This is a genomic window from Janibacter indicus, from assembly GCF_900176385.1.
Lineage (GTDB): Bacteria > Actinomycetota > Actinomycetes > Actinomycetales > Dermatophilaceae > Janibacter > Janibacter indicus.
In genome coordinates, this window is sequence record NZ_FWXN01000005.1 from 114,677 (window position 1) to 169,967 (window position 55,291).

Here is a 55,291-nt window from a genome sequence, read left to right on the forward strand (position 1 = left end):
GTCCCAGTCCCTGGGTGTCGTGGGAGTAGAAGGCGATGCGGCGCCGGGGTGTCGTGGTCACGCGGACAACAGTGGGTGCCCGTCGTGAGGTGAACGTGAAGTGGAGATGAGGAAGCCCTCATCCGTCGCGGTTCAGCGGGAGGCGCGCACGATCCGCGTGCCGGCGGCGCGGTCGTGCAGGCCACGGCCGTCGTCGGAGATGACGATCATCGCCGGGATCGCCAGGCACAGCAGGGCGGCCCGCACGGCGGCACGAAGGGGGGTGACCCACTCCCCGGCCATCGGCACCACGCGCAGCCCGAGGAGCCGGTGACCGAAGGTCGCACCTCCCAGGGTGACACCGGCGAGGTTGAGCAGGAAGAGCAGGGCGAGCGGGGCGAAGGAGAAGGCCTCCGGCGACAGCTCGACGACCCGGCCGATGAGGCCGTGGGTGATGAGCAGGCAGGCGACCCAGTCGACCACGATCGCGACGAGGCGGCGCCCCAGCGGGGCATGGTCACCCCCTTCGTCCGGGGTGGGGGCGGGACGGCCGGTGCTGCTGCTCACCGGGGCAGCCTATGCGGCGGTCGTGGACGTTCCTGAACCGTGGGGCCCGCGACCGCTAGGGTTGGTCTCAACCCGTGGGACGCCAGTCTCACGTAACACCGGTGAAACATTCGGGTCATGGTCGGGAAACCGGCCCTGCCTACAGTCGTCACCAACAGTTGACGCGGCAGGTCAGAGCGGCCCGCCGCCCCCACCCCAGGAGGATGGTTTGTTCAGCTCCCCTGACGAGGTTCTTGAGTTCATCAAGGCCGAGGACGTCAAGTTCGTCGACATCCGCTTCTGCGACCTGCCGGGCATCATGCAGCACTTCAACGTGCCGGCCGAGTCCATCGACGAGGACTTCTTCACCGAGGGCCAGATGTTCGACGGCTCCTCGATCCGCGGCTTCCAGGCCATCCACGAGTCCGACATGAAGCTCGTCCCGGACATCAAGACCGCCTACCTGGACCCCTTCCGCGAGGAGAAGACGCTCATCGTCAACTTCTCGATCGTCGACCCCTTCACCGGTGAGCAGTACAGCCGCGACCCGCGAAACGTCGCGGCCAAGGCCGAGGCCTACCTCAAGTCGACCGGCATCGCCGACACCGCCTACTTCGGCGCCGAGGCCGAGTTCTACGTCTTCGACGACGTGCGCTTCGACACCCAGCCGCAGGGCTCCTACTACTTCGTCGACTCGATCGAGGCCAAGTGGAACTCCGGTCGCAAGGAGGAGGGCGGCAACCAGGGCTACAAGACGGCCATGAAGGGCGGCTACTTCCCCGTGCCGCCGGTGGACCACTTCGCCGACCTGCGCGACAAGATCTGCCTGAACATGAAGACCGTCGGCCTCGAGGTCGAGCGCGCCCACCACGAGGTCGGCTCCGCGGGTCAGCAGGAGATCAACTACAAGTTCAACACCCTGCTCCAGTCCGGCGACGACATCATGAAGTTCAAGTACGTCGTCAAGAACACGGCCTGGCAGGAGGGCCGCACGGCCACCTTCATGCCGAAGCCGATCTTCGGCGACAACGGCTCGGGCATGCACACCCACCAGTCCCTGTGGAAGGACGGCGAGCCGCTCTTCTACGACGAGCAGGGCTACGGCGGCCTGTCCGACATCGCCCGCTGGTACATCGGTGGTCTGCTCAAGCACGCCCCCGCGCTGCTCGCCTTCACCAACCCGACGGCCAACAGCTACCACCGCCTGGTCCCGGGCTTCGAGGCCCCGATCAACCTCGTCTACTCGGCCCGCAACCGCTCGGCCTGCATCCGCATCCCGATCGCGGGCAACTCCCCCAAGGCCAAGCGCGTCGAGTTCCGCATCCCGGACCCGTCGAGCAACCCCTACCTGTGCTTCGCCGCCCAGCTGATGGCCGGCCTCGACGGCATCAAGAACCGCATCGAGCCCCCGGAGCCGGTCGACAAGGACCTCTACGAGCTGCCCCCGGAGGAGCACGAGGCCATCGAGCAGGTCCCGACCTCGCTCCCCGAGGTGCTCAAGGCCCTCGAGGCCGACCACGAGTTCCTCCTCGAGGGCGACGTCTTCACCCAGGACCTCATCGACACCTGGATCCAGTGGAAGTACGAGAACGAGGTGCTCCCCCTGCAGGTGCGCCCGCACCCGCACGAGTTCGAGATGTACTTCGGCATCTGAGCCGACTGGGCAAGCGACAGGCCCCAGATCCCCGGTATTCCGGGGATCTGGGGCCTTCGTCATGCTTGCCCTGTGTCCAAACGGTAGCCCTGGGAGCCGGCGGGCCCCCATCAGTGCTGCCGGCTCCCACGGCTACCGGTTCAGCACACAACCTTCAGGGTGGAGCCGTGCGAGACCGGCTCTGTCCGGGTCGTGAGGGGCAACTGACACGATGCACGCATGAGCCGCATCACCTGCCCGGTCCTCGCCACCCGCGTCACCACCGCCGAGGAGGCGGCGCAGCTGATCCACCCCGGCGACAACGTCGGGATGAGCGGCTTCACCGGCGCCGGCTACCCCAAGGCGCTGCCGACGGCGCTGCACGACCGGATGATCGCGGCCCACGCACGGGGCGAAGACTTCCGCATCGGGCTGTGGACCGGCGCGTCCACCGCACCAGACGCCGACGGCGTCCTCGCCGAGGCGAAGGGGGTCTCCTCCCGCCTGCCGTACAACTCCGACCCGACGATGCGCCGGCTCATCAACTCCGGCGAGGTCGACTACGTCGACGCGCACCTGAGCCACTCCGCCCAGCACATGTGGTTCGGCTTCTACGGCAACCTCGACGTCGCCGTTGTCGAGGTCACCGCGGTGCTGCCCAACGGCCTGCTCGTGCCGAGCAGCTCGGTCGGCAACAACAAGACCTGGCTCGACCAGGCCGACCGGGTGATCCTCGAGGTCAACCACTGGCAGCCGCGCGAGTTCGAGGGCTTCCACGACGTCTACTACGGCACCCAGCTGCCGCCGCACCGTCGCCCGATCCAGCTGACCGACCCGATGCAGCGGATCGGCGACCCCTACCTGCGGGTCGACCCGGCCAAGGTCGTCGCCGTCGTCGAGACCGACCGGCCCGACCGCAACTCCCCCTTCAGCCCGCCCGACGAGACCTCGCAAGCGATCGCGGGTCACGTCGTCGACTTCCTCCGGCACGAGGTGCGGGCCGGGCGGATCCCCCCTTCGCTCCTGCCGCTGCAGTCCGGCGTCGGCAATGTCGCCAATGCCGTGCTCGCGGGCCTGGACGACAGCGAGTTCACCAACCTCGTCGCCTTTACCGAGGTGCTCCAGGACGGACTGCTCGACCTCCTCGACAGCGGGACCGTGCGGGCCGCGTCGGCGACCTCCTTCGGGCTCTCCGACGTGGGCGTCGAGCGCTTCCTCTCCAACATCAGCAGCTACAAGGGACGGATCCTGCTGCGCAGCGAGGAGATCTCCAACCACCCCGAGCTCGTCCGGCGCCTCGGCGTCATCGCGATGAACGGCATGATCGAGGCCGACATCTACGGCAACGTCAACTCCACGCACATCGCCGGCAGCCAGATCATGAACGGCATCGGCGGCAGCGGCGACTTCACCCGCAATGCCTTCCTCAACTTCTTCCTCACCCCCTCCACGGCGAAGGGGGGCAAGGTCTCCGCCTTCGTCCCGATGGCCAGCCACGTCGACCACACCGAGCACGACGTGCAGATCATCGTCAGCGAGCACGGGCTGGCCGACCTGCGCGGCCTCTCCCCGCGCAAGCGGGCGCCGCGGATCATCGACCACTGCGCCGACCCCGCCTTCCGCCCCGCGCTGCACGACTACCTCGCCCGCGCGCAGGCCGCCCGGCCCGACGCCGTGCACACCCCGCACCTGCTCGGCGAGGCGCTGAGCTGGCACGAGCGCTTCCTCGAGACGGGGAGCATGCTCGAGAGCTGAGTGGATCCGGCCCCTTCGAGATGTCCGCGGGTGGCCTCCTGAGGGACCGAGAGGAGACGGCCGCGGTCTCGAGGCTCGTCGCAGAGCTCCTCGGACCTCGACCAACGTGAGGGTGAGAGACTGCTGCCAGTGAGCAGTGTGTGGACCGCGCGAGGGATGCCCTCCCTCCTCCTGGCGACCTTCCTGGGGTTCAGCGGGTTCGCCGTCCTCATGCCCGTGGCGCCCCTGTGGGCGGTGCACGGCGGTGCCGACGAAGGCGGCGCCGGTCTGGTCAACGGCGTGCTGCTGCTCGTCACCGTGCTCACCCAGTTCACCGTCCCCGGACTGCTGCGCCGCTTCGGCTGGGGGCCAGCGCTCGCCGCCGGCCTCGCCCTGCTCGGCGCCCCGTCGCTCGGTCTCATCGCGAGCGATGCCCTGCCCGCCGTCCTCGCCCTGTCCGCCGTGCGCGGCGTGGGCTTCGGCATCCTCACCGTCGCGGGCAGCGCGGCGGTCGCAGAGCTGTCCGACCCCAAGACCCGAGGCAAGGCCGTCGGTGCCTACGGCCTGGCGATCGCCGGGCCCCAGGTCGTGCTGCTGCCCCTCGGCTCGTGGGTGGCGGAGACGATCGACTTCGTGCCGGTCTTCACCATCGGCGCCGCTCCCCTGCTCGGGATCCCCGCAGCCTTCGCCCTCGGGCGCGTCCTCGACGACTTCCCCTCCTCCGGTGACCACGACGCTGACGCGGGCGGGCCGAGCACCGCCCGCGCCGCGATCACCCTGCTCCGACCGATGGTCCTGCTGCTCGGCGTGACCATCGCCGGCGGCGCGGTCCTCACCTTCGGCCCGCAGATGGTGCGCGACCCCGCGGTCGTCATCCCGGCGCTGGCCCTCATGGAGCTCATGGCGGCGATCTTCCGATGGTGGATCGGTGGCGTCGCCGACCGGCACGGTGCTGAGCGATTCGTCGCCCCCTTCGTCATCATCACGGTGCTCGGGGTCGGCGCGATCGCCTGGGCCGTCCACGACCAGTCCGTCCCGGTCCTGCTGCTCGGCGCGCTGCTCCTCGGCAGCGCCTACGGAGCGCTGCAGAACCTCACCCTCCTCATCTCCTTCGCCTCGGTCACCCGCCGGCACCTCGGGCTGGCCAGCTCGATCTGGAACGTCGGCTTCGACCTCGGCTCGGCCATCGGCTCGGTGGTCGTCGGTGCGATCGCGGTCGCCGCGGACTTCTCCACCGCGCTCGCCGCGACCGGGGTCTTCGCGCTGCTGACGCTGCCGCTGGCGGTGCGGCGACGGGGTCTCGAGGCTCGTCGCTAGCGCTCCTCACACCTCGACCACCGCTCGCGGACGGTGGCCCAGGTCCAGCGGTACCTCAACACGCAGCTGTAGCCCTTCGAGGCCACCCACCAGGTCTCGAGGCTCGTCGCAGAGCTCCTCGCACCTCGACCAACGTGGGCGAAGGTGGGGAGAGCTCCCCCTCCCCCGGGCTGGCCTCCGCGTGAAAGGATCGCGGCAGACCAGCACCACGAAGGGGATTGGGTTGAGCACAGGGGCGCAGCAGTTCATGAACGCTGCCCGGCAGGTCGCGGACGCGGCCGGCATGGGCGGGGCCGTCGACCAGGTCATGGAGCGGGCGCAGGGCGCCGGCTTCGACCTCAACGCGCGGGACTTCCCCGCGGCCCGGGGCGAAGGGGGGTCCGCCGGCACCCGGATCAACGCCGAGCACGTCTCCCTCGACAACGCGGCCGAGGCACTCAGCCGCAGCCGCTACGAGATGAGCCAGACCGGCCCGGTGCACGTCATCACCCCGATGGTCATGCCCAAGGGTGGTCGCCTCACGGCCATGCTGCCCGTGCTCGCGCTCGCGGCGCTCGGCGTCGTCGGGCTCATCGTGCTCATCCCCTTCGGGATGAGCTTCGCCGTCTTCGGGCCGCACTACTGGCTGCTCGTGCTGCTGGCCGCCGCCTTCCTGTGGTGGCGCCAGGGCATGGTCATGGTGCCCGAGGGCTGCACCGCGCTGATCTCGCGCTTCGGCAAGGTCGAGGCCGAGGTGGGCCCGGGGCGGGTGACGCTGTGGAACCCGTGGAAGCGCGTGTCCTACATCGTCAACACCACCCGGGAGTACCCCTTCAACGCGCCGATCCGCTCGGCCCCGACGAAGTCCGGCGTGCAGGCCTCGGTCGACCTCTTCCTCCAGTTCCGGATCGTCAGCGCCCGCGAGTTCGTCTTCGTCCTCGGTGCCGTGCAGGGCTTCCAGGACAAGCTCAACAACGCCATCTCCGAGACGACCCGCTCGCTGATCTACGAGCAGGAGGCCTCGGGCATCTACGACCTCGTCGGTGAGAGCACCGCGCGTCTGCTCGAGCAGCTCAACGCGCAGTTCGCCCCGGCGGTCGAGCTGACGACGGCCAACATCACCCACGCCGAGCCCTCGGCGCAGGAGTACCGGATGGACCTCGCGGCGCCGGAGATGATCCGGGTGGCCAAGGAGGCCTACACCTACGACTACGAGCTGGGGCTGAAGAAGGAGCAGAACGAGGGTGACCTCAACAAGGACCTCGCCTCGCTCAACGAAAACCTCTCGGCGATCCAGGCCGACATCGCGCGCTACCAGGCGCAGATGGACACCGCGCTCGAGCGCGAGACCAACCGCGCCAACGCCGTGGCCCGCCAGCGCTTCGTCGAGTCGGAGTCCGAGGCCAACGCCAATGCCGCGCTCCTCGAGGCCCAGGCCCTCGACATCCGCGCGCTGAGCGCGGCTCTCGCGCCGGAGATCCTCGACTACCGCTACCAGCAGGACATGCTCGACAAGATGGAGGGCGTCTCCGGCTCGCTGCCGCAGATCGTGCGCGTCGGCGAGGAGTCCGAGGGCGTCGACTACCTGCAGATCGCCCGCCAGCTCGTCGGCGGTCAGGCCGCGCAGCTCTTCACCCCCGAGGACATGGAGGCCATCCGCGCCCGCCAGGCCGACATCGCCAGCCGGGTTGCCGAGCGCGAGTCCGAGATCACGGACCTGCTGCAGGCCCCCGAGGAGACCGACGTCGAGATCCTGCCGATCTCGCAGTCCGAGCTCGACGCCGAGGGCGAGCAGCGCCTCGACGAGATTCGCCAGTCGGTGAGCGACGAGGCCGTGGCCGAGACCCTCGGTGCGGTCGAGGAGGGGGCGACCCCGCCCCCTTCGCTCCCGGAGGACACCAACCCCCGGACCGACCTGCAGGACGAAGGGGAGGACCCGCCGCCCCCGCCGCCGGGCACGGCTCCTCCCGGGCCCGCAGCCCCGCCGGCGCCGCCGGCCCCCCGCGTGGCCCCGGCCCCGCGCGTCCAGGTGACCGACATGTCGACGGAGGGTGAGCGCAGTGAGTGACCAGACGATGGAGCAGGCGGTCCGCGCGGTCCGCGGTCAGGGCATGAGCTCGATCAAGGAGGTCGTCTCCGGGTGGGGTGACGTCGCGCGCTACCTGCGCGGTGGCGACTCCGGCTCGCTCGTGCCGGTCGTCATCCCCAAGGACAAGCGGGGCATGCGCTGGACCTCGCTCATCTGGTTCGGCGTGTGGGCGCTCTTCAGCGGCGTCTTCCTCGCCGCGACCGACCACGGCGCGCTGGGCGGCCTCGCGATCTTCGTCGCGATCATCTCCTTCCTGCTGTCGGCCCTGTGGTGGTGGCGCAGCTCGATCGTCGAGATCGAGGAGGGCACCGTCGGCGTGCTGACGAAGTTCGGGGCCATCACCGGCCCCGGCCTCTCCCCGGGTCGCCACTACCTGTGGCACCCCTGGGCGCGGGTCGCCTACGTCGTCGACGTGACGACCGAGATCCCTTACACCGCACCGGTGCTCAGCTCGCCGACGCACGAAAACGTGCCGCTGAAGTCGATCGAGTTCTTCCTGCGCTTCCGCATCGTCGACGCGATCCGCTTCGTCCAGACGATCGGTGCGGGCAACTTCGACCTCGTGCTGAGCAACTCGGTCCAGGACGCGATCCGGCAGCGCAGCCGGCAGGTGCGCACCGAGCAGGCCTACGACCTGCGCGGCAGCGACGTCAAGGACATGCAGGAACTGCTCAACCGCCAGCTGACCCGCTACGGCGTGCAGATCATGGGCTGCAACATCCCCGACGTGCAGCTGCCCGACCAGTACCGCGAGCACCTCGCGACGCGTGAGCGGGTCGCCAAGGAGCTCGTGGCCTACGAGAAGGAGTGGGAGCTGACCCGCAAGCGCCGCATCGACACCCTGCTGCTCGAGATCGAGCGGTCGAAGAAGGTGCGCGACGCCAAGGTCGTCGAGGTCCAGGCCTCGCTCAACAAGGCCCGCAAGGACGTCGCCCAGATGCTCGAGGAGCGCGAGACCGAGGCGCAGAAGATCCGCTACGAGATCGAGACCCGCGCCCGCACCAACCTCGTTGCGGCACAGGGTGAGGCCAAGGCGCAGGAGCAGCTGGCCACGGCCTACCGCGACAACCGCGCGGTGCTCGGCTACGAGCTGGCCCGCCGTCGCCTCGACGTCGGCGCGACCCTCGCCGAGGACGCCCCGCGGCCGGTCATCGTCCACACCGACGCCGGCGCCGGCGACAGCTCGGCGTTGTCGACGCTGCTCATGGCCCAGCTGCTGCCGCAGCTGCAGTCCGGTGGCGACTCGGCCCCGCGGCGCGGTGCGCGGCAGGTGACGCAGAGCGCCAGCGCCGTCGGCCAGGCCGCGCAGCGGGCCGCCGAGGCCGTGCAGGAGCGCTCGCAGGGCTGAGGCCACCCCGGTGGTCGAGGTGCGTCTCGAGGCTCGGGGGGGTCTCGAGGCTCGGGCGGGTCTCGAGGCTCGGGCGGGTCTCGAGGCTCGGGCGGGTCTCGAGGCTCGGCCGCGGGCGGCCTCGCACCTCGACCAACGTGACCCTCGACCATCGGAGGGCGGCCCCCTTCGTCGCGCTACGCCGCAGCTCCACAGCACGGGCCAGAACTCTGCATTGCCCTACGGCAATGCAGGAACGAGAGCGCATTGCCGTAGGGCAATGCAGAGGGGGTGCGCATTGCCGTAGGGCAGTGCGAAGGGGGGCGGGATCAGGCGTCGGAGCGGGCGTCGAGGACGGCGATCACCCGACGGCCCCAGCGCAGGTTTTCTTCCTCGAAGCTGATCCCGCGCAGGAGTGTGAGGTACTGCCCCACCGGCTCGCCCGAGGCGAGGAACTCCTCCTCGCTGCGGCCGGCGAGGGTGCGCTCCTGGACGAGGTGGTAGATCGCGAGCTTGGCCTCGAAGGCCTCCATCCGCTCGACGACGTGCTCACGGATCGCCTCGGGGTCACCGGACTCGAGTGCGGCGACCTGGACGAGCATCTCGTCGCGCACCGCCAACGGCTTGGGCGAGCGCAGGGTGTGCGCCCGCAGCGCCTTGCGCCCGGCCGGGGTGAGCCGGAAGACCCGCTTGTCGGGGCGCTTGGACTGGGCCACGTGACGGGCGGCGACGAGTCCCGCCTCCTCCATCTTGTCCAGCTCGCGGTAGAGCTGCTGCGGGCTCGCGGTCCAGTAGTTGGCCACCGACACGTCGAAGGCCTTGGCCAGGTCGTAGCCCGACGACTCGTCATGGGCGAGAGCGGTGAGGATCGCGTCCTGGAGGGCCATGGGGCGATGGTAGGCGTCCCTTCGAGACGGTCGGCCGCCGGCGGCCTCCCTCTCAGGGACCAAGGGGTTCCCCTTATTCACTTTGTTGAGTAGGTTGGCGGCATGTTCCGAGACGCAGTGGAAGCCAAGGACCTCGACGCGGTGGACGAGCTGCTCGCGGAGGACGTCGTCTTCCGCAGCCCGGTCGCCCACACCCCCTACCCCGGCAAGGCGATCACGAGCGCGATCCTGCGCGAGGTCGTGGAGGTCTTCGAGGACTTCCGCTACGTGCGCCAGCTGCGTGACGGGTCGGAAGAGGCCTACGTCTTCGAGGCCACGGTCGACGGGCTCGAGATCACCGGCTGCGACTTCCTCACCCTCGACGACGAGGGCAAGGTCGTCGAGTTCATGGTCATGACCCGCCCGCTCAAGGCATCTCAGGCGCTCGCCGCCCGGATGGCCGAGCGCTTCGAGGCGATCAAGCAGGCGGCCGCCAGCCGGTGAGGTCTGGCCGCTTGGCCACGACCCCGTCACCCGACGAGCGTCCGGTGAGCCGGCGCCCGACCCAGGGGCCGAGATGGCGGCGAGCCCACGCCACCTCGGAGCGAAGGGAGGTCCGCGGCGGATCCCCTTGTGGCACAGCCGCCCACGCGCCGACGTCCGGCACCCCGAGAGCGTCCGCCGCGGCCATCGCCAGACGCTCGTGCCCGAGCGACGACAGGTGCAGCCGGTCGTCGGCCCAGGCCCGCCGGTCCTCGAAGATCGTCCCGGTCGTCATCGCCGGCGGCTCCATCCCGTGCTCGGTCGACAGCCACGCGTAGATCTCGTTGAGCCGGACCCGCCGCCGCGCGAGCAGCCACCCGGCCGGCGAGACCGACCGGATGTCGGGGATCGGCACGACGACGAGACGCGCCCCCTTCGCCGTGAAGGGGGCGACGATCTCGGCGAGCGTCGCCCGCAGCACGTCGGGGTCGAAGCGTGGGCGCAGCAGGTCGTTCATGCCCGCGGTGAGCGTGACGACGTCGGGCTCCATCGCCAGCGCCGCCTCGACCTGCGTCGCGAGCACCTCGTGGGCGCGCAGCCCACGCACGGCGAGGTTGGCGTAGTCGACCTCGCCGTGGTGGGCGGCGAGCAGCTCGGCGAGCCGGTCGGTCCAGCCGCGCGGGCTGCCGTCGGGCCACGGCTCGTCGCCGATGCCCTCGGACAGGCTGTCGCCGATGGCGACGTAGCGCCGCGGTGGCGTGGTCATGCGATCAGACCGCGGCGGCGACGCGGGTGCCCTGGTCGATCGCCCGCTTGGCGTCGAGCTCGGCAGCGACGTCGGCACCACCGATGAGGTGCACGGTGACCCCCTTCGCCTGGAGCTCGTCGTGGAGGGTGCGGTTGGGCTCCTGCCCGGTGCACAGGACGATCGTGTCGACGTCGAGCACCTGCGGCGCGCCGTCGACGGTCACGTGCAGACCGTCGTCGTCGATGCGCTCGTAGGTGACGCCCGGGACCATGGTCACCCCGCGGGCCTTGAGCTCGCTGCGGTGGATCCAGCCCGTCGTCATGCCCAGGCCGGCACCGACCTTGGAGGTCTTGCGCTGCAGGAGGGTCACCTCGCGTGCTGCCGACCGGTGCGAAGGGGAGGTCAGCCCACCCGGCGTGGTCTCGGCCTCGTCGATGCCCCAGGTCTGCTGGAAGGCCGCGATGTCGAGGCTCGCGTCGTCGCCGGGGTCGGTGACGAAGGCGGCGACATCGAAGCCGATGCCGCCGGCACCGAGGATCGCGACGCGCTCCCCCACCTCGGCGCCGCCGCGCAGCACGTCGAGGTAGCCGACGACCTTGTCGTGGTCGACGCCCGGCAGCTCGGGCACGCGCGGGGTGACGCCGGTGGCGATGGCGACCTCGTCATAGCCCTCGAGGTCGTCGGCCTCGACACGGGCGCCGAGCTTGACGTCCACGCCGGTGTCGGTGAGCTTGTGCCGGAAGTAGCGCAGGGTCTCGTCGAACTCCTCCTTGCCGGGGACGCGCCGCGCGACGTCGAGCTGACCGCCGATGTCGTCCGCGGCGTCGAAGAGCGTGACGTGGTGGCCGCGCTCGGCGGCGGTCGTCGCAAAGGCCAGGCCGGCCGGGCCGGCACCGACGACGGCAATCCGCTTCGCCAGCCGGGTCGGGCCGATGACCAGCTCGGTCTCGTGGCAGGCGCGGGGGTTGACGAGGCAGGAGGTGATCTTGCCGGCGAAGGTGTGGTCGAGGCACGCCTGGTTGCAGCCGATGCACGTGTTGATCGTCTCGGGGGCACCGGCAGCGGCCTTGTTGACCAGCTCGGGGTCGGCGAGGAAGGGCCGGGCCATGGAGATCATGTCGGCGTAGCCGTCGGCGAGGAGCTGCTCGGCGACCTCGGGGGTGTTGATCCGGTTCGTCGCGACGAGCGGGACGGTGACGGCGCCCATGAGGCGCTTCGTCACGCCGGCCCAGGCGGCGCGCGGGACCTGGGTGGCGATCGTGGGGACGCGGGCCTCGTGCCACCCGATGCCGGTGTTGATGATGTCGGCACCGGCGGCCTCGACCTCGCGGGCGAGCTCGACGACCTCGTCGTGGGTCGAGCCGTCGGGCACGAGGTCGAGCATCGACAGGCGGTAGACGAGGACGAAGTCGTCGCCGACGGCGGCGCGCACCCGGCGGATGACCTCGATCGGGAAGCGCATGCGGCCCTCGTAGGACCCGCCCCAGTCGTCGGTGCGCTGGTTGGTGCGCGTGACGATGAACTGGTTGATGAGGTAGCCCTCGGAGCCCATGATCTCGACGCCGTCGTAGCCGGCCTGCTGGGCCAGTCGCGCACACCTGGCGTAGTCGTCGATGGTGCGCTGGATGTCGGCCTCGGTCATCTCCCGCGGGACGAAGCGGCTGATCGGCGCCTGGATCGGCGAGGGCGCGACCATCTGCGGGTGGTAGGCGTAGCGGCCCGTGTGCAGGATCTGCATCGCGATCCTGCCGCCCTCGGCGTGGACCGCGTCGGTGATCAGCCGGTGGTCGGCGACGTCGGCCTCGCTCGTCAGCGTCTTGCCCCCGGGCAGCGGGGCGCCCTCGTCGTTGGGGGCGATGCCGCCGGTGACGATGAGGCCGGCTCCCCCCTTCGCCCGCTCGGCGTAGAAGGCGGCCATCCGCTCGAAGCCGTCGGGCTGCTCCTCGAGGCCGACGTGCATCGAGCCCATGAGGCTCCGGTTGCGCAGGGTGGTCCGCCCGACGGTGATGGGCTCGAGCAGGTGGGGGTACGAGTGAGGCATGGTCGACGACTCCAATGGTCAATTTGTTGTCTAGGTGGAGTCTGCCACGCGGACCGGCGTCGGCGAAAGGTGCGGTGACTCAGCCGACGCCCTGGTCGACGAGGCGCCATCGCTCGTCGTCGCCGTTGCGGGCGAACACGTAGCCCCAGCTCGTGCGGCTCGTCGCGGCGAAGGACCCGTCGGACTGGAGCACCCGGAACTGCACCGGCACGTACTGCACCTGCCGCCAGTCGCCGAGGCGGGTGCCGATCCGGTTGTAGGCACGGGCGCTCCCGATGCTGTCCTCGGCGACGATGAGGTCCCGCTGGCTCAGCAGGTCGACGTAGGAGGGCACGAAGTGCTCGGCCCGCTCCTCGGAGACGATCGCCCGCATCGTGTCGAGGTCGCGGGCATTGGAAGCGTCGATCCACGCCTGGGCGACCTCCTCCGGCGTCGCCTGCGCCGTCGGCACGGGCACCTGCCCCCGTGGTGCGACGAGCACATAACCCCCGACCCCACCCAGCACGACGGCCGTCACGACCACCACGGTGAGCCACTGCCAACGCGACATCGCGTCCCCCTTCGATCCCCTGGGGGCACGGTACTCCGATGGGCCCGCGACAGCGGGGATCTGACGAGCCGCCCATCCGCATAACATAAGTGAAAATGCTTTCCCCTATGTAAGATCGTCACATGGCTCGCGCAGGCGACACCTCGATCACCTGGGAGACCCTGCCGTGGGATCGCGACCCGCGGCAGGCCCTCTCCCGCAGCCAGCGCGCCCGGATCACGTCGACGTACCAGGCCGCGATCCCCCGACGTATCGCGACGCTCGCTCCCACGATCACGGCGGAGGCTGCTGCGGCAGCCGATGACGCGCGGGCCGAGATCTCTCGCTTCGACGCCGAGCTGTCGACCCTGCTGCCGGGTACCGAGCTGGCCCCCCTCGCCTCGGTCCTGCTGCGCACCGAATCGGCCTCCTCCTCGCAGATCGAGGACGTCACCGCCGGGGCACGGGCGCTGGCCATGGCGGAGCTGGACCTGGCCCGCCCTGGCAGCAATGCCCAGCTCGTCGCGGCCAATGTCGAGGCCATGCGCCGAGCCGTCGAGCTCGCCGAGGAGATCTCGCCGGCGTCGATCCTCGCCGTGCACGCGGCCCTCATGCACGGGACGCCGTCTGCCGACCCGGGCACCTTCCGCGACCAGCAGGTCTGGGTCGGCGGCTCGTCGGTCTCCCCCCATGGTGCGAGCTTCGTCGCCCCGCACCACGACCGGGTCCCCGCAGCGATCGACGACCTGTGCGCCTTCATCGAGCGCACCGACGTGCCCCTCCTCGTCCAGTGCGCGATCGCGCATGCGCAGTTCGAGACGATCCATCCCTTCGTCGACGGCAACGGTCGCGTGGGGCGGGCCCTCGTGCACGCCATGCTCCAGCGCGCCGGCGCGACGACCCGTGCCACCGTCCCGGTCTCCGCCGGCCTCCTCGGCGACACCCGCAGCTATGTCGACGCCCTCACGGCCTACCGCGCGGGCGACGCCTCCCCGATCGTCACCCGGTTCGCCGACGCCGCCTTCGCCGCGATCGGCAACGGCCGTCGGCTGGCGCACGACCTCGTCGAGATCCACGAGACGTGGACCGACCGGATCACCGCGCGGCGCACGGCCGCGATCTGGCGGGTGCTCACCCTGCTGCTGCGGCAGCCCGTCATCACCTCGGCGACGATCCAGACCGAGATCGGCCTCTCGCAGCCGGCAGCCGATGCCGTGATCGCCCGGTTGCGCGACCACGGCATCGTCAGACGCGCGAGCGGCAGGCAGCGCTACGTCGCGTGGGTCGCACCTGAGGTGACCAGCGCCCTGGACGCATTCGGCGAGCGGGCTCGACGCGGCTGACGTGGCCTGACGAAGGGGGCGACGCTGCGGTCACACCGCCGACGCCACCTCCAGCAGCGCCGAGGTCGCCGGGCTGAGGCGAGCACCCTTGCGCCACACCGCCGTCAGCGGACGCTCGAGGTCGAGGGTTGTCGGTACGACGACCAGTCCCCCGGTGTCCACCTCGGCAGCGACCGCTCGCTCCGACACGACCGCCGGCCCCAGGCCGGCGCGGACCGCACCGAGCAGCGCGGCGGTCGAGCCCGCCTGCAGCGCCACCGTCGGCCGCTGCCCGAGCGCCCGCTCGAAGGTGCTGCGCGTCCCGCTGCCCTCCTCGCGCAGCACCCAGTCGGCCGCGCCGAGCGCCGGTGCGGTCAGCGGGGAGCGCCGGCGCGCCCACGCGTGACCGGGTGGCACCACGACGACGAGCCGGTCGGTGCCGACGATGCGGTGCTCGAGGCCAGGGGCCGTCATCGTCGTCTCGACGAAGCCGATGTCGACGAGCCGGCTGCGGACCATGTCGGCGACCCGGTCGCTGTTGACGACGTGCAGCTGCGGGTGGACCTCGAGGCGCTCACGGAGCTCGCCGAGCCAGCGCGGCAGGATGTGCTCGGCGATCGTCAGGCTCGCGGCGACGCTCACCTCGCCCCGCCTGGCCCCGCGCAGCGAGGCCAGGCCCGAGCGCATCGTGTCGGCCTCGCGCAGCACCTGCCGCGCCCAGGCGACGACGGCCTGCCCGTCGGTGGTCAGCCGCGAGCCCCGCGGGGTGCGATCGAGCAGCGTCAGCTGCCAGCGCGCCTCGAAGGCCCGCACCCGGGCACTCGCTGACGGCTGGCTCAGACCCCGGTCGCGTGCCGCCGCGCTCAGGCTGCCGGCGTCGTCCACCGCGACGACGAGCCGCAGCGTCTCGATGTCGAGATCGGGCAACTCAGCCATAGTCCAAGACTATGACCTGGGGCGTGACCGGGGTCTACTGGGCGGCCTCGACGACCGGCACCGTGGTGGTCATGCAGACGATGACCGCACGGCCCCCTTCGAGACGCTTGCTGCGCAAGCTCCTCAGGGAGCGAGGCGGACGCACGCTCCTCAGGCAGCGAGGGTCGGCAGCGACCCTCGTCGCGCCGCTGGCGGCCGCCGCCCTGGCGCTGGCCTTGGGCACGGTGGTCCCGCTGCTCGGCCCCCTGCTCATCGCCCTGATCATCGGGGTGGTCGTGGTCAACAGCCGTCTGGGCAGCCACCCGGCGATCGCCGGTCACGGCGCCACTCGGTTCCTCCTCCGGCTGGGCGTGGCCGCGCTCGGGCTGCGCCTCCCCTTCGCCGACATCGTCTCGATCGGGCCGAGCGGGCTCGTCGTCATCGCGGCCACGGTGCTCGCGACCTTCACCGGAACGCAGTACGTCGGTCGGCGACTCGGCCTCGAGGACGGACTGGTCATGCTCATCGCCACCGGCTTCTCCATCTGCGGCGCCGCGGCCATCGCCGCCGTAGAGGACACCGTCCGGGCCAGGCAGCAGCACGTCGCCCTGGCCGTAGCCATGGTCACGATCTATGGCTCGGCGATGATGGTCGCGGTGCCCTGGCTCGCGGGGGTCATCGGCCTGAGCGATGGGCAGGCCGCGATCTGGGCCGGCGCGAGCATCCACGAGGTCGCGCAGGTGGCCGCGGCGGGCTCGCTCATCGGCACCTCGGCCGTGGCGCTGGCCATGACGGTCAAGCTCGGCCGGGTCGCCCTGCTCGCACCGCTGTCGGTCGTGCTCGCCCGCACCACCCCAGGCGCGAAGGGAGCGACCGCTCCCCTGGTCCCGTGGTTCATCGTCGCCTTTGTCGGCGCCGTCGCGGTCCGCACGAGCGGCCTGCTGCCGCAGGGGGTCCTGTCGGTCACCGACGTGCTGACGACGCTGCTGCTCGCGGCCGGCATGTACGGCCTCGGCATGGGCATCCGCGCCCGTGACCTGTGGCCGCTGCCGGTGCAGGTGCTCACCCTCGCGACGATCTCGACGCTCATCGCCGCAGGCACCTCGCTGGCGCTCGTCCTCTCGCTCACCTGAGGGCATGGCGCAGCGACGTCTCGCAGCCCTCTAGGCTCGGGCCCCGGTCGCCGTCGAAGGAGGGGCATGAGCCAGGACCGTCTCGCGGAGCGCGCACCTGCCGCGACGCCCGCGCCCGGCACGACCACGTGGATCACGCTCGTGGCACTGCTGTCGGCGGGGTGGGCGACCAACCACTTCGCGGCGATGCTGCCCGTCCTCGCCGAGGTCGCGCACATCTCCAAGCCGGGGCTGGACGCCGCCTTCGGTCTGTATGCCCTGGGTCTGCTGCCGAGCCTGCTGCTCGGCGGGGGGCTGTCCGACCGGCACGGCCGACGCCCGGTCGTGGTCACCGGCCTGACCCTCGCGGGCCTCGGCAACCTCGTCATGCTCACCTGGTCGACGCTGCCCGGCGTCACCGTCGGCCGCCTCGTCGTCGGGCTCGGTGTCGGCATGGTCGCCAGCGCGGGCACAGCGTGGGCGGCCGATCAGGACGAGACGAAGGGAGCAGCCCGCGCCGGGGTCGTGCTGACGAGCGGCTTCGCCGTCGGTCCCGTGGCCACGGCCCTCATCGCGTGGGCGGTGTCGGGCCGTACCGGCGCCCACCTTGCCTTCGCGGTGCCCGTGGTGCTCACGGCGGTCTTCGCGCTGCTCTGCCTGCGGGTGCCCGACCCTGGTCCCTCGCGGGTCGCGGCGCGGCGCGCTGCCGACGGCGACGACAGTCCCGCGGCGCCCGTGACGGACGAGCGACGACTGGGGCCGGCGCTGGCGGCGTCGCTGCCGATGGCGCTGTGGGTCTTCGCCTGCGTCACCGTCTCGATGATCGTGCTCACCGAGCGGATCGACGAGCAGTACTCCGGACCCCTGCTGCCAGCCGTGGCCGCGGTCCTGTCGCTCGGCACCGGTGTCCTCGCGCAGGTGGGGATGCGTCGTGTCGGCGGGTGGCGCGGCCTCGGCGTCGTCGGGGCGGGACTGGCGACGACCGGCTACGTCATCGCGGGGGTGGCGGGCGCGCAGGTCGGGCTGGCGACCTTCGCCGTCTGCTCGGTGGTCCTCGGCTGCGCCTACGGCCTGTGCCTCGGGCAGGGGCTGCGCGATGTCGAGCGTCTCGCACCGCTCGCCAGCCGCGGCGTGGCGACCGGCCTCTTCTACGTCGTCTCCTACTCGGGCTTCGCCCTCCCCTTCGTCCTCAACACCTACGAAGACAACCTCGGCGCGTCGGCGCCGATGTACGCGCTCGCGGCGCTGGCGGCGACCACCGCGCTGGCGCGACTGCGGCAGGTGCGCCGCAGCAGCGCCGCGGACCTCCAGCCGGTCCGCTGACGCTACGCCGTTGCTCCGTACTGCGGGGCAACGGCGTAGCAACCGGGCGGAACCGCCGCCCCTCTCCTCAGTGCGGCAGCCCGTGCTCGTCGTACATCGCCTCGAGATCGGCTCTCATGGCCTCGCGGTCGGCATCTGTCGAGGCGTCCCGCATCGCGTCAACGATCTCTCGGACTCGCTCGACTCGTCTCTCGGCGGAGATGTCGCTCCCGCTGCGACGAGTCCGGCGAGGAGCTGCTCGGGCGTCGCTTCCAGTCGACTCCATGGCTGGACCTCCTACGTGCGAAGTTACACCCGCGCACAACGACTCAGTTCACGCTGCCTAGAGCAGCTCGTCGAGGACGAGCTCATCCAGTCGCGCGCCGACACGATGCTCGCCCACCTCGCTGGTCTGGGTCCCACGTTCGCGTGGGCGGTGCGACGAGCGCAGCGCGGAGCCTCGATACCCGCCCCGCGACCATCACCCACGTTGGCTGCCCTTCGCGCGGTCGGGCGAGCTGGGGCCGAAGGCGTCTGCCTGAGGCGCTCAGCGACTGTCGCACCCTCGATGCGGGACGAGCCGTCCTACGTCGAGACGTGCTGGACTCCGTGGACTGCCCGCACGAGTGCCGCCAGCTGCGGATTGACCCCAGCCTCCGACTCGAGTGCCGACTCGACCTGCAGCAGCTCAGCCGGCGAGAGCCGTAGCACTCGCTCCTCCGCCATCACCGCGCGAGCGCGCTCCAGCGACGCGCCCATGATGAAGGACGTCAGGTCTTGCCCCTGGAGTTCGGCGGCATCGCGCAGGAGCTTGAGCGAGTCCTCGCTGCAGCGCACGTTGATGCGCTCTGTCTTGGTTGTCATCGGCTGCCTCCTGAGCACTTCAGCGTACGCACTCTGTATGTACACGGCAAGTGACTTACAGACCATCGAACGTCGCACGCAGTTCTTTGGTAGTCAGGAATAGATGCATGGGGTTGTCGGCGAAGGGTGTGAAGCCGTGCGTGGTGTAGAAGGTCACCGCATCGACGTCGAACGCGTGAACTACCACCATCTCGAAGCCAACCTGCGCACTCGCGGTGACGAAGCCCCGAAGGGCATGCACGAGCAATTGGCGACCAACACCTCGACCGGCGCTCCGCTCGTCCACCGCAAGACGTGCAAGGAGCACTGCTGGGATGGGGTATCGCCTCCTCGGGGAACCGTGGAGACGCGCAACCTCGCCCAGCTCTAGTCGATAGGTCGTCGTGGCGTAGTAGCCCAGCACTCCATCGGACTGAGGATCGACGGCAAGGAACGTCCGGGTGTTGTTCGATCTCTCTTGATGGCCGGCATGCTGCTTGAGCCACGCATCGAGATCAGGCTTGCCACAAGAAAAGCCTGAACGGTCAATCGCCCGGGAGAACGAAACGATCTCTACGGGGCGCATGCCCTCAGCCACCCTCGCCCCTCCGTCATTGCCCTAGAGCAGCGTGACCCAGTACCAATCCGGCGTGCGGGACCCGGGCCACCCGGTCGCCGCGTCGTCGGGAAGGATCTCGCCACCCGGCCACCCGGGGCCGTCGCCACCGACGCGCAAGGCCTGCAGCCGCGCTCGCTCGGCCATGGCCTCGCGCCACTGGTCGGCCATCTCCCGCTCCTCCGGCCGCTGGAAGCCGACCCAGTCGCCACAGCAGTCGCAGACCTCCATCTGCTCGGCCCGAGTGGCTGGCCCGCGACGCCACTCGTCCAGAACCCGCTGCGCCAGCGCGGCCAGCTCGCCCGTGCCCAGACCGCTCCGCAGGCCGTCCGTCATCCCACCCAACGTCACTCCCCCTTCGTCCTCCAGCGACGAGGCCAACACTAGGTGCGGGCACCGACAACGCTCGGGCGCCGGACGGCTTCGAGGCTCCTCGGTCGTACCTCAGCCAACAGGGGGGAGCGCTCCCCCTGTCCGCTGGCCGGCGGGAGGACAAGGATGGAGCCATGGCGACCTTCCCGCTCCCACTCCCGTCGACCCAGCCCGAGCCGCAGCCTGCCGTCGACCTCGGTGGTGGCACCGTGGCGACGCTGCGCTGCGCGGGTGAGGTGGCTCCCTTCGCCCGGCCGGTCGTCGACCGCTACCGCCGCCACCACGAGGCGGGCAACACGGAGGACGGGCTGCGGACGATGGTGGGCTTCGGCTTCTGGCAGCTGCGGCAGGACCGGGAGACGCAGTTCGCGATCACGGCGCCGGACTACGCGGCGGAAGACTTCGTCGACGCCACGACCGATGTCCGGGAACTACCGATTCTGATCATTCGGCCCTGTTTGAACGAGGAGAATGATCGTGATGATCAAAAAGCGCTCGTGAACGAAGATTCTGATCACTCTGAACGAGGATATTGATCCGAGTCGCCAGCACCATGCCTGCCGCGAAGCACTGGTTCGTGGTCCGATCCTCCGAGCCAGGGCGAGCTAGTTGTGGCGTAACCTGTGGGCTGGATGGACCTGACCGACAACCAACTTCTAAGAGTTTATGAACAGGTGTATAGCGGCCTTATACGCCCTTATACTTTCGTCCAACTCAACGGAGGCCACCCCTCGTGCAGGTGGCTTGGCCCTAAAGGCGCGAGCGGTAGTCCTTGATCTTCTGGTCGATGACCGCCAGCGCGCGGGTGACGCGGTCTTGCTCGGCCAGGACATGGTCGCGGTGGGTCAGGAGTAGGTTGAGCCGTTCGGCGACGCCGGCGGGGTCCTGACTGACGTAGTGGGTGAAGCTCGCGATGTCGGCCAGGGGCATCCCGGTAGCGCGTAGGTGCAGGAGCACTTCCAGCAGGTGCACGTCGGCCTCGGTGTAGGCGCGCCGGCCGCCCGCGTCGCGGCCGGGGTTGGGCACGACGCCGCGTCGCTCGTAGTAGCGCAACGTGTCGGGAACCAGACCGAGGTGCTGTGCGACGTCACCGATCGAGCGGGTGGTCATCGGTGCGTTCCGTTTCGCGTGTGGTCCAGGGCATCGAGCACTCTTGGCTCGATGTGGGTCGACACGGCCTGGGCGGCGCTGATCAACTGCTCTCGACTCGAGACGCCCACGACGGGGATGACTGGATCGGTGCGCTGAGTCATCCACGCCAGCACCATCTGTCCAGCGTCCAGCCCGTGCGCGTCGGCGGCGTCGTGGAGGGCAGACAACGCCGACTGTGTCCCTGAGTGGCGGAATCCTTCGGGCAGCTCTCGGTCGGTGCGGGTGTAGGCGCCGCTGAGCAGCGGCGAGTAGCCCAGCAGCGACACCCCCGCGTCACGGGCCACCACAACCGTCTCCTCGTCCAGCAGGACGTGCGGGGACAGATCGGCTGTCGGCGCCGGGGTCAGGTAGGTGAAGCGGTTCTGCAGGGCCGCGTACCGCGGGCCGTCGCCAGCTGCTCCAGTTGCTTCCGCAAGGCGCGGCGCCGTCAGGTTGCTCGCCGCTATAGCTCGGGTCAGCCCGTCGGTCACCAACTGCTGCAGGCCACCGAGGATCTCGGGCATCGGCACCGTGTCGTCGTCGATGTGCGCGTAGACCAAATCGACGTGGTCGGTCCGCAGGCGAGCGAGGCTCGCCCGGACCTGCTCGGCCACCGACGCCGGTCGCAAGCCCATGGCGTCGGACAGGTCCCCGCCCGGCCGGGCGGGCCGGGCCCCGACCTTGGTCGCCAGCGTGACTCGCTCACGTGCCGCTGATCCTCGGGCGGCGACCCACGCGCCCAAGCACTGCTCTGACTCATCACCGGTCGCGCCCTCGCGCCAGAACGCGTAGTTGTTGGCAGTGTCCACGAAGGTGGCCCCTCGCTCGAGGGCCATGTCGAGCAGGTCATGGGCAACTGGGACCGCGACATCGGTGCCCCAGTACATCGTCCCCAGGGCCAATGGCGGGATCGCTACGTCGACGCCGGACAACCGCATCGTGTTCTCAAACGTCGTCATGACCCCACCCTGCAACCTGGACCAAACTCCAAGTCAAGGATCCGAGAATGAGCGACGTCACCCCGGGTTCATCAGCAATCCCTTCGGCGGTCGGGATCGGGCAGGATGATTCAAGGATCTGTGAAGGACCGGGGAAGGCCGATCGGAGCCATTCGTCCGTACTCGCTGGGGGTCGGCTCGTCGTCGCTGCCGGTAGGTGAAGGTCCTCGGTCTCGATGGGCGGCAGCCTCGTGAACTCGTCCTGGAGGTGAGCAAAGTCCACGGAACCACCGCCGCGCGGGCTCTTGCTGCCGGGACCTTTACGGACGGCCCATCTGTCGGTCATGTGCGGACAGCATCAGCTCGGCGACCATCGTTGCCTGACGGATCATGAAGCGAGCGGCCTCCACGGTGACGCCGCTCGGAAGCGTTCGCCCATGCCCAGTGCCATGCGCGTTCCTCAACTCGTTGATGGCCTCGACCACGGTTCGGACGGCTTGATAGACCTTCCGGATCTGCTTCCCGCCCTCCGTCGTCGCGTCCACGTTCCGGGGCATCACGCCGAGTTGCTCCATGCTGAGCGACATCACCTCGGGGAAGTCCATGGTTCGGTCAGGAAGACGCCCGCCTTCTTCGAGGACGAACTTCCCGATTGATTCCAGGAGTTCTTTGGCGGTGCCGAGCAGGAGCCCTGGATCCTCCGTGTTGCGGCGCAGCCGATTCAGTTGCTCGTTGAGGGCTTCCCGGCTACCTACCTCAAGAATGATGTCCCCGATGGGTTCGAGCCGCCCCTCCCGCGTGAGTGTCCATCCCACCTGTTGGAGCGCGTTTCGCAGGGCAGACCGCTCCATCTCGAGCGATGAGTCCTGAAATACACCGTGGACACGGAAGGAACTCAAGAGTTCCTCGACCAAGCGGCGGCCTCCTGCCGGCTCCCGCCATACGGAACGGCAGGCCCTGGTGATGCGGTCCACCTTGTTGGGGCTGTCGATGGAGCCAGAGCTGTATGGGGCGACGTCCCCGAGCCCGGCCGCATAGAAGGCCGAGGTCAATGAGGAGTGCGACGGTCCTACGCCGCCCTTAACGAAGGTGCTCAATGCCGCAGCGACCTCGCCGTTCACAGGGTTGTCCATGTCGTCAGACTATGGGGATCAATCTTCAGGGCCGGCGTGGCTCGAGTGATCAGATTCCTTCGAACCCGGACAACCGACGACCTGACGCTCGCGCTATGGATCGAGGCCGCCCAGGCGGACGTGCTCAGCCGCGCGGACGTCGATGGTGCGCCGGTAGACATGGCGATGGGCGTGACCTTCACCAAGGCGGCACTGACGGTCGTCGAAAGGAGCCGGACCGACGAGCTCGTCCTCGTGCGGCGCCCGTCGACGTCGGAGGACGACTCCGGCTGGCTGGTGCGCACGGCCGAGAAGTCCTTCCTGCGCAACAAGGAGTTCGAGGTCCTCGCCGGGCTGCTCGTGCAGTCGGCCGCCTACCTCGTGCCGCTACTCGCGCTGCCGACGGGGACGGTGGCGCGGGTCGCCGACGGCCGCTTCCTCGGGGCCTGGGCCACGCGGGCCACAGACCGCACCGTCACCGATGCTGACCGGCAGCTGCTCGACGCGGACGGTCGCGGTGCCGGCGCACCCATCGGCGAGCGGAGCCCGGCGGCATCCACCACCGAGACGATCGAAGAGGCCGTCGACGGCGTGACCCTGCGCGCGCGGACCCGCCCGCAGCTCGCGCCGCTGGCCGGCAGCGTCCTCATGGCCTTCGCCGCCGGCGCGGCCGGTCCGCTGGAGCCCGGCGCCCGCCTGCAGATGTCGTATGCGCCCTACACGCTCGAGGCCACGGACGAAGGGGGCGTCCTCCTCGTCACGACCCCGGACTTCTCCTCTCCCGAGGCCTATCGGGAGCGGGCGACCGATGACCTCACCGGTGCCCTGGTCGGGCAGGTCGAGCAGGTGCAGACGGCTCGCAAGGCGGGTGTCGACGCGGCGCCGGTGCCACCGAGACGATCGCGATCCAATCGGCTGCCCTCGACGCGATCGTCCTGGGGCAGCCCGCCGCGTTCGTCATGGAGCGCTTCGAGCTCGACCCCGGCGCGCAGGCCCTGACCGATGGCACCCGCCGGTCCGGGTGGTCGATCGTCATGACCACCGCGCAGACCGACGAGGAACGCGCGCTGCGCAACATCGACGCGGGCGAGCTGCAGGCGTGCGACCGCACCTTCGGCCCCTATCTGGCGCTGCCGCTCGGGTCGCTGCTGCAGTTCGCCGGTGGCGAGCTGCACTCGGCGCACCTCGTCGACCAGGCGAAGCTCGACAAAGTCTTCGAGCGCGGCGAGTACCGCACGATGGGTGAGGTGCTCGCCTCGGGCGAGGCGTCGCGGCCGCTCTTCGTCGACGCTGACTGAGTCGGCCTCGCCCTTCCCCACCGGTCCCTGAGGAGGCGAGGAACGAGCCGTCTCGAAGGGCCAGTGGGGACCCCTCCCCATGGTCAGTCGGGCTCGTCGGGTGACTGGAGCGGCAGCAGCTCGAGGGCTTCGCTCGTGAGGCGAGCGGTGGTCTCGAGCAGCTCGCCGAGGGATGACGACCGCAGCAGCGCGAGCTGGTCGAGGACACCGAGCTGGGCGATCCAAACCAGCTGCCAGCTGCGGGTGACCGGGTCGTCGGCCAGCTCGATGTCCGCGGGCAGCGCCGGCGAGCGGTGCTCGCTCATGACCGTCAGTGCGCGTCGCACGGTGCGCTCGGTCTCGGCCAGGCGCGGGGCGTCGTCGTCGGCCCATGTCAGGTCCGGCAGGCGCCACACCTCGGCCCTCGGGTAGGGGTCGTCGGGCAGCCACTCGACGACCTCGATGCGCTCCTGACCACGAGCGATGAGCCCGACCCGACCGCCACCCATCGGACGCACCTGCTCGATGCTCGCGACGCACCCGACGGCGAAACGCTGGTCTCCCCCGCCGACCTCGAAGCCCCGCTCGATGAGCACCACCCCAAAGCGCCCGTCGCCGGCCGCGACGTCGCGCAGCATCGTCAGGTAGCGCGGCTCGAAGACCCGCAGCGGCAGCGGCTGCCCGGGCAGCAGCACCGCCCCGAGGGGGAACATCGGCAGCACGGTCACTCGCCATCTGCGGCGGCACGGCGCCGCTCGGCCAACAGCTCGTCGACCAGAGAGCGGCCAGGGGGCAGCGACGACGCGAAGGACCGCAGCTCTGCCACCGCGTCCGCCTGACGCTCGATGACGACACGACGGCCCTCGACGTGCAGGTGCACCTCGTCACCGGGCGCGAGCCCGAGTGCGGCGCGGACGTCTGCGGGGATGACGAGACTGCACTCCTGACCCAAGGTGACTGTGGCCTCCATGAAGCCATCGTGGCCCGTGTGTCAACGGCGCGCCATCCCCCGATCGCTGGCTAACGAGCCCGCACGTGATCGACGCATAGAGGCGCCCCTACACACCCAGCGCCCAGATACTCGCCTACGGCGCGCCGACGAGCAAGGTCCACCTCGCCGATGGCCCGCCACCTGAGCGAAGGGGACGGCGCCGCTTGAAGGATCGCCACTTCGATGCCGTCACGAGGGCAGGTTCCGCCACGAGTACCCGAGCCAGGAACCCAAAGGTCGAGCAACGCTTGCGAGGGTCTGCCCCCGATCTGGTTGACACTCGGGGTTTGCAGTAATCACGCCGCTTCTGCGGTCGCGTAGATCATCTCAAACTCGACAGGGGTGAGCTTCCCGAGGGCGCGTTGGCGCCGGCGTCGGTTGTACTTGGTCTCGATCCAGGTGACGATCGCGAGGCGGAGGTCTTCGCGGGTGTCCCAGCGCTGGGTGTCGAGGACGTTCTTCTGCAGCAGGGAGAAGAAGCTCTCCATGCTGGCGTTGTCGCCGGCGCCGTAGGAGCGGCCCATCGAGCCGATCAGGTCGTTGTTCGCGAGCAGCCGCTGGGTCTTCTTGGCCCTGAATTGACCAGATTCAATCGATCGTCGCACCACCGGCTGTTTGCATCGACTGTAGATGCTCCTCGAAGGCCTCGGCGGGAGTCTTCCAGCCAAGGCTCTTGCGGGGTCGTCCGTTGAGCGCCATGGCGACGGCCTGAATCTCGTCATTGCTCCACCGCGACAGGTCGGTGCCCTTCGGGAAGTACTGGCGAAGGAGCCCGTTGGTGTTCTCGTTGGTTCCGCGCTGCCACGGGCTGTGCGGGTCAGCGAAGAACACCGGGATGCCTGTCTCGACCTTGAATGCGGCGTGCGCCGACAGTTCCTTGCCGCGGTCCCAGGTCAGTGATCGCCGCATCTGCTCAGGCAACGTCGTCATGGTCGCGGCGAGTGCGTTCTTCATCGTGATCGCGCCGTAGCCGGCCAACGCCGGCCCGTTCTTCACGGTCTGCTTGTGGCGGTACCCCTCCTCCCGCGGCAGGTGGACGAGCATCGTGAAGCGCGTGGTCCGGTCGACCAGCGTGCCGATCGCTGAACGCTCCAGGCCGATGATCAAGTCGCCCTCCCAGTGGCCTGGAACCGCGCGGTCCTCCGCTTCTGCGGGGCGCTGGCTGATCAGCACTTCCTCGGTCACGTGCCCCCAAGCCTTCTGACGGTTTCGGGCTCGAGGAACGCGCAGCGCACGTCCACTGCGCAGGCAACTGACCAGCTCCCGCTTCAGCGCACCGCGGCCCTCGACGTAGAGCGCTTGGTAGATCGCCTCGTGGCTGATGCGCATGGATTCATCATCCGGGAAGTCGATCGGCAACCGACGCGCGATCTGCTCCGGGCTCCACGCCTGCGTCCAACGACGATCCTTGCGATGGGGCTTGTTACGGCCCTTCCACTCCGGCCCGTCCGGCCCCACTACCTCGCCGTCGGGCGTGTGGACGACCCCGGCCAGCCGGTCCTGGACGTAATCACGCAGCCGCTCGTTGATCACCATCTTGGCGACCTTCGGTCGCCGTGCTCGTCGCTCGGCGTGCCACTGCGCAACCGTCGCGCGGTACTCGGCCTGCGCTGACCGACTCGATGCGCCCCGCCGCAGCTCGCGCGAGATCGTCGACGGATTACGTCCGAGCCTTCGAGCGATCTCGCGGGCGCTGATGTTCTGGGCGTGCCAGATCGCGATGTCCTCGCGCTCAGCGAAGGACAGGTAGCGACCCGACACATTGGCGGGCAGGCATGGGTTCACGCCGCCAGAGTGGCGAAACCAGCGGTATCCGACCGGTTCGGACACGCCGGCCTCCTCGGCCGCGACGTCGGTCTTCACGCCGCGAGCGATAGCCGCCCAGAACGTGACTCGGTCCTGCCGCCACGCGACCGAGGGCCGTCCCGGTGACGGGATCTGTCCTCGATACGCACGGACCCGCTTCTGCCGTGGGGTTGTTCCCATCGCTTCACCTCTCGATCAAGGTGTTGCGACGACCGGTTGAATTCGCCTTGACCGCCCCTGTCCGAGTGACAGATCGTCCCGGTCGGCGATCGGAGCGCGACGGCGTTGCGCATCGCGGCCCGGGCGAGCGATGACTTCATCCGTGAGTCGATGGAGTAGCCCACGATCCTGTTCGACCAGACGTCTTTGATCGCGCAGATGTAGAGCTTCCCCTCCCGCGTGGGGTGCTCCGAGATGTCCCACAGCCACACCTTGTTCGGCCCATCGGCCACGAACTCGTGACGGACCACGCCGTGCTCGTCGACCACTGCGAGGAGGTCGTCGTGCGGCGCCGGCCCGGTGGAGCCCGCCTTGCTGCGCTTCTTGTGGTGTGACGCGGTGATGCCCGCGATGCGGCAGAGCCGGTGCACGCGGTTCTCGCCGACTCTGATGCCGTGCTCGAGGTCGAGCTCGTCGGTGAGGAACCTGTAGCCGAGGGTGGCGTCGTCCTCATGAAGGTCGTAGAGAACGTCGATGAGGTGCGCGTCGTCCCAGTCCCGCTGACAGACCGGGTCTTTGAGCCACTTGTAGTACCCCTGGGTCGACAAGCCCAGGACCCTGCACGCCACCGCGACCGGCACCCTGATCAGGGCACCGGCCGCGGCCATCTCACGGACGAGCGGGAAGACTATTTTCCCGGCAGGTTGGCCTGCGACAGGTAGGCAGCTGCCCTGCGCAGGACCTCGTTCTCCTGCTCGAGGAGCCGGATCCTCTTGTTCGCCTCACGCAGCTGCTTGCGCTCGTCGTCGGTCAGGCCGGTGCGCTTGCCGTCCTCGATATCGGCCTGCTTCATCCAGTTCGCCAGCGAGCCTTCGGAGATGCCGAAGTCCTTCGCGATCTGCGACAAGGGCGCCTGACCCTTGCGGGCCACGGCCACGACGTCGTCACGGAACTCTTTGGGGTAGGGCTTTGCCACGGGGACATCCTTCCGCCTAAGGCCGAAACCTCAGAGATCAGGTGTCAACCGAACTCGGGGCAGACCCCGACTGCGCTGTCGGCGCCTGTCCATAGGTTGCTCAACAACCGCTAGAAGGGAACGACATGAAGAACTGGGTGTCGACGTGGATGGGTCCGCTCAACTGGGACTTTGCTGAACCGGGCGCTGGCAAACACGCGCTGTCGCCGTTCTTTCGCACTTGGGGCCCCTGGCTAGCCGCGTCCCTCATCGCAGGGCTAGTGAGCGGTTTGGCAGTCAGGGGACTCGGGATACCGACCGAGGTAGTGACAACATCGCAACAGCCAGTGATGACCGTCGCCCTTGGCCTCTTCATCTCTGTTCAGTTTCGGGTCAGTCGTAACCAGGATGGAGATTTCGAGCCCATCGCAGGTCTTGTGCTTCGGACGGTGACTTCGTCCGCGCTTTTTCTTGGCGCATGCCTCGCGGTGGCCCTGCCCGCCGCCGGCGACGCCGACTCCGGCTTCCTTGCCGTCCCTACATGGCTTCTGTTCACAACGCTGCTCGCAATACTGCGACCCTTGGACCAGGAGCTGACCCAAGAACTGGCTGAGCGGGAGTTAAAGCACCTACGGACCGTCAGAACTCAGTTGGCTCGCAGCATCGGCTCTCCAACACGAGGCATTTCCTCTCAAAGGTTCATACTGCTGATCTTGGTGCTGTCGCTGATCCCCGCGGCGCTAACAGCTGCGTCTGCTGCCCTTGCGGGCCTCAGCGACCCTGAGGCACTCTTCAATGGCGCGATGAGCGCGGCAAGCACATGGGTCGTTACCTTGGCGTGGTTCGCGCTCGCCGAAGGGACGATGCAGTTGCGAGCCTCCGCGCGCGCTCGGTCTCTGGGACCACTAGCAAGCGCGTTCATGCGCGTGGCGTTCCTCTCTCTAATCATTGGGCTTTTCGCTGGTCTTGGGATCATTTCTCTGTCGCTGCACGTCGTTGGCCGTATCGAACTACTTCCGTCGCAGTGGTTCCTAGCCGGGAGCTCGTTAACCTTCTCAACTGCCGCCATCACAGCATTGTGGGGCTGGCCAAGCCCTCGACTTGCAGCGTCCTCCGCCCTTGCAGACATCGACACTCGCATCCGTCTTCTCCACGAACGATCCGCAGACTCACCAGAGTTCAGCATTTAAGTGGCTCTTCACCGATGAGTGTGGGGTGAGCGCGACGCGCCGGGGCGTGGGGTAAGGGTGGAAAGGGTCGAGGCCCTCGAAGATCAGAGGACTCTTACCTCTCCTGATCGCAAGGACCTCGACGATGCCCGAGCCTACGTTGTGCTGCCGTGTGCGCGGCGGCTACTGCGACCGTTGCGACGTCCTCGTCGGACTACCCGGGCTGCATGTGATCGCTGTCGAGCAGCACGGTGACGACCGGTTGGTCGTGACGGTGGAGTCGGCTCCGGAGCCGATGGGATGCCGCTCCTGCGGGGTCATCGCCCGCGGCCACGGACGGGTGGAGGTGCGCCTGGTCGACGCGCCGGCGTTTGGCCGGCCGGTGCGGATCATCTGGCGCAAGCGCCGCTGGCTGTGCCTGGAGCCCGCGTGCGGGGTCGGCTCGTTCGTGGAGCAGGACGACGCTGTCGCGACGCCTCGCGGGTTGTTGACGGCCCGGGCGTGCCGGTGGGCGATCGAGCAGATCCGCCGCGAGCACGCCAGCGTCAACGGGGTACGGCGCCAGCTCGGGACAGGGTGGCGGACCGTGTGGGAGTCGATCCGGCCGCTGCTGCAGGCCGCAGCCGACGACGTGTCGCGCTTCGAGGGGGTCGCGATCCTCGGGGTCGATGAACATGTGTGGCATCACGTCTCGACCAAGCCGATCGAGGACGGCGGACGCGGCCCGAAGGAGCTGACCGGGATGGTCGACCTGACCCGTGATGCGGGCGGGCGCACCAGGGCCCGGCTGCTCGACCTCGTCCCGGGTCGCTCCGGCGCCGTGTACAAGGACTGGCTCGACCAGCGCGGCCAGGCCTTCCGAGCCCGGGTCGAGGTGGCCACGCTGGACCCGTTCCACGGGTACAAGAACGCGATCGACGACCAGCTCGAGGACGCCCGCTCGGTCCTGGACGCCTTCCACGTCGTCAAGCTCGCCACCGCCGTCGTCGACGACGTCCGCCGACGTGTCCAGCAGCAGATCCACGGCCACCGAGGCCGCAAGAACGACCCGCTGTACCGGATCCGCAACATCCTGCGCGCCGGCGCCGAGAACCTCACCGAGCGACAACGCGCCCGGCTCGAGGCGGCGTGGGCTGCCGACGAACGCCACCTCGAGGTCGAGGTCGCCTGGGTGTGCGCCCAGCAGGTCCGCTCCGCCTACCACCAGGCCACTCATGCTGCCGGGCGAGCGGTCGCCGAGAAGATCCTCGACACCTTCGCCTCATGCCCGATCCCCGAGGTCGCCCGCCTGGGCAAGACCCTGAACACCTGGCGCCGCGAGTTCCTCGGCTACTTCGACACCAACGGCGCCAACAACGGCGGCACCGAAGCCATCAACGGCCTCATTGAGCTCCACCGCCGCGTAGCCCGCGGCTTTCGCAACCGCGACAACTACCGCCTCCGCATGCTCCTCATCGGCGGCGGCCTCAACCTACGACCCCACACTCATCGGTGAAGAGCCATTTAAGTAGTGGCCAGACGTCGCAGGTGTGCCAAAGGGCTCGCATGCTGGGTCCTTGTTCTCGCCACGCGGAGCCCTCCTCAGCAGCTCGGCCCGTATCCGGACAGCCTTGCGTGCGACCGCTTTCACCGCCGAGGCAACGCGCCCTCACCCGCCGAAGGGCTCGAGCGCGAACCTCCCCCACGCGATGAACGCGAAGGTCACGAGGAAGAACAGGTCGCCGACGAGTAAGGTGTACTCGCGCCGACGGAACCTGGTCGTACCCGCGCCGATCATGAAGAGCACCAGCCCGCTCGCCGCCAGCGGCACGAGCACCGGGGCCACCCCAACCGCCGCGGGCAGGACGAGGCCCAGCGCGCCCACCGTCTTGATCGTGCCGATGGCCTTGAGCTGGCCCGCGGTGTAGTCGTCGACCCAGTGCTGCGTCACCGACAGCTCGCGGTACCTCCCCTTCGGGAGGAGGATCTGGGTGAGGCCGCCGATGGTGAAGGCGGTGGCCAGGACGATGGCCATGGTCCACAGCAGGGTGTCCATTGCAGGCTCCTTGATCGGTTACGTCAGCCCGTGCGGGCTCGTCATCTGTCATGACGGCGACCGGAAGCGAGAGGTAACGGGATGAGCGACGAGGCGCAGCTGGCGCGGGACTTCGATGCAGAGCGAGCTCGCCTGACGGCGCTCGCGCAGCGGATGCTCGGGTCAAACGCGGAGGCGGAGGACGCAGTGCAGGAGGCGTGGCTGCGCCTCAGTCGGCAGGCGGCCGGCACGGTGGACAACGTCGCCGGGTGGCTGACGACGGTCGTAGGCCGGATCTGTCTGGACGTGCTGCGCTCACGGCGGAACCACCCGCAGGCGAGCCTAGACGAGCGGCTGCCGGAGCTCGTCGTGACCGAGGACGAAGGGGGTCCCGAGGACTCCGCGGTCGTCGCCGACTCCGTGGGGCTCGCCCTGCTCGTCGTGCTCGACACGCTCGGTCCGGACGAACGCCTGGCCTTCGTGCTGCACGACATGTTTGCCGTGCCCTTCGCGGAGATCGGCCCGATCGTGGGGCGCTCCCCCGATGCCGCGAAGATGCTCGCCAGCCGCGCGCGGCGCAAGGTGCAGGGCGCTCCTGTGACGGGCGAAGGGAGGGCCCGCCAGCGCGAGGTCGTCGACGCCTTCGTCGCGGCGGCACGCGAAGGGGACTTCGAGCGACTCCTGGAGCTGCTCGACCCGGACATCCAGTGGCAGACCCACCACCCGCACGGTCGGGTCGTGCGCCTGGGCCGCACCGAGATCGTGGCCGCCGCCGACCGTGGCCTGCGCGCCACCGGTGTCGTCCGCCGGGTGCTCGTCAACGGCGAGCCCGGCATCCTCACCTGGTCCCGCTCCGGCAAGCCGCTCGGCCTCATGGCGTGCACCGTCTCCGGTGGGCGGATCACCGAGGTGGTGGCGGTCCTGGACCCGACACGGCTCGCCTCGATGGACCTGCCCAGCCCCCACGGCCCTACCTGATCTCGCCGCGCTGCCGCATCTGCGCCTCCTTGTAGGCCGACAGGGCGGCCGCCTCGTCGGGGTCAGTCTCGGCGAGCAGCTCGAGCGCTTCCCCGTCGGAGTCCATGTAGTTGGGCCCGGAGACCCACGCGCTGACGAGCGGCACGCCCTCCCACGCACCGCCGCGCGCAACGGCGACGACGGCGTGCGACCCGCGCAGGTCGAGGTCGACGCGCCGCACCCGCGCCTTGACGAACTCCGGCGCAGAACCGACCCGGGCCATCGCCGTCACCGCAGCAGCCTTGAACCCGTCGGCGTCGAACTCGGCGCGCACGACCTGTCGGCAGTCGGTCGCAGCGGCCGGCTCCTCGGGCGTCAGCGCCGAACCCACCTGTGCGACACCGGGCGCCGCGCCCAGGTCTATGGAGTCTTGGGCAGACCACACGGGAAGTCGACTGGTCCAGAGTTGCGGTTGACCCTCCGCATCCGTCGGCAGCCGTTGCAACTCGCTCGCCAGGAGATCCCGGCGAACGGTCGCGGCCCGCCACGAGTGACCGCGCTCCGGCAGACCGTCAGCGATCTCGGCGTGCCAGAGCGCCCCGTCGTCGAGCATGGCGACGACTTCGTCGACGGCCTGCCACACCTGCGAAGGGGGCACCCTCGGGTGAGCGCGGACGCTCACCACGTCGATGCCGTCCTCGGACTGTGGCTTGGCGACGACGACGGGTCCGGCGGCGGTGGTCTCGACGATCGTCTGCAGACCACCGTGGAGCTTGAGCACTCGGCTGCCGTCCGTCACGAGGCTCTCGGTCCAGCGCGGCTCGAGGACGAGCGCAGTGGCGAGGACGACTCGGGTCAGCTCGTCGACCTGCAGAGGGAAGGAATCGATCAGTCCGTGGGTGTGCTGCGAGGCCCATGCGTCGAGCGCCATCTGGTCAGGGACGGGGCGCTCCACATCGACGGGGGTCGTGACGTCATCGGCAGCCCACGCACCCACTGCCGCGGCGAGGGTGGGGTGCGGCTCCGCGAGCAGCCGCCGTGCCACTGCGCTCGCCTCGTCGGCCGGTATCCCGAGCGTCTGCTCGAGAGTCACGCGATCGTCACCGGTGACGTGCTCGGCGACAGTGGCCAGGAGCAGCCAGAGCCCGGCGTGGGAGACGACCGGCGCGATTGCTTGGTCAAGCTCCTCGCGGCAGCGGGCCGCGTACTGCGTAACGGCTCGAGCAACGGTGCGGTCAGGTGCCGGCACCGGCGTGAAGTCGCCGGGACTCCCTTCGACCTCGTCGCGCTGACCGCAGGTCAGGCACTCGACCCTCCACACCCCGGGGACGATCAGGCAGCCACTCAGGCGTTCCCACGGCGTGGCCGCCACCTGCTCCGCCGTCTCGGCAGTGGGCATCCCCATGACGCGGTGGTGGGTGGCGTGGGACCCGCAGCGGTCGCAGCGCAACCGGCTGGCTGGGACTTCGCTCATGGCGTCTCCTGTCGGTCACGCGCCTGGGGCAGGAACTCGTCCTCCCAGCCATCGATGATGCTGAAGAGGTGCTCCAGGTGCTCGCGCAGGTGCTCGGGCACGAAGGGGCTGACCAGCATGTCGACCATGACGAGGAAGTCCTCGTCGTCGAGCACGACGAACTTCAGCGCATGCGTGCACTCGTTGAGCCGCTGGGCGATCCGGGTGGCCTCATCGAGGTCACGCTCGTGGTGCGGCAGCGTGCAGCACATGCGGATGCGCGGCGCTCGGCTCGACGGCCGCACCAAGATCGACGTGTCGTAGAAGTGGACGATGGCGTCACCGTCGTCGGTCGTGTTCACCTCCCCCACGAGAGGGCCAAGGGCGATGGCGACGAGTGCATTGACCTCCGCCCGACTGGTGGGTCGGGCGCCGTCGGCGAGCAGCGGGCTGGTCTCCCAGGGCTCGCGCGTCGGTGGCGTCAGGACTGCGCTCGGGCTGGTGAGCAGCGCGGGGTCGACGACGCCGAACCCTTCGCGCAGTGCCGTGATCACGGCCGCGGCCGCCTCGTCGGGTCGCGAGATGTCGTAGTACTTGCCGTAGGTCGGCTCCTGCCGCGTCGGGCACACCATCCCCAGCCGGCGGACCCTGGCCTGCTGCGCGCGACTCATGCGCCAGGTACGAGCCAACGTCATGTTGGAGGCGACTTCGACGAGCACCTGCGGCAGGACGACGTTGAGCTCGACGAAGGGAGCGTCCCCCACCTCGTGTGCACTCGTGCGGTCGAGAGAGATCCGGAAGATTTCCCCCTCGCCAAACCGCTCAATGACCGCCACCAGGCGCTCGTGGAAGTCCCTCCACGCCGCCTCGACCCGCTGATCGAACATGCCCCGCTCCCCTCCGTCGACCTGCTCCACAGCGTAGGTGGGACCACCGACAGCGATCCCTGCTCGACAGGGTCTGACGGGTGACGCTGACGGCCCAACGGGGAGATCAGGCCCTGGATTGTCAGCGCACCATCACGAAGCCGAGCCGCTCCGCAAACTCGCCGTGGTGCTTGCGGATGTACGTCTCTGCGTAGCTGCTCCGCTGGTAGTAGCTGAGCGCGGAGAAGAGCAGGAGCTCGAAGGCCAAGCACTCCATCCAGTCGACATCCTTCGTGAAACCGGTGATCGCCTTGGCGCCGAGCGCCTTCAGCAGTTCCTGCTGCTGGTCCTCGTCCGTCAGCACGGAACACGACCCGAAGTGGAGCACCTTCTTCTTCAAGGCTCCTGACGGCAGTTTCTGACCGGTGGACACGAGGTCGATCGACTTCCGCCCTGTGTACACCTTGCCGGGACTCCCGTGCATGGCGATGTAGCCGATGGTGAAGTCTTCGTGCTGCTTCTGCCCCAGCCTCTTCAGCTGTTTGTCGAAGTCCTCGGGACTGTTGATCACCACATGGGCATATCGCGCAGCCCCCGCCGCCTGAAGTGCATTGAGCACGGGGGTCACACTGCGCACGTCTCGGACGCTGGGGGACCACTTCGACTCCATCGCCCAAATTGCCGGCCTCTTCCATCGCGCCATGGCCACTCCTCGTTCGACATCGGGGACACACGGTCAAGCTAGTAGAGCCGCGGGGTGAAACGCCCCATCACGGCCAGCTTGAAGTGGGCCGTCATCGTGGCAGTTCCCGACGGGTCCACGGACGTGGGCACCGGGAAGATCCGATCGGCGCCGTGCTGGTTCATCGTCGCCTCGGGCTCGCCGAAGCCATGCTTCCGCGTCGGCACTCCGCGACAGCCCTTGGGAAGCTGCTTCAGGTAGTGGTCGGCCGAACCTTCGAAGGTTCCGTCAGACCTCACCCGCACGTAGTCAGTCAGCGCGCAACTGGCATCCCAGACGGCCTGGGCCGCCGTACCCAGCGTGTCCAGCTCCTGCACGTCGGCAACGAGCCCGAGGTCTCCGGTGAACTCGACTCCAGGCAGTTCACTCCAGGCAGTTCACCCGCGACGATGTCAAGGACGTTCGACGGCCGCGCGCTCCCCTCGACACCCTCCATCGTCTCGAGCTGCGCGAAGGCCGCCTCGTGGTCGCCCTTCTGGCGCAGGCGATCTCGCAGCCACGCCCCCTGCCTCTCGAGCCGCTCGATCTGGTCGCCCGGGTCCGCCTCCTCGAGCTGAGCGTCCTCGATTAGCTCGGCGGCAGCCCTGGTCTCGTCCTCGAGGCGCCGGATCTCTTCCTGCTGCTGGTCGACCTTGCGACTGAGCTCCGACAGCGCACCGTCTACCGCGTGCGCTCGCGCAGGAGCCTGACTGCCGACTCGATCGGCGACACCGGGTCCACAGTCGTCGGCGAAGGGAAGGCCGCCGGCTGACTGAGTGAGTGAGAACGACGGCCTCATTTCTTTCTCGTCGTTGAGTCGCGTCGATGTCGGTGCGACGCCTTAGGCTCACGCCAACACCACCAACGAAAGGGAGAGATGGCGCCAGTCGGCTTCAACGACAAAGTTGCGTTCGTCTGGAAGGTCGCCGACAAGTTGCGCGGCACCTTCAAGCAGCACGAGTACGGCTCAGTGATGCTTCCGCTCCTGGTCCTGCGGCGCATGGACTGCGTCCTCGACTCGACGCGAGATGACGTCCTTGCCAAGGCCGTCGAGGTCGGGGTGCTCGCGCCGGACGGCAAGACGCTTGGCAAGACCGTGGACGGCGGTATCGACCTCCTGCTCAAGAAGGCTGCTGGCCACCGCTTCTACAACCTGTCACCGTGGACGTTTTCGTCGATGCTGCACAACGACAAACAGCTGGCGGACCAGTTGACGACGTACATCCGCAGGCTCTCCCCCGACGCCGAGCGAGTCATCGAGGCCTACCACTTCGACGACAAGATCACGAGGATGGACGAGGCAGACATCCTGTACTCGGTCCTGGCGGACTTCGCAGGGATGGATCTCAGCCCTGACGCCGTGAGCAACGAGGCGATGGGGTACATCTTCGAGGAGCTCCTGCGGAAGTTCTCCGAGATGAGCAACGAGACGGCTGGTGAGCACTACACGCCGCGCGAGGTCATCGACCTCATGGTCCAGCTTCTGCTGCAGGGCAAGGCCCACGCTGAACTCGTGTCCAACCCGAAGCCCGTCCGCACGGTCTACGACCCTGCTGCAGGCACCGGCGGGATGCTCATGGGCGCCGCGCACGGCATCACCCAGACCAACACGGGCGCCATGGTCAAGGTCTTCGGCCAGGAGCTCAACCCGTCGACTTGGGCCATCGCGCAGTCCGACCTGCTCATGCAGGATTCCGACCCCGACCAGATGGCGTCCGGCAACTCCTTGACCCAAGACCACTTCGCCGGCAAGACCTTCGACTTCATCCTTGCCAACCCGCCCTATGGCGTGGACTGGAAGGCCTACGCCCAGCCGATCCAGGACGAGCACGCGGACAGGGGGTTCCACGGCCGCTTCGGCGCTGGGCTCCCCCGAGTCTCCGACGGGTCGCTGCTCTTCCTCCAGCACATGCTGTCCAAGATGAAGACCAACGGTTCCCGCGTCGGCATCGTCCTGTCTGGCTCGCCGCTCTTCTCCGGCGCCGCTGGGTCGGGCGAGTCTGAGATCCGGCGGTGGATCCTGGAGCAGGACTGGCTCGAGGGCATCGTCGCTCTGCCGGATCAGATGTTCTACAACACCGGTATCTCGACCTACGTGTGGATCCTTACCAACGCCAAAGCGGATGAAGATCGGGGCATCGTTCGCCTCGTGGACGGGCGTGACTTCGGGACCAAGATGAAGAAGTCCTTGGGCGACAAGCGCAAGGAACTCACGCCCGACGCCATCAACCAGCTCGCGCAGCTCTACGGAGGCGCGCTGGACGAGTTCGCCGAGCACGACAAGGTTCGCCTCCTTCGCCGCGAGGAGTTCGGCTTCCACCGGATCACCGTTGAGCGTCCCCTGAGGCGAAGGTGGGAGGTGACTCCTGAGGTCGTCTTGGCCGAGACCTTCACCGCGTTGTCACACCTCGTCGGGCGTCACTTCGAGACGGAGAAGGCGCTGCTCGCGGAGGTTGCGGACCTGTCCACCAAGGACAAGAAAGCGTTCGCGAAGGCCTGCGCCATCGCCGACCCTGAGGCGCCGGTGATCACCAAGAAGGGCCACCCCGAGCCGGACCCCGAACTTCGTGACCAGGAGAACGTGCCGCTGCCCGAGGGCTTTTTCGACCTCGACGAAGCGAGCCGCCCCGACGTCCTCAAGGCAGAAGCGGAGCGACACCTCGCCGAGGAGATCCACCCGTACGTCCCAGATGCCTGGATCGACCACACCAAGACGAAGGTGGGTGTGGAGATCCCCTTCACCCGGCAGTTCTACGTCTACACGCCACCACGGCCGGTCGAGGAGATCGCCGCCGAGATCCGCGCGCTCGAAGGGGAGATCCAGGGCTGGATGAAGGGGCTTGGGCTGTGAGGACCATCCCCATCCGGCATGTTGCAGACGTCTGGACGAGCAGCGTCGACAAGCACACAGTCGAGGGCGAACTCCCAGTCCAACTGTGCAACTACACCGACGCCTACAAGAAGGACCGGGTCCGGCCCGGCCCCGACCTCATGAAAGCAACCGCGACGCCCGAGGAGATCTCGCGAAACAGGCTCAAAGTCGGCGACTCTGTCTTCACGAAGGACTCGGAGGATCCGCGAGACATCGGCATCTCGGCGTTTGTTGACGAAGAGGCCGATGACTTCGTCTGCGGATATCACTTGGCGATCGCTCGTCCCCACGCCGAAACGCACCCCCGGTTCCTTAATTGGTCGCTTCGCAGTCGACCCGTTTTGGAGCACTTCGGGAACCACGCGGCAGGAATCTCGCGGTATGGCATCGGGCTCAGTGACCTGCGGTCGGCCCCAATTCCACTGGTGGCGAATCACGAGCAGCGGCGGATCGCCGACTTCCTCGACGACCGCGTCTCCCGAGTCGACCGGATCATCACCGCACGCCGCGAACAACTGAGCCAGTTGTCTGAGTCCGCTGCTCGGCGATCCTACGACGCCGTCAGGGGGGCGAACACCTCAACCGACTTTCGTGAGAGCGGACTGCCTTGGCTGGGTTCAATTCCTGCTTCTTGGCCGGTGCTAAGCGTCGGTAGTCAGTTCTCCGTCGAACTGGGAAAGATGCTCGACGATAAGCGGCAGACCGGAGCTCACGCTCTGCCCTACCTGCGAAACACTAACGTCCAATGGGACTCCATCTCGGTCAATGACCTGAAGACAATGGACATCCCGCTGACCGAGTACCCCAGATACACCGTGAAGCCCGGTGATCTGCTGATCTGCGAGGGCGGCCAACCCGGCCGCAGCGCGATCTGGAACGGCGACATCTCGCCGCTAGGCTTTCAGAAGGCCCTGCACCGCGCCCGTTCCCGCGGTCGCAGCCTGCCCAGTTGGCTGCTGGAATGCTTGCGCGTGGCCGCAAACCTAGACGTCTTCGCCAGTGGCTCAGGCCAGACGACGATCGCGCACTTGACTAATGAGCAGTTGCGCCAGCAGCGCTTTCCGTTTCCAGATCCAGCAGTGCAGGAGGATCTGCTGAGTCGGCTGGCGGCGCACCGGCATCGGATCGCATCCACCATCTCTGCACTTCACCGGTCAATTGATCTGCTGACCGAATGCAAGTCGTCTCTTATCAGCGCTGCCGTGACCGGCGAGCTCGACGTAACCACTGCAGGCTCAAACATCCCGGGGTGACTCATGGCCAACACGACCGAAGCAACCTTCGAGGCCAACATCGAGGCCCACCTAACCAGTCATGGGTGGTCGGCCCTGGCTCCAAAGACCTACGACCGCGACCTTGGTCTTTTCCCCGACGAGCTGATCGCCTACGTTCAGGCATCGCAGCCGCAGGCTTGGGACAAGCTCGTGAAGCACCACGGCGGGGAGAGCAACGCCAAGTACAAGTTCGTGGCCGCCGCCGCCAAGGCCATCGACCACCAGGGCACGAGCGCCGCCCTTCGTGGGTGGATCAAGGACACGGGCGTGAAGGTCCGCCTCTGCTCCTTCAATCCAGCGCACTCCCTCAGCCCTGAGCTCACGCACGCCTATGAGTCGAACCGGACCGCAGTGGTTCGGCAACTTCACCACTCTGAGTCCAACACGCACGACTCGCTGGACCTCGTCCTCGTCGTCAACGGCATCCCCGTGGCGACCGCCGAGCTCAAGAACCAGTTCACAGGTCAAGGCGTCGAGCACGCGATGGCCCAGTACCGGGCCGACCGCAACCCGCACGACAAGATCTTCGCCCAGCGAACGCTCGTGCACTTCGCCGTCGACCCCCATCAGGTCACCATGACGACGAGACTCGCGGGCGACGCCACCCGGTTCCTTCCCTTCAACCAGGGCAGCGCGGGCCCCGGACGCTCCGGCACCGCCGGCAACCCGCCGAGCCCGGGCTACCAGACGGCATACCTCTGGGAGGACGTCTGGCAGCGAGACGCATGGCTGCAGATGCTCGAGACCTTCATCCATGTCGAGGGTGGCCGAGTCCTGTTCCCCCGCTTCCACCAGTGGCACGCCGTGCGTTCCCTGCTCACCGCGACCCGCGCAGACGGAGTGGGCGTCGACCGACTGATCCAACACTCTGCCGGCTCGGGCAAGTCCAACACCATCGCGTGGACCGCACACTCCCTCTCACGACTGCACGGCGAAGACGACAAGCCGATCTTCGACAAGGTCGTCGTCATCACCGACCGCAAGGTGCTCGACAAGCAGCTCCAGGACACGGTCGCCGGCCTCGACCACACGCCCGGCACGATCGTGCGGATCGACCAGAAGTCCAGTCAGCTGAAGGACGCCCTGCAGGGCAGTGCCGCCCGCGTCATCATCACGACTCTCCAGAAGTTCCCAGTCGTCGCAGACCTGGCCGCCGAAGAGGCAGCCAAGGGCGGGGCGCAAGGCGTGGCAGGCAAGCACTTCGCGGTCATCGTCGACGAGGCACACTCGTCGACCTCCGGTGACTCCATGTCGAAGCTCAAGCAGGTTTTGGGTAGCAGTCAGGACGCACTCGCCGAGGCTGAGGCCGCGGAAGCTGCGGCTGAGGCCGAGGCGGACGAGCAAGGCATCCTGCTCACGTCCGCACAGTCGCACGGCAAGCAGTCCAACCTGTCCTACTTCGCCTTCACCGCGACTCCGAAGCCGAAGACCCTGGAGATCTTCGGACAACTCAACTCCGAAGGCGTCAAGGTACCCTTCCACACCTACTCGATGCGCCAAGCGATCGACGAGGGGTTCATCCACGATGTCCTGACCAACTACACGACCTACGACGTGTTCTACAAGCTGTCGACATCACGGCCTGACAAGGACCCCGAGGTCGATGCTGCGAAGGCCAAGGTGGAGATGGCCCAGTTTGCCTCGTTGCACCCCCACATGATGGAGGCCAAAGCCAAGATCATCGTCGAGCACTTCCGGGACAAGACCGCCCACAAGATCAACGGCCAAGCCAAGGCCATGGTCGTGACGCGGTCACGGCTCCACGCGATCAAGACGAAGCAGGCCATCGACGCCTACATCGCCGCACAGGGCTACGACAATGGCCCCCACCCCCTTCGGACGCTCGTGGCATTCAGCGGAACCGTCACGGACGAGGACAACGACGTCACCTACACGGAGGCCGGTATCAACGGGTTCCCGGAGAGTCAGTTGCCCAAGGAATTCCACGACAACTACCAGGTCCTGGTCGTCGCGGAGAAGTACCAGACCGGCTTCAGCGAAGCGCTGCTCCACACGATGTACGTCGACAAGAAGCTTGGAGGGGTCAAGGCGGTCCAGACCTTGTCCCGCCTGAACCGAACGACGCCTGGCAAGGACGACACCTTCGTCCTCGACTTTGCCAACAGCGCGGAGGAGATCCAGGAATCGTTCGCCCCCTTCTACGAGACGACCCTCGCCCAGCCGACCGACCCAAACGTGCTGCATACCATGGAGATCGACATCAAGTCAGCTCCTGTCTTCGCCCACGAAGAGATGATGGCCGCCGTTACCGCCCTCCTGAGCGGTGACCCAGCACAGCAGCCCGTGATCTACACAAACGTCGCCCCCGCCGTTGGTCGCTACCTCAATCTCGATGAGGTCGAGCAGGACTGCTACCGGAGCAAGGTCGCCCAGTTCTGCCGCATGTACTCCTTCATGTCCCAGGTGATCCAGTGGCACGATCCGGAGCTCGAGCTGCTCTTCCTCTTCGGGAAGCTGTTTCTCGCAGACCTTCCGAAATCAACACAGGATCCGATGCCGCAGATCAGCAAGCTTGTGCAGCTCACGCATCTGGCGCTCCGGCAAAACTCAAGCGGTGCCATCACGCTCAAGGCCACGGAGGAACCGGGCGTCGCCCTTCCTGGTCAGGGCAAGGGCTCGTCTTCCGAGCCGCTGATGGACCGGCTTTCGGCGCTCGTCGCGGCGATGAACGAAAAGTTCGGCATCTCTCTGGACAGCAGCGATATCAAGTGGATCGACCAGCAGTGGAACACGGTGCTTGGCGACGTCGAACTGGCGACCGTCGCCAAGCACAACGACCGCAGTCAGTTCGACCTGGTGCTCGAGGAGAAGGTCGACGATCTCGTGCTTGATCGGCACGCGAAGAACGGCGAGCTGTTCAACCAGTTCTTCGGCAACCCCGAGTTCAAGAAGATGCTGCTCAGCCACCTGAGCAGCACTTACAACGAGTTCAGGAAGCAGTCCGCCTAGGTGCGACCGCACGCAACCAACCGAGGCCGCAGAGCGACCGGCACGCAGCACCCGAGAGAGAAGGCACGTCATGGAAGCGAAGACCTACCCGCTGCAGGACATTCTGAAGCCCGAGCGCAGGTACATCATTCCTACGTTTCAGCGAGACTACGAGTGGACACTTGAAGGGCAGTGGAGGCTTCTCTTCGAAGACTTGGCCTCCACGAGTGATCGGCTTCTGGAGGTCCGCAACAGCGGCCTGGAGGGTGTGCACCTCAAGACCAAGGAAAAGTCCATCTCGCCGCACTTCTTGGGTGCAATTGTCTGCGCGAGTCTTCCCTTCGCGACCGGCGGAGTGGCGCTCCGGTCCGTGATCGATGGGCAACAACGGTTGACCACCCTTCAACTGTTGATCCGCGGACTGTTGGACGCCCTGGTCGAGCAGGGTTCCGACCGTGCCAAGGCAGTGCGTCGAATGCTGCGCAACCCCATGGACGTCGTCGAAGCAGACGAAGAGGTCTACAAGCTGTGGCCCCGCCGCAAGGATCGCGAGTTCTGGCCGCTCGTGATGTCCGAGACTCTGCCCGACGACCCGGCCGGCTCGGACAACCACGCCTATCTGCAAGCGCGTGCATTCTTCGCAGAAGCCGCGAGAGAGTACGCGAAGGATGAACACGGCGAAGTGCGGGCCGACCGTCTCATCAGTCTGGCGGACACCCTCTCCAGCCTCTTCATGCTCGTCGTCATCGACCTTGATGACCAAGATGACGCCCAAGTCATCTTTGAGGTGCTCAACGGGCGACAGACCAAGCTTTCGGCGATCGACCTCGTCAAGAACCTCCTCTTCCTGCGCGCCGAGGTGAACGAGGACGACGTTGAGGCTCTTTATGACGAACACTGGGCGCAGTTCGATGACCCCTGGTGGAAGCAAACTGTAGGACGTGGTCACGCTGCGCGTGGGCACCGGGACGTCCTGCTGTCCGTGTGGCTCACAGCAGCTCTTGGCGAAGAGGCCAACGTCAGTCACCTCTACCGGGAAACCCGGAGGTACCTCGACGATGGGCCCTCCACACAGGAAGTTCTGCAAGAGCTAAGCCGCTACTCCGTCGCCTACCGTACAATCTACGGAGAGCTGCCCATCGCCGACGCGCGGCTTGCGGTGGCCTATCGACGCATCCGCTCTCTCGACATCACAACGGCAATCCCAGTCCTGACATGGCTGGCGACACTGGACGACCAGACGCTACCCCTCCCGCATCACGTTCGCGCAGTGCGCGCAGTCGAGTCCTGGGCGCTGCGTCGCGCGTACGTTGGCTGGCAGACCCGCGGCTACGGCGCGCACCTGGCCAAGGTGCTCCGGTCCGGCAAGGTGGCCCAAGCGGAGGGCTCCAACATCGCGAACGCGGTCATCCAGGCCCTCGGCTCCGGTGCGCTCGCGTGGCCCGACGACGCACAGGTTCGTGATGCGTTCCAGCATCGGCAGTTCTACGGCAACGTGTCGCAACTGCGAATCCGCCTACTGCTCGGCGCAATCGACGAGCAGCTCCGCTCCGAGAATTCGCATGAACCCGCCGCAGTGATCGAGTACGACAATCTCCAGATCGAGCACGTGCTGCCGCAGAGTTGGGTCAGTCACTGGCCCCTCTACTCCCCCGAAGGCCCACAGCTCGCCCAAGACAAGGATGACCCCGTGTGGCTCAAGCACAGTCAAGAGCGAGACCTTGCCCTAAACCGCATCGGCAACCTCACACTGGTGACGGGCACCTTCAACCGAGAGGCCTCCAACAAGGCCTGGGACGTTAAGAGGCCAGAGTTTGCCAAGCAAAAGACACTGGTCATCAACCATGACGTGGCCTCTAGCGAGGTCTGGGACGAGCAGCACATGAAGGAGCGCGCTGGGCACCTAGCCGATGTCGTCATCCGCATCTGGCCAGACGCAGAGCGCCTCTCCGTCCACGGTGACTGGGGGTCCGGGACCTGACGAAAGTCGTGATTCGGCCTCTGTCCAAGGCCGAGGGCGACACCCAGATCCCCGAGTACCGACCTACGTCGACGGCGCGAGTGCGGAAGCGCCCCGACCGCGCTTCACCGTCGGCCAATGCCCCCAGCCGAAGAAAGGGCCAGCGCGGCCCGGAACCCACGGTTGGGGTGAGCGTCCGGCAGTGCCGACACAACCCCCTTCGTCGCGGTGTCGAGGTCCACGCCGCCGATCATGGCGTACGCGATGCCCACCGTGGGGGTTCGGGACTGGGCGGCCACGCAGTGGACGAGGACCTGGTGGCCTTCGGCCCGAAGGGAGGCCACCGTCCGGGCTGCGTCGGTGAGGACGAAGTCGAGGTTGGGGTTGGCCTCGGGTTGCGGCTCGTCGATGAGGCGGAAGGGCACCTGTGCCACGCCCGCCGGCACCTGCTCCGAGCCGGTGAGGCAGAGGCTGACCACGGCGGTGATCTCCTCCGGCAGTTCGTCGAGCGCCAGCACGTTGCCGAGCCAGACGCCCTCGTCGCAGGGGTGCCGCACAAGGACCGGACGGTGCGTCTGGTGGTAGGCGATGCGCTCGACGCCGGGCCAGCCGTAGGCATTGGGCCGACCGCCGCGCGCAGCCAGCGTGGCCGCCTCGACGAGGTCCTCCGAAGTACGGCCCGGATAGCCGTGGACGATGCGCCGCCACTCGGCCGGGACCGCAGACGCGCCCCATCGCGCACCGAGCAGGCCGCCGGCGATCGCCGCAACCGTATCGGTGTCATTGCCGATACGGATGGCGGTGTCGAGCGAGTGCTGCAGGTGCAGGCACGGCACGTCATCCGGCACGGGCGTGTGGTGGATCGCCGACCACGCAGCCTGGAGTGCGGTGACGACGTAGCCGTTGGGGCTGAACGTCGCCGGCTCCCGGGATTCGGCCTCCTCTATGCGCTCGGTCCAGAAGGCCTGCGCCTCCTCCGACAGGTACGGCAGCCCGACCCGCACATCGAGCTCGCCTTCGAGCACCGCGTGCCGGATGGCGTGCGACCACAGCGCGCACGCCTGCCCAGCCCGCTCGTCCGTGTGCGTCAGCGCAGAGACCGCCTCCGCAGCGGCCGTGAGCCGCTGCGGGTCGTCGAGGTGCGCCAGCGCGACCGGTGAAGTGCGCATCAGCGAGCCGTTGCCGCCGGTGCGGGCGTGGAGGGTGGCTGCGGCTTGGGTCATGCGGGTGCTCAGGTCGCCTGGTTTCGAGGCTCGTCGCAGAGCTCCTCGCTCCTCAACCAGCGTGGGGTTGACTCCTCGCTCCTCAACCAGCGTGGGGTTGACTCCTCGCTCCTCAACCAGCGTGGGGTTGGCTCCTCGCACCTCAACCAGCGTGGCGCCCAGGACCTTGCGGGTCTGGGTGCCGATGTCGGGCGGGCCGGAGGCGTACCAGTCGAGGAAGCCCTGGGCGACCTCGTCGAGCGCCTCCGGGGAGGTGAGGTCCGCCCCCTTCGCCGCGGTGGCGAGGACCGGCCACGTCATGGCCGTGTCGTCGGTCCACTCGCCGGGCGCGAAGTTACCCAGGCCGCCGCCGATCATCGCCGGACCGTCGGGTCCGACTGCGGCGCAACCGAATTCGTAGCCGGCGCCGAGGGCATCGCCCGTCGCAGAGCCGAGGACGGCACCGCACGCGCGGTCCGTCTGTGCACTGGTGAGCCGCATCAGGCCACCTCTCCCCCGACGCGCAGCGCCAGGTCGTCTCGGGTCTTCATGGCGTTGAGGAAGACGGCCATGGTCGTCATCAGGTGGTTCGGGGCGAAGGGCATCGTCTCGACCATCGCGGTCTGCACGATGTCACGACCGATGACCTGCCACCGCACCCACGGGTTGGAGCGGTTGATGATGCCGACCTCGACCGCCGCCTGGCGCCGCGAGCGCGCCCCGTGGGCGACGCGCGTGTTGATGACAATGACCGACGCATCCCGCATCACCTGCACCCAGACCCGCTGGCCGAGGTGCTCGACGAAGAGGTCGTCGTCCTCGTCGCGGAAGACCTCGTAGTCGTCGCTCAGCGCCTCCTCGACGATGTCGACCAGCGCCTCCCGGTCGGTCTCGACGTACACCTCGGGGGCCGGGCGCGGCCCCCCCGTCCAGGCCAGCCCGAGGACCGGCGCGAGCTGCGCGCAGGGCCCCTGGGCCCGGTGCGTCAGCAGCTGCGGGTGCGGCACACCGACGATGTTGCGCAGCAACATGATCGCCCGGTGGACGAGCGGCTCCCGCCCGATCGCGTGGTTCTCGGTGTACTCGTCGTCACCGACGGTCGCGCAGAGCGCGCCGCCTTGCATGCGGAAGGCCACCACCGGCACCTCCACCCGCTCCCCCACCTCGAGGACCAGCCGGTCCTGCGGGTAGCCCATCGCCTCGACGAGCGTCAGCAGCCTGCGCTCGAAGGCCTTCCACGCGGCGTTGATCTCCTCGACCCCCGCCGCCATCTCCTGCTCGGTCATGGCCATCACATCCCCTCCCGTTCGATTTAACCCCTTGAACGCGCTAACTATAACACCTCATCCGCGCTAAAGTGCACGTCATGGCTCGCCGCAACCTCGACAGCTACCCCCGCCCCGGTGTCACCGTGGACCTGGCGGTCCTCACAGTCACCGACGCGGGCACCGACGACGCGGTGCTGCGGGTGCTCGTGCAGGAGCGGACCGACCCTGACGGTCGGGTGCTGCCGGGGCGCTTCCTCCGCGAGCGGCAGACCGTGGTCGACACCGTCCAGGAGGTCTTCGAGCACAAGGTCGGCGTGCGCCCCAGCGAAGTCACTCCCCCGCGACTGCTGCGGCTCTTCGACGCGCCTGACCGCGACGACCGCACCTGGGCGATCTCCGTCGCCCACTCCGTGTCCATGCCCGAGGCGGAGCTCGAGGGCGCGACGGGCGACCTGGTCACCGTCTCGTCGGACGGAGCACTCGCCGACGGCGGCCCGATGCTGTGGGACCACGACGAAATCGTCTCTGCCGCAGTTGAATCACTGCGTGAGCGCTACGAGTTCCGCTTCCGCAACGACAGCCCGCCGCCGGACCCCGACGGCTTCCTGCCCGAGCCCTTCACGCTGCACCAGCTGCGCAAGGTGCACGAGGCGGTCATCGGCGAGGAGCTGCACAAGGACAACTTCGCGCGGCGGATGAAGCCTCAGCTCACGCCCGTGATGCGGGGTGGCGATGTGGTGAGGTCCACCGCGCACCGAGGGCGTCCGGCGACTCTGTACTGGCGATTGACCTCGCCCGGCAATCAGCCGGTCAACACCCGCGGTTAGGCCGAACATTGTCAGGCCTGCCCGTTATTGTCAGCGTCGTGGCAACGGAAAGAGACACCAGCAAGGCGGACGGATCGGCGACACCCGTTTGGACCCTGACGACTCAAGACGCGTCTGACGCATTGGCCATGCCAGTGAGCGACCGCCTCACGCCGGAGCGCTTGTCTGAATTGCGTTCTGCTATGGCCACTTTCTCGGCTACCCCGCTCGTCACGCTCGAGGCCCACCCACTGCCCAGGGGTCGGCGGTCGACCGGCCTGCCCTTGGACGCGGCCAGCCCGTTGGCACGTGAACTCGCGGGGCTCGTCAAGGCACAAGCCGATGGGGTGCCGGAAGTAGCCAAACTCGCCGAGTCGGGCGAGACCTTGTACCGGATGGTGGTTCCCGCCAAAGTTGCGGGCCAAATGGGGTCCGGCCTCGTGACGTCCATGACCCCCAAGTCCGCCTCCAAGCCGGGCGTCTACGACAACTTGGTCAATGTCGCGACTGGCAAGACCGTGAGTAAGGCGACGTTCGTTCCGGTTGCAGGCGCCACTGGTGCCGGTGCAACAGCTGGAACGGCAACAGGGACAGCGGTCGGGACGGTAGCCGTCGGCTCGGCGATCACAATTGCAGCCCCGCTCGTCCTCATGGCCGTCGCAGTGGGGATGAGTGCGCACGCCGAGCAGGAGCGCCAGAGGGCGATCGAGCAAATAACTGAACTCCTCGAGAAGCTCCACGACGCCGAGTTGGATCGTGAGCGGAACTCGCTGGATGCCTGCCAAGATGCGATCGAGAAGGCAACGGCCATGCTTCTCGATCGCGGTCGAGTCGGCGCTTCCCTCGGCCTCGACTCGGCGTCTTACGCGATCAGCACCGCGATCAAGGCGGCCGCCCGCCGCACACAGAAGTGGGAAGACGCGCTGCGGGCATTCGACGACGCTCGACCCGAGGTCGATGAGCTCGAATCGGCCTTCCCCGGCATCTCGTCGGGGGCCGGTGAGTTCCGTGCTCACTTGGAACTGGCGGCTCTGGCCATCGCGTTGAAGCGACGCGTGGTCATCCTCCAAGGCGTTGAGGCAGGACAGGGCGCTGAGGACAACCCCTTCGAGAACTTCATGCGCAGTCTCAAGGACGATCAACGACGAATCGACGAGTTGGAGGAACGCATTCGAACCGTGCTCCTGCGCCTGTCGGCCCTCGAACTTCGCCCGCCGTCTCGCTTGTTGGATCGCCTCATGACCCGCAAACAGGTCGACGACCTCCTGGAAGCTTCATATCGCCTTCGGTCGCTGGGTGAGGGGATCCACATGAGCAGCGGCCCTACGGATGTTGTCATCGAGGTCGAGCAACACAAGGACGGATCGCTTCATGTACTCCCCGCCCGTGGCGCCTGACGCTTGCACATCGGGGTAGCAGCCACTGGCTCAGGGAACCGAGCCAGGTTGTGTGCTCAGGCTGGCTAGTGGAGGACGCCCAGTGCCCACGTCAGCCGTTGCGAGCTTGGCGCAAATTTCACGGCACACCAGTGAGCCGAGCCACGAACTCCTGGGCCCGACGCACCGTCGGTGTCAGGGGGTCCGTCTAGCGTCACCGCCCATGCACCTCACCGGCGAAGCAATCGGTCACGTCATCGCCCACCTACTCGGCGAGCCCGACGCCACAGTAGATCGCGATCGCACCATCCCGACGCTTCTGATTGAGCTCGACGACTTCCTCGCTGGTGGCCTACGCACCGGGCAGACCACGGTCATCGCTTCTCGACCCGGCGAGGGTTCGTCGACGTTCGCCCTGGGTCTGGCGCGAGCGGCGGCTCTGCACCAAGGGATATCGACACTCCTCATCGCACCTGACGCCCCGGAGTCAGAGGTGGTCATGCGACTCATCTCCGCCGAGACCCACATCCCGCTCCAGCGCCTGCGCAGTCGCACCTTGGACGAGGGCGAGCTCCGACGGTTGCGAGAGCGTCGCAGACGACTCGAGTCCGCGCCGGTGTCCAACTTCGCCGGCAGTCCTCCGGCCGGCATCCTCCTGGACACTGTCGGCGCGATGACCTTCGAGGAAGACCTGCGCCTCGTCATCGTCGACGGACTCACCACACTCGGTGCCTCCACCCGCGAGTCGGTCGCGCGGATGTGCGCCCGGGCCCGCGAGGACCATCACGCGCTCGTCCTCGTCGGCGGGGTCCTGCCGAGGTGGTCAGGGGCCGGCACGGCGCCTGGACTCGACGACCTGCGCGAGCACGACTCCCTCGCGGACATCGTCGACACCGTGCTGGTGCTCGAGCCCCATGAACCTCCCGCTGTGGCCGTCCACGTCGTCAAGCACCGGTACGGGCCGACCGGCACAGTCCGCGTCGCTCACTCCGCCCACACCAGTTTGCCCTCGGTATGAGTCCAGTTTCGGGGCCGGACGTGGGCTAGGAAGTTATCGTCGCGGCATGAGTGCATCGACTTGGCGACCGGACGATGACCTATCCAGTCGGGCGCGCATCATTGCCCTCGAAATTGTCAGCTCATCCAAGGCTCAGGGGGACCTCGCCGCCTACTACGCCGTGGATGGTGACTACGCGGGGGCGACCTTCGCAGGTCTTGGTGACAACGATCCCTTCCGCATCACCCCCACGGACCTTCTGGCCGTCACCAGCCTCTCGGTGTCTATCCCTCCTCTGTCTGTCCGGCGCTTCACGTCGGCAGTACTCGCGCCCAAGGTCAGTCGGCTGCTCGGAGCCCTACCTACCGATGTCGACATCCGCTCCGGCGAGGCGCTCGCACCTGCCATGTCGCAGTTCTACGACTTCGTTAAGAGTTGCCTCCGTAGATCCACCAGTGATTCGTCCAACGGCTGGGTCACCGCCTCGAAGATCTGCGCGCGCAAGCGACCTCTACTGTTCCCGGTCCGGGACTCGGTCGTCGTCGATGTCTTGGGCTTGAAGGGAAGTTACCCGGACGACTGGCCAGTCTTTGCCGCCCTCATGGATGACCGGGAACTAACCGACCGCGTGCACGCTCTGGTCGGTGAGGTCGCCGAGAACAACGGCGTCGACATCGGCGATCCGTCGCTCACGCTGAAGCACCTGGATGTGTTGATCTGGATGCACGGCATCCGGCAACGAAAGGCAACGACGGACGCCTCCACGCCGCCTCCGCCAGACTGAGACCAGCGAAGGAGGGACGACATGGACCATCACCACCGCAACCCGTGGGCGACCGCCGGGCGGGTGCTCGCCGCCCTCATCACCACCGCGGCGGCGGTCTGCAGCGTGGTGCTCGCCCTCCTCGTGGTCGAGTCGCGACTGGGCCCCACGAGCAACGACCCGCACGGGTACACGCTCATCTTCGGCTCCCTCCTGCTGGTGCCCACGTCCATCGACGGGGGGGCGCCCTCCCCTTCGTCCCACCGCGGCGGAGGCGTCCGGCGCGCACGGTTGCCGCCGTGGCCTCGGTCGTCTGGGTCGTGGTGGCACTCCTGGTGGCGGGGTTCGCCCTGTCCGGCTGATGCGCCTCCGGCGTCCCCGAACGTTGTCAGTGGTCACCGATTGACTGTGCTCATGACCGACATGGTGATGAGGCCGGCGGTGCAGCCGGCGGGGGTGGGGGCGGTTTCGAGGCTTCGACCGCAGGCGACCTCGCGCCTCGACCTGCGTGAGGCGCACATCGACATCGACGCGGAGATCTCCGCGCTCGAGGCACACCTCGCGGAGCGCCTCGCGGCCCGCGAAGCGCAGACCACCGAGGACACCACCCCGTGGGTCCTCGACCACAGCGACGACGAGTGGACGAGCTCCGGAGCGGTCGGCCAGTCCGCCTTCGGACGGCGCGCCCACCGCACTCCCCTGCTGACCGCGGAGCAGGAGGTCGTCCTCGCCCGCCGCATCGAGGCCGGCGCCTTCGCGCAGCAGCGCCTCGACTCCGGTGTCGAGCTGCGCCGCACCGAGCGCCGCGGCCTCGAGCACGTCGTGCGCACCGCCGACGAAGCCCGCGAGCAGATGATCCTCGCCAACGTCCGGCTCGTCACGAGCATCGCGCGCAAGGCGCTGCCGCGCGTGGGTCACGGCATGCAGTTCGACGACGTCCAGCAGGCCGGGCTCATGGGCCTCATGCGCGCGGTCGACAAGTTCGACCACACGCTCGGCCACAAGTTCTCCACCTACGCCACGTGGTGGATCAAGCAGAGCATCGGCCGCGCCATCGATGACGAGGCCCGCGTGGTCCGCATCCCGGTCCATGCCCTCGAGTCCGCGCGCCGCATCGACACCCCAAGGCGAAGGGAGGGACTCACCTGGCAGGAGTGCCTCGCCGACCCCGGTCGGCTCGGTGTCGACGTCACCCGCGACGACGTCGCGAGGGCCCGCGCCCATTTGCGGCCGTGCCTGAGCCTCGACCAGGTCGGCGCAGAGCTCGACGTCGTCGACGACGACCCGGGCCTCGACCCGATCGAGCAGTGCATCGACCGGCTCGACGACGAGGCCGACGTCCACGACCTGCTCGAGAGCCTGGTCGAGCTGCCTGGCCTCGGCACTCGCGCGGTCACCGTGCTGCAGCTGCGGCACGGGCTCACCGGCCAGCCGCCGATGACCCTCGACGAGATCGGCAAGCGCTTCGGCGTCACCCGCGAGCGGATCCGCCAGATCGAGAAGAGGGCACTCGATGCCCTTCGCGAGCGCGTCGAGACACGTTGACCAACCAACTTCACCAACCTAGCGTTGACGGTGTGGAGGTCACGGTGCACGAGGCCAAGACCCACCTCTCGCGACTGCTGCGGAGGGTGGAGGCTGGCGAGACGATCGTCATCCGGCGGGGCGCCCACCGGTTCGCGATCCTCAGCCCTGCGCCCTTGGTCACCGAGCAGCGCATGCTCTGGGGCGACCTCGCCGGCTCCTTGCCCGACGACTTCGACGCGCCCCTGGCCGACTTCGCCGACTACTCATGACGCGATATCTGCTCGACACCAATGTCGTGGTCCGCCTGCTCCTCGGCGACCGCGACTCCACTCGCCCGGGGCCACGGAACTCATCAGCGACCCAGGCAACGAACCACTGCTGAGCGCTGGCACCACCGCGACCCCTTCGACAGGCTCCTCGTCGCACAGGCTCTCTGCGAAGAAGCGATCGTGGTGACGAGCGACCCGCAGATCGACGCCTACGACGTCGCCACGCTCAGGGCCTGACCACGGCGCGAGCAACCCCCCTTCGCCTCAGGAAGCGGACGAACGCCGCTCCGCCAGCCTCTCCAGCAGCCGCTCCTCCGCATCCGCGCCGGGCGCCACTCCCCCGGGCACCCGCACGAGGAAGACCACGCCGAGCAGCCACCACAGGCCGAGGATCACGTAGGGCTGCACGTCGAGCATCGCGGGCATCCCGGGGACGTAGAGCGCGAGCAGGCAGGCGGTGGTGATGACGGCGGCGACGCCCACGGCGATGCCGCCGGCTGCCGAGCGACCACCGACCCGCAGCGGGCGGTGCATCTCGGGCTCACGACGACGCAGCACGATGAAGACGGCGGACACGAGCAGATAGGTGATGACGATCGACACCGAGCTCGAGTCGACGAGCCAGCCCATGGGCCCGAACATCAAGAACGAACGCGCCCACGGTCTGGCGCGTCAGGCTGCCGCGGCCACGGGCAAGAGCCAGACCGAGGCCGTCGAGGAGGCGCTCATCCGACTGCTCGCGGACTACGGCATCGGATCGGACGAGCCACAACTCACGGCGAGGACCGCCCGAGTCCACAGCATCGTGCGGGCGTACGTCGACACCCCGCCCGGCCCCGAGCGCGCAGTCACCGATGTGGACGACCTCTACGACGAGCACACCGGGCTGCCCCGATGATCGTCGGCTCGTCCGCGCGCGGCCCAGGCTTCCCCGCGATCACGAGTCCGAGCTGAGTCCGGCGATGTCGAGCTACGCAGGCGCCTGCGAGGTGTGCACCGCCGTGTGCCTCCACGCCGCCCGCCACCCCAGCGTGCGGCAGGTGGCGGAAGCCGACTGGGTGCAGATCCGCCACTGCAGCCGGTGCGGCGCGTGGTGGGACATGCAGCCCGCCAACCGGCCCGCCGTCATCACGCGGGACGAAGCTGCACGCCGGGTGCCCGACGCCGACGGCTGGATCGTCGTCGGCCCCCTGCTCGAGCCCCGCGACCCCGACGCCCTCCTCTTCGACGTCCAGCGCGTCGACGCGCACCCGGGCGACCAGGTCGACCTGCACCGTCAGGTCGAGCTCGCGGCCGACGCCACCCTGCGTGACGTCGTCGTCACGGTGGTGGAGCCCTTCGTGTGGAGCGCGCCGCGCACGACCTGGCTGGTCTGCGGCCAGACCGAAGGGGGCGCATGGGTGCCCCTTGCCGAGGTGGTCACCGCAGGGCCACCAGAGACGCACGGCACCCGGATGCTGTTGGCGGACAGCTCCGCTCGTGAGTTCGCGGGCGGGTCCCGTCTGGAGATCTCCTGCCTGTCGCCGCGGTGACGGGCGCCTACTTCCCCGCGAAGACCGCCTTGGTCACCGGGCCGCCACCGGCTTGCCCTGGGTGGTGGAGCGCTGCACCGTCCACGTCGCCTCGGCATCGTCTGTCCTGGCCGTGCTGACCGCGGTCGATCGGCTGGTGGATGTCGTGCCGAGCGATCAGGCAGCAACAGCGTCGACCGACATGTCCGCCTGACGGCCACGCCACCGTGGGCTCCGGTCACCTCGAGGACGTGAGGAACCCGCGCAGCGCCTTCGTCAGCACGGGCGAGACGAGGTAGACCATCGCCCCCACGATGAGGGCGACGTTGATCGCCGTGGCGAGCAGGAAGGGCAGGCCGAGGTCCTGCCAGATCGGGGCGACGAGCCACAGGACGATCGAGGCGAGCGGCCAGATGCCGAGCCACGTGACGACGGCCGTCTTCCACTTCGGCACCTGTGTCCCGCTCGGCACGTTCGGGCCGAGGAACCACTCGTCGATCGCGCGGAGACGACGGTGCTCGGGCTCTGCCTCCGCATGCGGGCGCATACGAGCCAGGATCTCCCGTCGCTCGGCGGAGCCATCCCAGCGAGCCAGGTCGTCCTCGGACGCGAAGTGCACCACGACCTGGTGCTGGCCGCCCTCGGTCTCCGGCGGGATGAGGTCCGCACCGAGGAAGCCGTGGTGCCGGCGCATCAGGCCGAACATCTCCCGGACGAGCTCCTCGTACTGCTCGGCGTGCCCGGGAAGCGCCCGCCGCCGGGCGATCCGGGTGACGGCCGACTGGTTCGCACCATCAGACACGGGAGATCTCGCTCTCTCCTCCGGGCGCGGCCGCTACCGCGCCGATCCTCCCGAGCCCACCATGGCCGGCGCCGCGGTGGGCGAGACGTTCGCCGGCAGGGAACGGCAGGCTGGGCCCGGACAACCAGGTCGCTCACGCCCGACGAGAGGAGCCCGGAGTCGTCGGCGCAGCTGTAACGCCTTGACCTACCGTTCCAGGTCGCAGGGAGTGCCCTCCAGCCGTACGGTGAGGTACCGACCCGACCCCAACGCCAAGGACTGCCATGGAGACCGACATCACCCTCGTGGTCGACGGCGAACGTCGCTCGCTCACGCTCGACACCCGCACGAGCCTGCTCGACGCGCTGCGTGAGCATCTCGGCGTCACCTCGCCCAAGAAGGGCTGCGACCACGGCCAGTGCGGCGCCTGCACC

The 55,291-nt window shown here is 68.3% G+C and carries 53 protein-coding genes and 3 pseudogenes (2 of these 56 cut by a window edge); 28 read left to right on the forward strand and 28 right to left on the reverse strand.

The annotated features are described in order from the left end of the window. Both B9B60_RS07215 and B9B60_RS07220 read right to left on the reverse strand, forming a co-directional pair. On the reverse strand, positions 1-61 hold the 5' end (the start) of the coding sequence (locus B9B60_RS07215) for a glycosyltransferase family protein (RefSeq protein WP_084450508.1). 1,175 nt of this gene lie to the left of the window's left edge; 61 of the gene's 1,236 nt are visible here — the first part of the coding sequence; it begins with the start codon at positions 59-61; its stop codon lies off the left edge, out of view. A 71-nt stretch (positions 62-132) separates the two neighbouring features. Beyond that, positions 133-546: an RDD family protein gene (locus tag B9B60_RS07220; protein ID WP_084450509.1), complete on the reverse strand. Its 414-nt coding sequence runs from the start codon at positions 544-546 to the stop codon at positions 133-135. A gap of 208 nt (positions 547-754) precedes the next feature. Between B9B60_RS07220 and glnA the strand changes: the two genes are divergently transcribed. The 5 genes from glnA (at position 755) to B9B60_RS07245 (ending at position 8,625) form a co-directional block, all read left to right on the forward strand. Further along, a complete protein-coding gene (gene glnA, locus B9B60_RS07225) occupies positions 755-2,179 on the forward strand; it encodes a type I glutamate--ammonia ligase (protein ID WP_084450510.1) in 1,425 nt (474 codons plus the stop codon). 219 nt (positions 2,180-2,398) lie between these two features. Further along, complete coding sequence (locus B9B60_RS07230) at positions 2,399-3,913, forward strand: acetyl-CoA hydrolase/transferase family protein (protein ID WP_084450511.1); 1,515 nt, start codon at positions 2,399-2,401, stop codon at positions 3,911-3,913. Between the two features lie 156 nt (positions 3,914-4,069). After that, positions 4,070-5,209: an MFS transporter gene (locus B9B60_RS07235; protein ID WP_072624365.1), complete on the forward strand. Its 1,140-nt coding sequence runs from the start codon at positions 4,070-4,072 to the stop codon at positions 5,207-5,209. 223 nt (positions 5,210-5,432) lie between these two features. Continuing rightward, on the forward strand, positions 5,433-7,256 hold the full coding sequence (locus B9B60_RS07240) for an SPFH domain-containing protein (RefSeq protein ID WP_234993781.1): 1,824 nt from the start codon (positions 5,433-5,435) through the stop codon (positions 7,254-7,256). After that, positions 7,249-8,625: an SPFH domain-containing protein gene (locus B9B60_RS07245; RefSeq protein ID WP_200811178.1), complete on the forward strand. Its 1,377-nt coding sequence runs from the start codon at positions 7,249-7,251 to the stop codon at positions 8,623-8,625. The genes B9B60_RS07240 and B9B60_RS07245 overlap by 8 nt, the downstream gene beginning before the upstream one ends. 308 nt (positions 8,626-8,933) lie before the next feature. Here the strand turns inward: B9B60_RS07245 and B9B60_RS07250 are convergent, their stop codons facing one another. Further along, entirely contained in the window at positions 8,934-9,491 is a 558-nt protein-coding gene (locus tag B9B60_RS07250) for a PadR family transcriptional regulator (RefSeq protein WP_084450514.1), read from the reverse strand. Positions 9,492-9,593: 102 nt separating this feature from the next. Between B9B60_RS07250 and B9B60_RS07255 the strand changes: the two genes are divergently transcribed. Continuing rightward, positions 9,594-9,974: a nuclear transport factor 2 family protein gene (locus B9B60_RS07255; RefSeq protein ID WP_084450515.1), complete on the forward strand. Its 381-nt coding sequence runs from the start codon at positions 9,594-9,596 to the stop codon at positions 9,972-9,974. Here B9B60_RS07255 and B9B60_RS07260 read toward each other — a convergent pair. The 3 genes from B9B60_RS07260 to B9B60_RS07270 form a co-directional block, all read right to left on the reverse strand. Then, on the reverse strand, positions 9,949-10,719 hold the full coding sequence (locus B9B60_RS07260; RefSeq protein WP_084450516.1) for an SGNH/GDSL hydrolase family protein: 771 nt from the start codon (positions 10,717-10,719) through the stop codon (positions 9,949-9,951). The genes B9B60_RS07255 and B9B60_RS07260 overlap by 26 nt on opposite strands. Positions 10,720-10,723: 4 nt before the next feature. Continuing rightward, positions 10,724-12,742, reverse strand: coding sequence for an NADPH-dependent 2,4-dienoyl-CoA reductase (locus B9B60_RS07265; protein WP_084450517.1), 2,019 nt, complete (start codon positions 12,740-12,742; stop codon positions 10,724-10,726). Between the two features lie 79 nt (positions 12,743-12,821). Then, the gene (locus tag B9B60_RS07270) at positions 12,822-13,292 is read right to left on the reverse strand and encodes a hypothetical protein (protein ID WP_084450518.1); all 471 of its coding nucleotides are present in this window, start codon (positions 13,290-13,292) and stop codon (positions 12,822-12,824) included. A 122-nt stretch (positions 13,293-13,414) separates the two neighbouring features. Here B9B60_RS07270 and B9B60_RS07275 point away from each other — a divergent pair, with 122 nt between their 5' ends. Then, on the forward strand, positions 13,415-14,614 hold the full coding sequence (locus tag B9B60_RS07275) for a Fic family protein (RefSeq protein WP_084450519.1): 1,200 nt from the start codon (positions 13,415-13,417) through the stop codon (positions 14,612-14,614). A 30-nt stretch (positions 14,615-14,644) separates the two neighbouring features. On the opposite strand, the gene B9B60_RS07280 is transcribed toward B9B60_RS07275, so the two are convergent. After that, entirely contained in the window at positions 14,645-15,529 is an 885-nt protein-coding gene (locus tag B9B60_RS07280) for a LysR family transcriptional regulator (RefSeq protein ID WP_084450520.1), read from the reverse strand. 11 nt (positions 15,530-15,540) lie between these two features. Here B9B60_RS07280 and B9B60_RS07285 point away from each other — a divergent pair, with 11 nt between their 5' ends. Both B9B60_RS07285 and B9B60_RS07290 read left to right on the forward strand, forming a co-directional pair. Continuing rightward, positions 15,541-16,641, forward strand: coding sequence for a YeiH family protein (locus B9B60_RS07285; RefSeq protein ID WP_084450521.1), 1,101 nt, complete (start codon positions 15,541-15,543; stop codon positions 16,639-16,641). A 66-nt stretch (positions 16,642-16,707) separates the two neighbouring features. Further along, positions 16,708-17,943 carry an MFS transporter gene (locus tag B9B60_RS07290; protein ID WP_084450522.1) on the forward strand — a complete coding sequence of 412 codons (1,236 nt, stop codon included), beginning with the start codon at positions 16,708-16,710 and terminating at the stop codon, positions 17,941-17,943. Between the two features lie 564 nt (positions 17,944-18,507). On the opposite strand, the gene B9B60_RS07295 is transcribed toward B9B60_RS07290, so the two are convergent. Genes B9B60_RS07295 through B9B60_RS07305 form a run of 3 tightly spaced genes read right to left on the reverse strand, consistent with a single transcriptional unit; the run spans position 18,508 to position 19,717 of the window. After that, positions 18,508-18,786 (reverse strand): type II toxin-antitoxin system TacA family antitoxin, encoded by a 279-nt coding sequence (locus tag B9B60_RS07295; RefSeq protein WP_159451171.1) that lies wholly within the window; start codon positions 18,784-18,786, stop codon positions 18,508-18,510. Between the two features lie 55 nt (positions 18,787-18,841). After that, positions 18,842-19,363: a GNAT family N-acetyltransferase gene (locus B9B60_RS07300; protein WP_084450523.1), complete on the reverse strand. Its 522-nt coding sequence runs from the start codon at positions 19,361-19,363 to the stop codon at positions 18,842-18,844. A 21-nt stretch (positions 19,364-19,384) separates the two neighbouring features. Then, positions 19,385-19,717, reverse strand: a complete 333-nt coding sequence (locus tag B9B60_RS07305) for a hypothetical protein (protein ID WP_143445482.1) — start codon at positions 19,715-19,717, stop codon at positions 19,385-19,387. Positions 19,718-19,887: 170 nt separating this feature from the next. Here B9B60_RS07305 and B9B60_RS07310 point away from each other — a divergent pair, with 170 nt between their 5' ends. Beyond that, entirely contained in the window at positions 19,888-20,289 is a 402-nt protein-coding gene (locus B9B60_RS07310; protein WP_084450525.1) for a hypothetical protein, read from the forward strand. A gap of 214 nt (positions 20,290-20,503) precedes the next feature. Here the strand turns inward: B9B60_RS07310 and B9B60_RS07315 are convergent, their stop codons facing one another. The 3 genes from B9B60_RS07315 to B9B60_RS07325 form a co-directional block, all read right to left on the reverse strand. Next, positions 20,504-20,863, reverse strand: a complete 360-nt coding sequence (locus B9B60_RS07315) for a MerR family transcriptional regulator (RefSeq protein WP_084450526.1) — start codon at positions 20,861-20,863, stop codon at positions 20,504-20,506. After that, positions 20,860-21,843 carry an aldo/keto reductase gene (locus B9B60_RS07320; RefSeq protein WP_200811179.1) on the reverse strand — a complete coding sequence of 328 codons (984 nt, stop codon included), beginning with the start codon at positions 21,841-21,843 and terminating at the stop codon, positions 20,860-20,862. The genes B9B60_RS07315 and B9B60_RS07320 overlap by 4 nt, the downstream gene beginning before the upstream one ends. A 299-nt stretch (positions 21,844-22,142) precedes the next feature. After that, complete coding sequence (locus tag B9B60_RS07325) at positions 22,143-22,955, reverse strand: abortive infection family protein (RefSeq protein WP_084450527.1); 813 nt, start codon at positions 22,953-22,955, stop codon at positions 22,143-22,145. Between the two features lie 159 nt (positions 22,956-23,114). Between B9B60_RS07325 and B9B60_RS07330 the strand changes: the two genes are divergently transcribed. Both B9B60_RS07330 and B9B60_RS07335 read left to right on the forward strand, forming a co-directional pair. Then, positions 23,115-23,933: a hypothetical protein gene (locus B9B60_RS07330; protein ID WP_084450528.1), complete on the forward strand. Its 819-nt coding sequence runs from the start codon at positions 23,115-23,117 to the stop codon at positions 23,931-23,933. Then, positions 23,894-24,232 carry a hypothetical protein gene (locus B9B60_RS07335; RefSeq protein WP_084450529.1) on the forward strand — a complete coding sequence of 113 codons (339 nt, stop codon included), beginning with the start codon at positions 23,894-23,896 and terminating at the stop codon, positions 24,230-24,232. The genes B9B60_RS07330 and B9B60_RS07335 overlap by 40 nt, the downstream gene beginning before the upstream one ends. Positions 24,233-24,315: 83 nt before the next feature. Here B9B60_RS07335 and B9B60_RS07340 read toward each other — a convergent pair whose 3' ends face one another. From B9B60_RS07340 to B9B60_RS17485, 5 genes and pseudogenes are all read right to left on the reverse strand, one after another. Further along, positions 24,316-24,924 (reverse strand): LON peptidase substrate-binding domain-containing protein, encoded by a 609-nt coding sequence (locus tag B9B60_RS07340; RefSeq protein WP_084450750.1) that lies wholly within the window; start codon positions 24,922-24,924, stop codon positions 24,316-24,318. An 11-nt stretch (positions 24,925-24,935) separates the two neighbouring features. Then, positions 24,936-25,181 carry an AbrB/MazE/SpoVT family DNA-binding domain-containing protein gene (locus B9B60_RS07345; RefSeq protein WP_084450530.1) on the reverse strand — a complete coding sequence of 82 codons (246 nt, stop codon included), beginning with the start codon at positions 25,179-25,181 and terminating at the stop codon, positions 24,936-24,938. 317 nt (positions 25,182-25,498) lie between these two features. Further along, a pseudogene (locus tag B9B60_RS07350) lies at positions 25,499-25,738 on the reverse strand (IS3 family transposase); the annotation flags it as partial. A 52-nt stretch (positions 25,739-25,790) separates the two neighbouring features. Then, positions 25,791-27,188, reverse strand: coding sequence for an IS30 family transposase (locus tag B9B60_RS07355; protein WP_084450532.1), 1,398 nt, complete (start codon positions 27,186-27,188; stop codon positions 25,791-25,793). A 47-nt stretch (positions 27,189-27,235) separates the two neighbouring features. Further along, a pseudogene (locus B9B60_RS17485) lies at positions 27,236-28,143 on the reverse strand (IS3 family transposase); the annotation flags it as partial. A 125-nt stretch (positions 28,144-28,268) separates the two neighbouring features. Here B9B60_RS17485 and B9B60_RS16855 point away from each other — a divergent pair. Continuing rightward, a complete protein-coding gene (locus B9B60_RS16855; RefSeq protein ID WP_143445484.1) occupies positions 28,269-29,312 on the forward strand; it encodes a hypothetical protein in 1,044 nt (347 codons plus the stop codon). Between the two features lie 124 nt (positions 29,313-29,436). After that, entirely contained in the window at positions 29,437-30,786 is a 1,350-nt protein-coding gene (locus B9B60_RS07370; protein WP_234993782.1) for an ISL3 family transposase, read from the forward strand. Between the two features lie 153 nt (positions 30,787-30,939). On the opposite strand, the gene B9B60_RS07375 is transcribed toward B9B60_RS07370, so the two are convergent. Then, positions 30,940-31,326 (reverse strand): DoxX family protein, encoded by a 387-nt coding sequence (locus B9B60_RS07375; RefSeq protein ID WP_084450535.1) that lies wholly within the window; start codon positions 31,324-31,326, stop codon positions 30,940-30,942. Between the two features lie 81 nt (positions 31,327-31,407). On the opposite strand from B9B60_RS07375, the gene B9B60_RS07380 reads away from it, so the two are divergent. Further along, positions 31,408-32,283 carry a sigma-70 family RNA polymerase sigma factor gene (locus B9B60_RS07380; RefSeq protein WP_084450536.1) on the forward strand — a complete coding sequence of 292 codons (876 nt, stop codon included), beginning with the start codon at positions 31,408-31,410 and terminating at the stop codon, positions 32,281-32,283. Here B9B60_RS07380 and B9B60_RS07385 read toward each other — a convergent pair. The 4 genes from B9B60_RS07385 to B9B60_RS07400 all read right to left on the reverse strand — a co-directional run bounded on the left by B9B60_RS07385 (position 32,276) and on the right by B9B60_RS07400 (position 35,640). After that, the gene (locus tag B9B60_RS07385) at positions 32,276-33,736 is read right to left on the reverse strand and encodes a serpin family protein (protein WP_084450538.1); all 1,461 of its coding nucleotides are present in this window, start codon (positions 33,734-33,736) and stop codon (positions 32,276-32,278) included. The genes B9B60_RS07380 and B9B60_RS07385 overlap by 8 nt on opposite strands. Then, positions 33,733-34,602, reverse strand: coding sequence for a TY-Chap domain-containing protein (locus tag B9B60_RS07390; protein ID WP_143445485.1), 870 nt, complete (start codon positions 34,600-34,602; stop codon positions 33,733-33,735). Before B9B60_RS07390 ends, B9B60_RS07385 begins: the two co-directional genes overlap by 4 nt. A gap of 121 nt (positions 34,603-34,723) precedes the next feature. Beyond that, positions 34,724-35,284: a DUF6642 family protein gene (locus tag B9B60_RS07395; protein ID WP_084450542.1), complete on the reverse strand. Its 561-nt coding sequence runs from the start codon at positions 35,282-35,284 to the stop codon at positions 34,724-34,726. Positions 35,285-35,322: 38 nt separating this feature from the next. Next, positions 35,323-35,640, reverse strand: a complete 318-nt coding sequence (locus tag B9B60_RS07400; RefSeq protein WP_084450544.1) for a hypothetical protein — start codon at positions 35,638-35,640, stop codon at positions 35,323-35,325. 539 nt (positions 35,641-36,179) lie between these two features. On the opposite strand from B9B60_RS07400, the gene B9B60_RS07410 reads away from it, so the two are divergent. From B9B60_RS07410 to B9B60_RS07425, 4 genes are all read left to right on the forward strand, one after another. After that, positions 36,180-38,153 (forward strand): type I restriction-modification system subunit M, encoded by a 1,974-nt coding sequence (locus B9B60_RS07410; RefSeq protein WP_084450548.1) that lies wholly within the window; start codon positions 36,180-36,182, stop codon positions 38,151-38,153. Beyond that, a complete protein-coding gene (locus B9B60_RS07415; RefSeq protein ID WP_084450550.1) occupies positions 38,150-39,427 on the forward strand; it encodes a restriction endonuclease subunit S in 1,278 nt (425 codons plus the stop codon). Before B9B60_RS07410 ends, B9B60_RS07415 begins: the two co-directional genes overlap by 4 nt. A 3-nt stretch (positions 39,428-39,430) precedes the next feature. Further along, positions 39,431-42,418 carry a type I restriction endonuclease subunit R gene (locus B9B60_RS07420; RefSeq protein ID WP_084450552.1) on the forward strand — a complete coding sequence of 996 codons (2,988 nt, stop codon included), beginning with the start codon at positions 39,431-39,433 and terminating at the stop codon, positions 42,416-42,418. A gap of 70 nt (positions 42,419-42,488) precedes the next feature. Then, complete coding sequence (locus B9B60_RS07425) at positions 42,489-44,378, forward strand: DUF262 domain-containing protein (protein ID WP_084450554.1); 1,890 nt, start codon at positions 42,489-42,491, stop codon at positions 44,376-44,378. A 104-nt stretch (positions 44,379-44,482) separates the two neighbouring features. Here B9B60_RS07425 and B9B60_RS07430 read toward each other — a convergent pair whose 3' ends face one another. Continuing rightward, complete coding sequence (locus tag B9B60_RS07430) at positions 44,483-46,060, reverse strand: ADP-ribosylglycohydrolase family protein (protein ID WP_084450555.1); 1,578 nt, start codon at positions 46,058-46,060, stop codon at positions 44,483-44,485. After that, positions 46,060-46,845: a T3SS (YopN, CesT) and YbjN peptide-binding chaperone 1 gene (locus tag B9B60_RS07435; protein WP_084450557.1), complete on the reverse strand. Its 786-nt coding sequence runs from the start codon at positions 46,843-46,845 to the stop codon at positions 46,060-46,062. Before B9B60_RS07435 ends, B9B60_RS07430 begins: the two co-directional genes overlap by 1 nt. Before the next feature lie 80 nt (positions 46,846-46,925). On the opposite strand from B9B60_RS07435, the gene B9B60_RS07440 reads away from it, so the two are divergent. The 4 genes from B9B60_RS07440 to B9B60_RS07455 all read left to right on the forward strand — a co-directional run bounded on the left by B9B60_RS07440 (position 46,926) and on the right by B9B60_RS07455 (position 50,790). After that, positions 46,926-47,654 (forward strand): NrtR DNA-binding winged helix domain-containing protein, encoded by a 729-nt coding sequence (locus tag B9B60_RS07440; protein WP_084450559.1) that lies wholly within the window; start codon positions 46,926-46,928, stop codon positions 47,652-47,654. A 182-nt stretch (positions 47,655-47,836) separates the two neighbouring features. Next, positions 47,837-49,030, forward strand: a complete 1,194-nt coding sequence (locus B9B60_RS07445; protein ID WP_200811181.1) for a hypothetical protein — start codon at positions 47,837-47,839, stop codon at positions 49,028-49,030. 202 nt (positions 49,031-49,232) lie between these two features. After that, positions 49,233-50,027, forward strand: coding sequence for a DnaB-like helicase C-terminal domain-containing protein (locus B9B60_RS07450; protein WP_084450563.1), 795 nt, complete (start codon positions 49,233-49,235; stop codon positions 50,025-50,027). A gap of 46 nt (positions 50,028-50,073) precedes the next feature. Continuing rightward, complete coding sequence (locus tag B9B60_RS07455; RefSeq protein WP_084450565.1) at positions 50,074-50,790, forward strand: DUF6308 family protein; 717 nt, start codon at positions 50,074-50,076, stop codon at positions 50,788-50,790. Between the two features lie 29 nt (positions 50,791-50,819). On the opposite strand, the gene B9B60_RS17130 is transcribed toward B9B60_RS07455, so the two are convergent. Beyond that, positions 50,820-50,969: a hypothetical protein gene (locus B9B60_RS17130; RefSeq protein ID WP_159451173.1), complete on the reverse strand. Its 150-nt coding sequence runs from the start codon at positions 50,967-50,969 to the stop codon at positions 50,820-50,822. 214 nt (positions 50,970-51,183) lie between these two features. On the opposite strand from B9B60_RS17130, the gene B9B60_RS07460 reads away from it, so the two are divergent. Beyond that, the gene (locus B9B60_RS07460) at positions 51,184-52,314 is read left to right on the forward strand and encodes a sigma-70 family RNA polymerase sigma factor (protein ID WP_143445487.1); all 1,131 of its coding nucleotides are present in this window, start codon (positions 51,184-51,186) and stop codon (positions 52,312-52,314) included. A 32-nt stretch (positions 52,315-52,346) separates the two neighbouring features. After that, a complete protein-coding gene (locus B9B60_RS07465) occupies positions 52,347-52,565 on the forward strand; it encodes a type II toxin-antitoxin system Phd/YefM family antitoxin (RefSeq protein WP_084450568.1) in 219 nt (72 codons plus the stop codon). Between the two features lie 264 nt (positions 52,566-52,829). Here the strand turns inward: B9B60_RS07465 and B9B60_RS07475 are convergent, their stop codons facing one another. Beyond that, positions 52,830-53,168 (reverse strand): APC family permease, encoded by a 339-nt coding sequence (locus B9B60_RS07475; protein ID WP_084450572.1) that lies wholly within the window; start codon positions 53,166-53,168, stop codon positions 52,830-52,832. Here B9B60_RS07475 and B9B60_RS07480 point away from each other — a divergent pair. Both B9B60_RS07480 and B9B60_RS17135 read left to right on the forward strand, forming a co-directional pair. Further along, entirely contained in the window at positions 53,155-53,463 is a 309-nt protein-coding gene (locus B9B60_RS07480; protein ID WP_084450573.1) for a type II toxin-antitoxin system VapB family antitoxin, read from the forward strand. The two genes, B9B60_RS07475 and B9B60_RS07480, sit on opposite strands and share 14 nt — an antisense overlap. 64 nt (positions 53,464-53,527) lie before the next feature. After that, positions 53,528-54,097: a hypothetical protein gene (locus B9B60_RS17135; protein ID WP_084450575.1), complete on the forward strand. Its 570-nt coding sequence runs from the start codon at positions 53,528-53,530 to the stop codon at positions 54,095-54,097. 217 nt (positions 54,098-54,314) lie between these two features. Here B9B60_RS17135 and B9B60_RS07490 read toward each other — a convergent pair whose 3' ends face one another. Continuing rightward, the gene (locus B9B60_RS07490) at positions 54,315-54,878 is read right to left on the reverse strand and encodes an antibiotic biosynthesis monooxygenase (RefSeq protein WP_084450577.1); all 564 of its coding nucleotides are present in this window, start codon (positions 54,876-54,878) and stop codon (positions 54,315-54,317) included. Between the two features lie 263 nt (positions 54,879-55,141). On the opposite strand from B9B60_RS07490, the pseudogene B9B60_RS07495 reads away from it, so the two are divergent. After that, a pseudogene (locus B9B60_RS07495) lies at positions 55,142-55,291 on the forward strand (2Fe-2S iron-sulfur cluster-binding protein); it runs 349 nt beyond the window's last position.

What these genes read in the sequence shown, in the direction of transcription:
- B9B60_RS07230 (WP_084450511.1), top strand. Translation starts at nt 2,399, where the DNA reads ATGAGCCGCATCACCTGCCCGGTCCTCGCCACCCGCGTCACCACCGCC.
- B9B60_RS07235 (WP_072624365.1), top strand. Translation starts at nt 4,070, where the DNA reads ATGCCCTCCCTCCTCCTGGCGACCTTCCTGGGGTTCAGCGGGTTCGCC.
- B9B60_RS07250 (WP_084450514.1), bottom strand. Translation starts at nt 9,491, where the DNA reads ATGGCCCTCCAGGACGCGATCCTCACCGCTCTCGCCCATGACGAGTCG.
- B9B60_RS07255 (WP_084450515.1), top strand. Translation starts at nt 9,594, where the DNA reads ATGTTCCGAGACGCAGTGGAAGCCAAGGACCTCGACGCGGTGGACGAG.
- B9B60_RS07260 (WP_084450516.1), bottom strand. Translation starts at nt 10,719, where the DNA reads ATGACCACGCCACCGCGGCGCTACGTCGCCATCGGCGACAGCCTGTCC.
- B9B60_RS07265 (WP_084450517.1), bottom strand. Translation starts at nt 12,742, where the DNA reads ATGCCTCACTCGTACCCCCACCTGCTCGAGCCCATCACCGTCGGGCGG.
- B9B60_RS07270 (WP_084450518.1), bottom strand. Translation starts at nt 13,292, where the DNA reads ATGTCGCGTTGGCAGTGGCTCACCGTGGTGGTCGTGACGGCCGTCGTG.
- B9B60_RS07275 (WP_084450519.1), top strand. Translation starts at nt 13,415, where the DNA reads ATGGCTCGCGCAGGCGACACCTCGATCACCTGGGAGACCCTGCCGTGG.
- B9B60_RS07280 (WP_084450520.1), bottom strand. Translation starts at nt 15,529, where the DNA reads ATGGCTGAGTTGCCCGATCTCGACATCGAGACGCTGCGGCTCGTCGTC.
- B9B60_RS07285 (WP_084450521.1), top strand. Translation starts at nt 15,541, where the DNA reads ATGACCTGGGGCGTGACCGGGGTCTACTGGGCGGCCTCGACGACCGGC.
- B9B60_RS07290 (WP_084450522.1), top strand. Translation starts at nt 16,708, where the DNA reads ATGAGCCAGGACCGTCTCGCGGAGCGCGCACCTGCCGCGACGCCCGCG.
- B9B60_RS07295 (WP_159451171.1), bottom strand. Translation starts at nt 18,786, where the DNA reads ATGACAACCAAGACAGAGCGCATCAACGTGCGCTGCAGCGAGGACTCG.
- B9B60_RS07305 (WP_143445482.1), bottom strand. Translation starts at nt 19,717, where the DNA reads ATGACGGACGGCCTGCGGAGCGGTCTGGGCACGGGCGAGCTGGCCGCG.
- B9B60_RS07310 (WP_084450525.1), top strand. Translation starts at nt 19,888, where the DNA reads ATGGCGACCTTCCCGCTCCCACTCCCGTCGACCCAGCCCGAGCCGCAG.
- B9B60_RS07315 (WP_084450526.1), bottom strand. Translation starts at nt 20,863, where the DNA reads ATGACCACCCGCTCGATCGGTGACGTCGCACAGCACCTCGGTCTGGTT.
- B9B60_RS07320 (WP_200811179.1), bottom strand. Translation starts at nt 21,843, where the DNA reads ATGACGACGTTTGAGAACACGATGCGGTTGTCCGGCGTCGACGTAGCG.
- B9B60_RS07325 (WP_084450527.1), bottom strand. Translation starts at nt 22,955, where the DNA reads ATGGACAACCCTGTGAACGGCGAGGTCGCTGCGGCATTGAGCACCTTC.
- B9B60_RS07330 (WP_084450528.1), top strand. Translation starts at nt 23,115, where the DNA reads ATGGCGATGGGCGTGACCTTCACCAAGGCGGCACTGACGGTCGTCGAA.
- B9B60_RS07335 (WP_084450529.1), top strand. Translation starts at nt 23,894, where the DNA reads ATGGAGCGCTTCGAGCTCGACCCCGGCGCGCAGGCCCTGACCGATGGC.
- B9B60_RS07340 (WP_084450750.1), bottom strand. Translation starts at nt 24,924, where the DNA reads ATGTTCCCCCTCGGGGCGGTGCTGCTGCCCGGGCAGCCGCTGCCGCTG.
- B9B60_RS07345 (WP_084450530.1), bottom strand. Translation starts at nt 25,181, where the DNA reads ATGGAGGCCACAGTCACCTTGGGTCAGGAGTGCAGTCTCGTCATCCCC.
- B9B60_RS07355 (WP_084450532.1), bottom strand. Translation starts at nt 27,188, where the DNA reads ATGGGAACAACCCCACGGCAGAAGCGGGTCCGTGCGTATCGAGGACAG.
- B9B60_RS16855 (WP_143445484.1), top strand. Translation starts at nt 28,269, where the DNA reads ATGAAGAACTGGGTGTCGACGTGGATGGGTCCGCTCAACTGGGACTTT.
- B9B60_RS07370 (WP_234993782.1), top strand. Translation starts at nt 29,437, where the DNA reads ATGCCCGAGCCTACGTTGTGCTGCCGTGTGCGCGGCGGCTACTGCGAC.
- B9B60_RS07375 (WP_084450535.1), bottom strand. Translation starts at nt 31,326, where the DNA reads ATGGACACCCTGCTGTGGACCATGGCCATCGTCCTGGCCACCGCCTTC.
- B9B60_RS07380 (WP_084450536.1), top strand. Translation starts at nt 31,408, where the DNA reads ATGAGCGACGAGGCGCAGCTGGCGCGGGACTTCGATGCAGAGCGAGCT.
- B9B60_RS07385 (WP_084450538.1), bottom strand. Translation starts at nt 33,736, where the DNA reads ATGAGCGAAGTCCCAGCCAGCCGGTTGCGCTGCGACCGCTGCGGGTCC.
- B9B60_RS07390 (WP_143445485.1), bottom strand. Translation starts at nt 34,602, where the DNA reads ATGTTCGATCAGCGGGTCGAGGCGGCGTGGAGGGACTTCCACGAGCGC.
- B9B60_RS07395 (WP_084450542.1), bottom strand. Translation starts at nt 35,284, where the DNA reads ATGGCGCGATGGAAGAGGCCGGCAATTTGGGCGATGGAGTCGAAGTGG.
- B9B60_RS07410 (WP_084450548.1), top strand. Translation starts at nt 36,180, where the DNA reads ATGGCGCCAGTCGGCTTCAACGACAAAGTTGCGTTCGTCTGGAAGGTC.
- B9B60_RS07420 (WP_084450552.1), top strand. Translation starts at nt 39,431, where the DNA reads ATGGCCAACACGACCGAAGCAACCTTCGAGGCCAACATCGAGGCCCAC.
- B9B60_RS07425 (WP_084450554.1), top strand. Translation starts at nt 42,489, where the DNA reads ATGGAAGCGAAGACCTACCCGCTGCAGGACATTCTGAAGCCCGAGCGC.
- B9B60_RS07430 (WP_084450555.1), bottom strand. Translation starts at nt 46,060, where the DNA reads ATGCGGCTCACCAGTGCACAGACGGACCGCGCGTGCGGTGCCGTCCTC.
- B9B60_RS07435 (WP_084450557.1), bottom strand. Translation starts at nt 46,845, where the DNA reads ATGACCGAGCAGGAGATGGCGGCGGGGGTCGAGGAGATCAACGCCGCG.
- B9B60_RS07440 (WP_084450559.1), top strand. Translation starts at nt 46,926, where the DNA reads ATGGCTCGCCGCAACCTCGACAGCTACCCCCGCCCCGGTGTCACCGTG.
- B9B60_RS07445 (WP_200811181.1), top strand. Translation starts at nt 47,837, where the DNA reads ATGGCCACTTTCTCGGCTACCCCGCTCGTCACGCTCGAGGCCCACCCA.
- B9B60_RS07450 (WP_084450563.1), top strand. Translation starts at nt 49,233, where the DNA reads ATGCACCTCACCGGCGAAGCAATCGGTCACGTCATCGCCCACCTACTC.
- B9B60_RS07455 (WP_084450565.1), top strand. Translation starts at nt 50,074, where the DNA reads ATGAGTGCATCGACTTGGCGACCGGACGATGACCTATCCAGTCGGGCG.
- B9B60_RS17130 (WP_159451173.1), bottom strand. Translation starts at nt 50,969, where the DNA reads ATGAGCGTGTACCCGTGCGGGTCGTTGCTCGTGGGGCCCAGTCGCGAC.
- B9B60_RS07460 (WP_143445487.1), top strand. Translation starts at nt 51,184, where the DNA reads ATGACCGACATGGTGATGAGGCCGGCGGTGCAGCCGGCGGGGGTGGGG.
- B9B60_RS07480 (WP_084450573.1), top strand. Translation starts at nt 53,155, where the DNA reads ATGACGATCGACACCGAGCTCGAGTCGACGAGCCAGCCCATGGGCCCG.
- B9B60_RS17135 (WP_084450575.1), top strand. Translation starts at nt 53,528, where the DNA reads ATGTCGAGCTACGCAGGCGCCTGCGAGGTGTGCACCGCCGTGTGCCTC.